The organism is Novimethylophilus kurashikiensis, assembly GCF_003112435.1.
Classification (GTDB): Bacteria; Pseudomonadota; Gammaproteobacteria; order Burkholderiales; family Methylophilaceae; genus Novimethylophilus; species Novimethylophilus kurashikiensis.
The window spans coordinates 108,975-166,645 of record NZ_BDOQ01000018.1 but is presented as its reverse complement, the minus strand read 5'-3'; the positions used below and the strand labels follow the sequence as shown (position 1 = coordinate 166,645).

General features: G+C 57.5%; 54 protein-coding genes (2 of these 54 cut by a window edge). 20 read left to right on the top strand and 34 right to left on the bottom strand.

What is annotated here, in order from left to right; translation table 11 throughout:
- Positions 1-481, top strand: partial view of a ComF family protein gene (locus NMK_RS15090; RefSeq protein ID WP_370848913.1) — the 3' portion only. Its footprint begins 278 nt before the window's first position; only the last 481 of its 759 coding nucleotides appear in the window; the start codon falls outside the window, past its left edge; it ends in the stop codon at positions 479-481.
- 2 nt (positions 482-483) lie between these two features.
- On the opposite strand, the gene NMK_RS15085 is transcribed toward NMK_RS15090, so the two are convergent.
- The gene (locus NMK_RS15085; RefSeq protein WP_227871522.1) at positions 484-1,266 is read right to left on the bottom strand and encodes an ankyrin repeat domain-containing protein; all 783 of its coding nucleotides are present in this window, start codon (positions 1,264-1,266) and stop codon (positions 484-486) included.
- A 234-nt stretch (positions 1,267-1,500) separates the two neighbouring features.
- Here NMK_RS15085 and trmL point away from each other — a divergent pair, with 234 nt between their 5' ends.
- The gene (gene trmL / locus NMK_RS15080; RefSeq protein ID WP_109016582.1) at positions 1,501-1,965 is read left to right on the top strand and encodes a tRNA (uridine(34)/cytosine(34)/5-carboxymethylaminomethyluridine(34)-2'-O)-methyltransferase TrmL; all 465 of its coding nucleotides are present in this window, start codon (positions 1,501-1,503) and stop codon (positions 1,963-1,965) included.
- 40 nt (positions 1,966-2,005) lie between these two features.
- Here the strand turns inward: trmL and NMK_RS15075 are convergent, their stop codons facing one another.
- The 6 genes from NMK_RS15075 to NMK_RS15050 all read right to left on the bottom strand — a co-directional run bounded on the left by NMK_RS15075 (position 2,006) and on the right by NMK_RS15050 (position 5,155).
- Positions 2,006-2,995, bottom strand: coding sequence for an NAD(P)H-dependent glycerol-3-phosphate dehydrogenase (locus tag NMK_RS15075; RefSeq protein ID WP_109016581.1), 990 nt, complete (start codon positions 2,993-2,995; stop codon positions 2,006-2,008).
- On the bottom strand, positions 2,992-3,453 hold the full coding sequence (locus NMK_RS15070; RefSeq protein ID WP_109016580.1) for an SH3 domain-containing protein: 462 nt from the start codon (positions 3,451-3,453) through the stop codon (positions 2,992-2,994). The genes NMK_RS15075 and NMK_RS15070 overlap by 4 nt, the downstream gene beginning before the upstream one ends.
- Entirely contained in the window at positions 3,437-3,916 is a 480-nt protein-coding gene (gene secB, locus NMK_RS15065; RefSeq protein WP_109016579.1) for a protein-export chaperone SecB, read from the bottom strand. Before secB ends, NMK_RS15070 begins: the two co-directional genes overlap by 17 nt.
- Positions 3,917-4,059: 143 nt before the next feature.
- A complete protein-coding gene (gene grxC / locus NMK_RS15060) occupies positions 4,060-4,317 on the bottom strand; it encodes a glutaredoxin 3 (protein WP_109016578.1) in 258 nt (85 codons plus the stop codon).
- 28 nt (positions 4,318-4,345) lie between these two features.
- Complete coding sequence (locus NMK_RS15055) at positions 4,346-4,762, bottom strand: rhodanese-like domain-containing protein (RefSeq protein WP_306419348.1); 417 nt, start codon at positions 4,760-4,762, stop codon at positions 4,346-4,348.
- Positions 4,763-4,834: 72 nt separating this feature from the next.
- Entirely contained in the window at positions 4,835-5,155 is a 321-nt protein-coding gene (locus NMK_RS15050) for an ArsR/SmtB family transcription factor (RefSeq protein ID WP_109016577.1), read from the bottom strand.
- A 154-nt stretch (positions 5,156-5,309) separates the two neighbouring features.
- Here NMK_RS15050 and gpmI point away from each other — a divergent pair, with 154 nt between their 5' ends.
- Positions 5,310-6,875: a 2,3-bisphosphoglycerate-independent phosphoglycerate mutase gene (gene gpmI, locus NMK_RS15045; RefSeq protein ID WP_109016576.1), complete on the top strand. Its 1,566-nt coding sequence runs from the start codon at positions 5,310-5,312 to the stop codon at positions 6,873-6,875.
- Positions 6,875-8,113: a murein hydrolase activator EnvC family protein gene (locus NMK_RS15040; RefSeq protein WP_109016575.1), complete on the top strand. Its 1,239-nt coding sequence runs from the start codon at positions 6,875-6,877 to the stop codon at positions 8,111-8,113. Before gpmI ends, NMK_RS15040 begins: the two co-directional genes overlap by 1 nt.
- A 30-nt stretch (positions 8,114-8,143) precedes the next feature.
- On the opposite strand, the gene NMK_RS15035 is transcribed toward NMK_RS15040, so the two are convergent.
- The 5 genes from NMK_RS15035 to clpB all read right to left on the bottom strand — a co-directional run bounded on the left by NMK_RS15035 (position 8,144) and on the right by clpB (position 14,254).
- The gene (locus tag NMK_RS15035) at positions 8,144-9,340 is read right to left on the bottom strand and encodes an iron-containing alcohol dehydrogenase (protein WP_109016574.1); all 1,197 of its coding nucleotides are present in this window, start codon (positions 9,338-9,340) and stop codon (positions 8,144-8,146) included.
- Between the two features lie 369 nt (positions 9,341-9,709).
- On the bottom strand, positions 9,710-10,129 hold the full coding sequence (locus NMK_RS15030) for a secondary thiamine-phosphate synthase enzyme YjbQ (protein WP_109016573.1): 420 nt from the start codon (positions 10,127-10,129) through the stop codon (positions 9,710-9,712).
- Positions 10,130-10,347: 218 nt separating this feature from the next.
- Positions 10,348-11,004 carry a thiopurine S-methyltransferase gene (locus NMK_RS15025; RefSeq protein WP_109016572.1) on the bottom strand — a complete coding sequence of 219 codons (657 nt, stop codon included), beginning with the start codon at positions 11,002-11,004 and terminating at the stop codon, positions 10,348-10,350.
- 71 nt (positions 11,005-11,075) lie between these two features.
- Complete coding sequence (locus NMK_RS15020; RefSeq protein WP_109016571.1) at positions 11,076-11,567, bottom strand: hypothetical protein; 492 nt, start codon at positions 11,565-11,567, stop codon at positions 11,076-11,078.
- A gap of 107 nt (positions 11,568-11,674) precedes the next feature.
- Positions 11,675-14,254 (bottom strand): ATP-dependent chaperone ClpB, encoded by a 2,580-nt coding sequence (gene clpB / locus NMK_RS15015; protein WP_109016570.1) that lies wholly within the window; start codon positions 14,252-14,254, stop codon positions 11,675-11,677.
- Between the two features lie 312 nt (positions 14,255-14,566).
- Between clpB and NMK_RS15010 the strand changes: the two genes are divergently transcribed.
- The 3 genes from NMK_RS15010 to NMK_RS15000 all read left to right on the top strand — a co-directional run bounded on the left by NMK_RS15010 (position 14,567) and on the right by NMK_RS15000 (position 21,037).
- Positions 14,567-17,617, top strand: coding sequence for an EAL domain-containing protein (locus NMK_RS15010; RefSeq protein WP_227871521.1), 3,051 nt, complete (start codon positions 14,567-14,569; stop codon positions 17,615-17,617).
- Between the two features lie 3 nt (positions 17,618-17,620).
- Positions 17,621-18,898 carry a cyclic di-GMP phosphodiesterase gene (locus NMK_RS15005; protein WP_109016569.1) on the top strand — a complete coding sequence of 426 codons (1,278 nt, stop codon included), beginning with the start codon at positions 17,621-17,623 and terminating at the stop codon, positions 18,896-18,898.
- Between the two features lie 108 nt (positions 18,899-19,006).
- Complete coding sequence (locus tag NMK_RS15000; protein ID WP_109016568.1) at positions 19,007-21,037, top strand: TonB-dependent copper receptor; 2,031 nt, start codon at positions 19,007-19,009, stop codon at positions 21,035-21,037.
- Positions 21,038-21,124: 87 nt separating this feature from the next.
- Here the strand turns inward: NMK_RS15000 and NMK_RS14995 are convergent, their stop codons facing one another.
- Positions 21,125-22,057: a transporter gene (locus NMK_RS14995; protein WP_109016567.1), complete on the bottom strand. Its 933-nt coding sequence runs from the start codon at positions 22,055-22,057 to the stop codon at positions 21,125-21,127.
- A 333-nt stretch (positions 22,058-22,390) separates the two neighbouring features.
- Between NMK_RS14995 and NMK_RS14990 the strand changes: the two genes are divergently transcribed.
- From NMK_RS14990 to NMK_RS14980, 3 genes are read left to right on the top strand one after another with little or no spacing between them, the layout of a single operon-like run.
- A complete protein-coding gene (locus NMK_RS14990) occupies positions 22,391-23,713 on the top strand; it encodes an ATP-binding protein (protein ID WP_109016566.1) in 1,323 nt (440 codons plus the stop codon).
- Between the two features lie 9 nt (positions 23,714-23,722).
- Positions 23,723-24,268 (top strand): response regulator transcription factor, encoded by a 546-nt coding sequence (locus NMK_RS14985; protein WP_109016565.1) that lies wholly within the window; start codon positions 23,723-23,725, stop codon positions 24,266-24,268.
- A gap of 16 nt (positions 24,269-24,284) precedes the next feature.
- On the top strand, positions 24,285-24,869 hold the full coding sequence (locus tag NMK_RS14980; RefSeq protein ID WP_109016564.1) for a YdcF family protein: 585 nt from the start codon (positions 24,285-24,287) through the stop codon (positions 24,867-24,869).
- Positions 24,870-24,917: 48 nt separating this feature from the next.
- Here the strand turns inward: NMK_RS14980 and NMK_RS14975 are convergent, their stop codons facing one another.
- The 3 genes from NMK_RS14975 to NMK_RS14965 all read right to left on the bottom strand — a co-directional run bounded on the left by NMK_RS14975 (position 24,918) and on the right by NMK_RS14965 (position 27,302).
- Positions 24,918-25,379, bottom strand: a complete 462-nt coding sequence (locus NMK_RS14975; RefSeq protein ID WP_109016563.1) for a hypothetical protein — start codon at positions 25,377-25,379, stop codon at positions 24,918-24,920.
- Between the two features lie 348 nt (positions 25,380-25,727).
- Entirely contained in the window at positions 25,728-26,741 is a 1,014-nt protein-coding gene (locus NMK_RS14970) for a catalase family peroxidase (RefSeq protein WP_109016562.1), read from the bottom strand.
- Positions 26,742-26,852: 111 nt separating this feature from the next.
- Positions 26,853-27,302: a MarR family winged helix-turn-helix transcriptional regulator gene (locus NMK_RS14965; RefSeq protein ID WP_109016561.1), complete on the bottom strand. Its 450-nt coding sequence runs from the start codon at positions 27,300-27,302 to the stop codon at positions 26,853-26,855.
- Positions 27,303-27,495: 193 nt separating this feature from the next.
- On the opposite strand from NMK_RS14965, the gene NMK_RS14960 reads away from it, so the two are divergent.
- On the top strand, positions 27,496-28,068 hold the full coding sequence (locus tag NMK_RS14960; protein ID WP_109016560.1) for a Tll0287-like domain-containing protein: 573 nt from the start codon (positions 27,496-27,498) through the stop codon (positions 28,066-28,068).
- A 167-nt stretch (positions 28,069-28,235) separates the two neighbouring features.
- Positions 28,236-29,255, top strand: a complete 1,020-nt coding sequence (locus tag NMK_RS14955; protein ID WP_109016559.1) for a TIGR03790 family protein — start codon at positions 28,236-28,238, stop codon at positions 29,253-29,255.
- On the opposite strand, the gene NMK_RS14950 is transcribed toward NMK_RS14955, so the two are convergent.
- From NMK_RS14950 to NMK_RS14935, 4 genes are all read right to left on the bottom strand, one after another.
- A complete protein-coding gene (locus tag NMK_RS14950) occupies positions 29,252-29,719 on the bottom strand; it encodes a GNAT family N-acetyltransferase (protein WP_109016558.1) in 468 nt (155 codons plus the stop codon). The genes NMK_RS14955 and NMK_RS14950 overlap by 4 nt on opposite strands.
- A gap of 64 nt (positions 29,720-29,783) precedes the next feature.
- Positions 29,784-31,043, bottom strand: coding sequence for a YHYH protein (locus NMK_RS14945; RefSeq protein WP_227871520.1), 1,260 nt, complete (start codon positions 31,041-31,043; stop codon positions 29,784-29,786).
- A 90-nt stretch (positions 31,044-31,133) separates the two neighbouring features.
- Positions 31,134-32,549, bottom strand: coding sequence for a sensor domain-containing diguanylate cyclase (locus tag NMK_RS14940; protein WP_181376307.1), 1,416 nt, complete (start codon positions 32,547-32,549; stop codon positions 31,134-31,136).
- A gap of 61 nt (positions 32,550-32,610) precedes the next feature.
- A complete protein-coding gene (locus NMK_RS14935; RefSeq protein WP_109016557.1) occupies positions 32,611-34,632 on the bottom strand; it encodes a sodium-translocating pyrophosphatase in 2,022 nt (673 codons plus the stop codon).
- A 460-nt stretch (positions 34,633-35,092) separates the two neighbouring features.
- On the opposite strand from NMK_RS14935, the gene NMK_RS14930 reads away from it, so the two are divergent.
- The gene (locus NMK_RS14930) at positions 35,093-36,007 is read left to right on the top strand and encodes an NAD(P)-dependent methylenetetrahydromethanopterin dehydrogenase (protein ID WP_109016556.1); all 915 of its coding nucleotides are present in this window, start codon (positions 35,093-35,095) and stop codon (positions 36,005-36,007) included.
- 328 nt (positions 36,008-36,335) lie between these two features.
- Entirely contained in the window at positions 36,336-36,491 is a 156-nt protein-coding gene (locus NMK_RS18565) for a hypothetical protein (protein WP_181376306.1), read from the top strand.
- 92 nt (positions 36,492-36,583) lie between these two features.
- On the opposite strand, the gene ppa is transcribed toward NMK_RS18565, so the two are convergent.
- From ppa to NMK_RS14890, 8 genes are all read right to left on the bottom strand, one after another.
- On the bottom strand, positions 36,584-37,132 hold the full coding sequence (ppa, locus tag NMK_RS14925; protein ID WP_109016555.1) for an inorganic diphosphatase: 549 nt from the start codon (positions 37,130-37,132) through the stop codon (positions 36,584-36,586).
- 90 nt (positions 37,133-37,222) lie between these two features.
- Positions 37,223-37,852 carry a carbonic anhydrase gene (locus NMK_RS14920; protein ID WP_109016554.1) on the bottom strand — a complete coding sequence of 210 codons (630 nt, stop codon included), beginning with the start codon at positions 37,850-37,852 and terminating at the stop codon, positions 37,223-37,225.
- The gene (locus NMK_RS14915; RefSeq protein ID WP_109016553.1) at positions 37,849-38,124 is read right to left on the bottom strand and encodes a YkvA family protein; all 276 of its coding nucleotides are present in this window, start codon (positions 38,122-38,124) and stop codon (positions 37,849-37,851) included. The genes NMK_RS14920 and NMK_RS14915 overlap by 4 nt, the downstream gene beginning before the upstream one ends.
- Entirely contained in the window at positions 38,124-39,023 is a 900-nt protein-coding gene (locus NMK_RS14910; RefSeq protein ID WP_109016552.1) for a phosphoribosylaminoimidazolesuccinocarboxamide synthase, read from the bottom strand. The genes NMK_RS14915 and NMK_RS14910 overlap by 1 nt, the downstream gene beginning before the upstream one ends.
- Before the next feature lie 170 nt (positions 39,024-39,193).
- Complete coding sequence (locus NMK_RS14905) at positions 39,194-39,616, bottom strand: phosphate-starvation-inducible protein PsiE (RefSeq protein WP_109016551.1); 423 nt, start codon at positions 39,614-39,616, stop codon at positions 39,194-39,196.
- A gap of 10 nt (positions 39,617-39,626) precedes the next feature.
- Entirely contained in the window at positions 39,627-41,867 is a 2,241-nt protein-coding gene (locus NMK_RS14900; protein ID WP_109016550.1) for a nitric oxide reductase activation protein NorD, read from the bottom strand.
- 72 nt (positions 41,868-41,939) lie between these two features.
- Positions 41,940-42,749 carry a CbbQ/NirQ/NorQ/GpvN family protein gene (locus tag NMK_RS14895; RefSeq protein ID WP_109016549.1) on the bottom strand — a complete coding sequence of 270 codons (810 nt, stop codon included), beginning with the start codon at positions 42,747-42,749 and terminating at the stop codon, positions 41,940-41,942.
- A gap of 108 nt (positions 42,750-42,857) precedes the next feature.
- Positions 42,858-44,237: a ribulose-bisphosphate carboxylase gene (locus tag NMK_RS14890; protein WP_109016548.1), complete on the bottom strand. Its 1,380-nt coding sequence runs from the start codon at positions 44,235-44,237 to the stop codon at positions 42,858-42,860.
- Between the two features lie 122 nt (positions 44,238-44,359).
- Between NMK_RS14890 and NMK_RS14885 the strand changes: the two genes are divergently transcribed.
- Complete coding sequence (locus tag NMK_RS14885; RefSeq protein WP_109016547.1) at positions 44,360-45,250, top strand: LysR family transcriptional regulator; 891 nt, start codon at positions 44,360-44,362, stop codon at positions 45,248-45,250.
- A 148-nt stretch (positions 45,251-45,398) separates the two neighbouring features.
- Here NMK_RS14885 and NMK_RS14880 read toward each other — a convergent pair whose 3' ends face one another.
- The 5 genes from NMK_RS14880 to NMK_RS14865 form a co-directional block, all read right to left on the bottom strand.
- Positions 45,399-45,833 (bottom strand): EamA family transporter, encoded by a 435-nt coding sequence (locus NMK_RS14880; RefSeq protein ID WP_109016546.1) that lies wholly within the window; start codon positions 45,831-45,833, stop codon positions 45,399-45,401.
- A complete protein-coding gene (locus NMK_RS14875; RefSeq protein WP_109016545.1) occupies positions 45,833-47,593 on the bottom strand; it encodes a PIG-L family deacetylase in 1,761 nt (586 codons plus the stop codon). The genes NMK_RS14880 and NMK_RS14875 overlap by 1 nt, the downstream gene beginning before the upstream one ends.
- Before the next feature lie 170 nt (positions 47,594-47,763).
- Complete coding sequence (locus NMK_RS14870; protein WP_146187219.1) at positions 47,764-48,123, bottom strand: EamA family transporter; 360 nt, start codon at positions 48,121-48,123, stop codon at positions 47,764-47,766.
- Positions 48,124-48,616: 493 nt separating this feature from the next.
- Positions 48,617-48,784, bottom strand: coding sequence for a hypothetical protein (locus NMK_RS18560; protein ID WP_181376305.1), 168 nt, complete (start codon positions 48,782-48,784; stop codon positions 48,617-48,619).
- A 72-nt stretch (positions 48,785-48,856) separates the two neighbouring features.
- Complete coding sequence (locus tag NMK_RS14865) at positions 48,857-49,423, bottom strand: type 1 glutamine amidotransferase domain-containing protein (RefSeq protein WP_181376304.1); 567 nt, start codon at positions 49,421-49,423, stop codon at positions 48,857-48,859.
- Between the two features lie 175 nt (positions 49,424-49,598).
- Here NMK_RS14865 and NMK_RS14860 point away from each other — a divergent pair, with 175 nt between their 5' ends.
- Both NMK_RS14860 and NMK_RS14855 read left to right on the top strand, forming a co-directional pair.
- Positions 49,599-50,786 (top strand): diguanylate cyclase domain-containing protein, encoded by a 1,188-nt coding sequence (locus NMK_RS14860; protein ID WP_109016543.1) that lies wholly within the window; start codon positions 49,599-49,601, stop codon positions 50,784-50,786.
- 173 nt (positions 50,787-50,959) lie between these two features.
- Entirely contained in the window at positions 50,960-54,109 is a 3,150-nt protein-coding gene (locus NMK_RS14855) for a sensor domain-containing phosphodiesterase (RefSeq protein WP_109016542.1), read from the top strand.
- 50 nt (positions 54,110-54,159) lie between these two features.
- Here NMK_RS14855 and NMK_RS14850 read toward each other — a convergent pair whose 3' ends face one another.
- Positions 54,160-55,272: a M23 family metallopeptidase gene (locus NMK_RS14850; RefSeq protein ID WP_181376303.1), complete on the bottom strand. Its 1,113-nt coding sequence runs from the start codon at positions 55,270-55,272 to the stop codon at positions 54,160-54,162.
- A gap of 342 nt (positions 55,273-55,614) precedes the next feature.
- Here NMK_RS14850 and NMK_RS14845 point away from each other — a divergent pair, with 342 nt between their 5' ends.
- The 3 genes from NMK_RS14845 to NMK_RS14835 form a co-directional block, all read left to right on the top strand.
- Positions 55,615-56,985 (top strand): tyrosine-type recombinase/integrase, encoded by a 1,371-nt coding sequence (locus NMK_RS14845; RefSeq protein ID WP_109016611.1) that lies wholly within the window; start codon positions 55,615-55,617, stop codon positions 56,983-56,985.
- 15 nt (positions 56,986-57,000) lie between these two features.
- Entirely contained in the window at positions 57,001-57,222 is a 222-nt protein-coding gene (locus NMK_RS14840) for a hypothetical protein (RefSeq protein ID WP_109016540.1), read from the top strand.
- A gap of 202 nt (positions 57,223-57,424) precedes the next feature.
- Positions 57,425-57,671, top strand: the start of a protein-coding gene (locus NMK_RS14835; RefSeq protein WP_109016539.1) for a hypothetical protein. The gene runs 347 nt beyond the window's last position; the window shows 247 of its 594 coding nt (coding positions 1-247); it begins with the start codon at positions 57,425-57,427; the stop codon falls past the right edge of the window.

Below are 57,671 nucleotides of genomic sequence, written 5' to 3'. Positions count from 1 at the left end.
CGATGCTACCCATGCGGCATTCGCTTACGCCTTTCCCGCCGACGCTTTGTTGCGCGCGCTCAAATATCAGAGCCGCCTCGCCATCGCCGAGTGGGCTGCACTCCACATCGAGCTATCCGGCACCCGCCCGGATTACCTCATCCCCATGCCGTTGCATGTTAATCGACTGAAGACACGCGGCTTTAATCAAGCCATGGAAATCGCACGGGCCCTTTCCCGGCGCTACAGCATCCCGCTGCTGCATGAAGCGGTGGAACGAGTCCGCGAAACCGAACCCCAAGCCGGATTGCCGCGCGCCGAACGCACTCGCAATATGCGCAATGCCTTTGCTTGCCGGGAAGGATTCTCCGGCAAGCACGTGGCCATTGTGGATGACGTTATGACCAGCGGCGCCAGCCTGAACGAATTGGCGCGGATGCTGAAAAAAGCGGGTGCAATGCGCGTGGAGTGCCTGGTGGCGGCGAGAACGCTGCGCGATTGAGGTTACGGCCGGGCGCCTTTTTCCTCGAGCAATTGGACGATATGCTCATGCCCGGCTTTTTTAGCCAGTGCCAGTGCGCTTTCTCCGGCTCGAGTCCGGGCGGAAATATCAGCGCCGCGCTCGATGAGGATTTCGGCGATGCCCACGGTACCGCCGGAAAGCGACAACAGCAGCGGCGTCCAGCCCAGGCGATCACGGACGTTGATGTCCGCCCCCTTGTGAATCAGCCGCTCGGCAATGGCCTTATAGCCGTAGGTCGGTTTGCCGCAAGCCAGCAACAACGGCGTAAAACCCATCTTGTCGCGGGCGTTGGGGTCTGCACCGGCCGCCAACAGAATCCTGGCGACCACGGTAAAGCCTTTTTTCAACGCCACGATAATAACAGGCGTGCCTTGCTCGTCCTCGACGTGCACACTCATCCCGCCTCGCACGAAAAGATCGACGACTTCCTGCTCGCCGCGCTGGATAGCCTTGAGGAACTCTGCCTCGTTGAAGGTAACACCTCGGGTTTTGAGTACTTCGACGGCTTCCTGCGAAGTTTCGGCCTGACGCAAGCGCTCGGATTCGCGAAAATCGCGCAGGCGCAGGATATCGTTCAGGACGTCGGCCGGAAACCCTTTGCGGCCGCCGCGGTTATCAATAATGAGATCGGTGAAATAGGCATCGATTTCTTTCGTATCCCAAAGCTCGTCGATCTTCCTGAGGATACGCTCGTATTGCGCTTCCAGGGCGAAGGGATAGTCGTCGCCAAGGCATTCGAACAGGGGATATTTCATCGCTGTCATAATTTCTCGTTATGAGTGTTGTGCGTGGATTTTGCGCAGCATGGAAACGCCTCTAGCATCGCGCTTGCCGAGCGATTTTGCAAGACAGACGAGATCTTCACTACTGCAATTTCCGCGAAACCCGATTCAAGCTAAAGGGTTCACGCTAGAATGCCGTGCTCCGTCGCTGATGATCAAGCGATCATCCAAGACGCGGCCATTGTTGAGTAACCCTCCCTGAAAAACAAGCTTTCCATGTTCAACATCGTCCTCTACCAACCCGAGATTCCGCCCAACACTGGCAATATCATCCGGCTTTGCGCCAACACGGGAACGGCCCTGCATCTGGTCAAGCCACTCGGCTTCGACCTAGACGACAAGCAACTGAAACGCGCAGGACTGGATTATCACGAATACGCCACGCTGAAGGTCCATGAGACGTGGGAAGATTGCCTTGAGACTTTTGCTGGAAAGCGCATGTTCGCGCTCACGACCAAGGCTTCGATGCCTTATACCGATATCCAATTCCAGCCCGACGACGTGTTTGTATTCGGGCCGGAAACGCGGGGACTACCTGAGGAAATTCGAGCACAGTTTGCGCCGGAACGACGCTTGCGCTTGCCCATGCTGCCGGAAAGCCGCAGCCTCAATCTATCGAACAGCGCAGCGGTGCTGGTCTACGAGGCGTGGCGGCAGAACGGGTTCGGCGGTAACCGGTAGACATTGCAGCCGCCGGGACTTCCGGCAGCCGCAAAGAGAATCAATAGACTTCGGCTTTTTGCTCGCGGTTGAGCAGGTTTTCCACGGCATCGCGCGGCGACAGTCCCGTGGAGAGCACTTGATGCACCTGGTAGGTGATCGGCATCTCGATGCCCATATTCTGGGCTCGATTACAGACTTCACGGGCCGTGTAGACGCCTTCGGCCACGTGCCCCAATCCACCGAGAATCTGCTCCAGCGTTTCGCCCTTGGCGAGACGCAGGCCCACCTGGCGGTTGCGGGATAAATCGCCGGTACAGGTCAGTATTAAATCCCCGGCCCCCGCCAAGCCCATCAAGGTTTCTGCTCGTGCCCCCAGCGCCAGGCCGAAGCGGGTGATCTCTGCCAAGCCGCGGGTGATCAACGCAGCACGCGCGTTATTGCCGAAGCCCATGCCGTCGCAAATCCCCGCCGCGATGGCGATCACGTTTTTCAACGCACCGCCGACCGAGACACCGATGACGTCGGTGCTGCTGTAGACGCGCAAATGGTTGCCGTGCAGAGCAGCGGCTGCATTACTGGCGAATTCGGCATTCGATGAAGCCAGGGTGATGGCGGTTGGCAGGCCTGCTGCCAGTTCCTTGGCAAAGCTAGGACCGGACAGCGGACCCCAGGCATGATCAGGAGGAAGCTCTTCGGCGGCCACTTCATACAGCAACTTTGCACTGGAAGCCTCCAGGCCCTTGCAAGCCCAAGCCACCGGCGCCTTGCTGCCTGATGCCCGAATTTCGCGCAGCATGTTGCGGAGGCCCGAAGTCGGCACGACGGAAAGAATCAAATCGGCTTGCTTCAACGCCGTGTGCAGGTTGCTTTCCAGTTGGAGCTTTTCCGGGAAAACGGCGCCGTCCAGATAGTGGGCATTGGTGCGCGTGCGACGCATTTCTTCCACGTGTTCCGGATTGCGCGCCCACAGGGTCACAGGATGTTGATGCGCGGCATGAATTGCCAAAGAGGTGCCGAACGAACCGGCACCCAGAACGGTGATCTTCATATTCCCCAAACCTGATTAGCCGGTAGATAGCCTGTCAGCCCGTCGCGGTGCTTCACCTTGACCCAGCCGTTAGCTGGCGCCTCGACCAGTTCCAGCGCCACGTCCTTGTCCACCTTGAATACCACGGAAGACGCGGCATCGGCGGTTTCGTGTACATCTGCATGATCAACGGCGACGACGGTTCGCTTGGCTGCGAGATCCTTGCTCTCGATCCAGGCCAGCCCGCCCGTCTTGTCGCGCACCTTGATCCACTCGCCGAGTTCGACGATAACCTCGACAGGATAGAACTGGCTGACGACGAAAAGCTTCTTGCCCTTGGCGGAAGGTGCGTCGTAGAGGACGGCGCGCGGCACGGAAACCGAGCGGTAATCCAGCGCATGGGCCGCTGCCGGCAAGAAGGCCGGCAGCAGGCTTAACGCCAATAGCAAACGCCGGAAAGCGTTAGTGGGTCGTTGCATTCTCAGCAGATTGCTGTTGCAGTTGCTGTGCGTAGAGGGCTTCGAAATTGATCGGGTTGAGCAGCACCGGCGGGAAACCGGCACGCGTTACCAGGTCGGACACGGCCTCGCGAGCATACGGGAACAGGATGTTCGGGCAAGTCACGGCGAGGATCGCGGAGATGTTTTCGTCCGGCACGTTGCGGATGACGAAAATACCGGCTTGCGCCACTTCAACCAGGAATGCGGTCTTGTCCTGCACCTTGGAAGTGACGGTGATAGTGACGACCACTTCGAATACGCCCTGGTCGATCTGGGCGGCCTTGTTTTGCAGTTCGATGCTGACTTCAGGCTGTTCTTTTTGCAGGAAGATTTGCGGGGCATTCGGTGCTTCGAGCGATAAATCCTTCACATAGATTTTCTCGATGCCGAAAACCGGTTGTGCGTCCTGTTGTTGTGCGTCCTGCTGTTGTTCCTCAGCCATGATGGTTTCCTAGAAGTGCCTTGCGGCAGGGTTAAAGTATTGAAAATTCGATGAAGGGGCTATTCTAGCCGGTTCCTACCGGTTTTTGAATTCAAGGGAACGGTGCGGCATTACCCCCATTCCAAAGCAGCTTGTTGAACCCCCTACAGTCCTAGCAAGGCGTCCAACTCCCCGGCCTTATCCAGCGCGTACAAATCGTCGAACCCGCCGACGTGGCGCTCGCCGATATAGATTTGGGGTACGGTACGGCGGCCGGTACGTTCCATCATCTCCACTCGACGCTGGGGCTCTAGGTCCACACGGACCTTGTTGATCTCGGCAACGCCCTTGCTTTTCAACAGGCGCTCCGCGTTAACGCAATACGGGCAAGAGGCAGTTGCATACATCACGATATCCGGCATGATCCAGTCCTTGCTTATCCTTTGATGCTTAATCCCTGGTCGTGGGCAGTTTTGCCGCCTGCCAGGCGGCAAATCCACCGCCCAGGTTGAAGATTTTGGTGAAGCCTTGCTTACGCAACAGTGCGCAAGCCGTCGCAGAGCGCATGCCGGACTGACAATTCACCACAATGGGCTTGTCTTTCCAAGCATTCAGCTCGCCTGCCCGGGATAGCAATTGCCCGAGCGGAATATGCCGGGCTTCTGGAATATGACCGTTGGCGAACTCGGCGTCTTCACGCACGTCCAGAATCATTGCGTGCTCACGGTTGGCCAGCATGACGGCCTCGCTAGGCGACACTTCGCCGATACCGAACAGCTGGCGGCGTATCATCGGCCACACCAGCATGGCGCCCGAACCCAGGGCGAGGCCGATAAGCCAGATATTGTTCTTGATAAATTGCATCATGGAGAGTTCCTGCCTGAATTGAAAGCGGCGGGAAGGCCAGCCTGCCCGCCGCATATGAAACTATTGCGCGGATTACTTCCTGTCGCTACAGAACACCTCGCGCAGCAACTCCATCAATTGCAGAGTGCGCGGATCGGCAATGCGGTAGAACACGCGATTTGCATCCTTGCGGGTGCGCAGCACTTCCTTCTCCCGCAGGATGGCGAGATGTTGGGAAATGTTGCTCTGGGTCGTGCCCACCTGCTCGACGATCTCCTGCACGCTCAACTCGCTGGAGCCGAGGATACACATGATCTTGAGGCGTAACGGATGGGACATCGCCTTGAGGGCGAATGCGGCCTGTTCGATATCTTTATCGTGCTGAATGAGCGCGGACTGGTCCATGGTTTGCATTTGAGTACCGAATATCGGGTTGGTTTCCCAACCGACCGAGAGGCCGTGGGAAGGGTCACAGAAGGACGACTAAACGCTGAGTATAATTGAAGAGCCTTGAAATATAATAGAATGGCTTGAAATTTGTGATGCCTCAGCAAGAGAACCCCATTCCATGACGACCTCCCGAGTCACCCCGATTCTGCTTCTTATCCTGGACGGCTTCGGCTACAGCGACGAAGCTGCCGACAATGCCATCGCCGCTGCAAGCACGCCCAACTGGGATGCGCTGTGGAACAACTATCCGCATACGCTCATCAACGCTTCCGAGCATTCGGTCGGCTTACCGGCCGGGCAAATGGGCAACTCCGAGGTAGGCCATCTCAACATCGGCGCCGGACGCGTGATCTACCAGGATTTCGAGCGCATCAACAACGCCATCGAAACCGGAGAGTTTTTTTCCAACCCTTGCTTGACCGAGGCCGTAACGACCGCCAAGGACAACGGCAAGGCCTTGCATATATTCGGGCTGGTATCCGACGGTGGCGTACACAGCCATGAGAGCCACATTCATGCGATGGTGGAGATGGCAGCACGTGCAGGACTGGAACAACTCTACGTGCACGCTTTCCTGGACGGCCGAGATACGCCGCCCAAGAGCGCCGCGCAGTATCTGCAAAACCTTGAAGCTGCCTATGAAAAATCCGGCGTGGGCCGCACCGCTTCCATCGTTGGCCGGTTTTACGCGATGGACCGCGACAAGCGCTGGGAGCGCGTGGAAGCTGCCTATGACCTGGTCGCCTTGGGGGAAGGTGCATTCAGTTATGTTTCTGCCCACGAGGCGCTGGATGCCGCTTATGCCCGCGGCGAATCCGACGAATTCGTCCAGGCAACGACCGTCGGCACGCCGGTCCGGGTCGAGGATGGGGACGTCATCGTCTACATGAATTTCCGTTCCGACCGCGCCCGTGAATTGACCAAGGCTTTCCTCGATACCGGATTCGATGGTTTCCAGCGCAAGCGCCTGCCGGTGCTGGGCGGCTATTACACGCTGACACTCTACGATAAGTCGGAAACCAATGCCCAAGTCGTGTTCCCGCCGCAATCCATCGAGAACAGCTTCGGCGAATATGTGTCCCGACTCGGCCTCAAGCAGCTGCGCATCGCCGAAACCGAAAAATACCCGCACGTCACCTTCTTCTTCAACGGCGGCGAAGAGCGCGTCTACGACGGGGAGGACCGTATTCTGGTGCCCTCGCCAAAAGTGGCCACTTACGATCTCAAGCCCGAGATGAGTGCTTTTGAAGTTACCGACAAACTGGTCGAGGCCATCCTAAGCCGCAAGTACGACGTCATCATTTGCAACTACGCCAATGCAGACATGGTGGGGCATACCGGCATACTCCCCGCGGCCATCCTCGCCATCGAAGCGGTGGATACCTGCGTAGGACGTGCAGTCGAGGCCATGCAAAGCATCGGCGGCGAAACCCTCATCACTGCAGACCACGGCAATGCGGAAGCTATGCACGATCATGCCAACCATCAGCCGCATACGCAGCACACTACCAATCTCGTGCCTTTCCTTTACGTCGGCCGTCCGGCGCATCTTGCCAAAACCGGCGCGCTTTCCGATATCGCGCCGACCATGTTGTCGCTTATGGGGCTGCCGCAACCCAAGGAAATGACGGGGCATGCCTTGGTCGATCTTAAGGCGGCACCGACGGCGGTGAATGCGCAATAGTGCGGCCTGCGCGTTTCATCCCGCCACTGCTGGCGGTGCTCCTGTTTCCAGCTTGGGTGGCTGAGGCTGCCCAGCCCAGCACCCAGGCATCCAAGGAATCCCTGCAAGATATCCAGAGCCGCATCCAGGACCTGAAGCAAGAACTCGACCGTACCGAAGGCGCCCATGCCGACGCCAGCGATGCGCTGAAGAAGAGTGAACAGGCCATCAGCGAAAGCAATCGCAAACTGATGGATCTGGCGCAGCAGGAAAAGGGCAATGCGGCGACGCTGAACGACATCCGCAAGGAAAAGTCCGGGCTGGAATCCACCATAGCTTCCCAGCAAAAACTACTGGGCGAGTTGTTCTACCGCCAGTATCTGAATGGTGATCAGAGTTACCTGCGCGCCCTGCTGCAACAGCGCGACCCCAACCAGATGGCGCGCGACGTAGTTTACCTGGGCTACGTCTCCAGGGCGCGTGCCAACCTGATCGGCGATCTGCGCCACAATCTCACGCATGTCGCCCAGCTGGACGCCCAGACCCAAAGCTCGCTGCAAAAAATTGCCGAGTTGAAAAGCGAGCAGGAAAAAGAACGCCAGGAACTTCAAAAACAGCAAGCCGAACGGCGTCAGCTGCTCCAACATCTTTCGGCCCAGATCAAATCGCAGCGAGGGGAAATTACCAAGCTCCAGCGCGACGAGAAACGGCTGACTCAGTTGATCGAGCGTTTAACTCGCTTGGCTGCCAAACCGCCCAAGAAACCAGCCACCAAAACGCCCTCCAAGCCGGAGCCAACTGAACCTCAAACTGCCCAGCAACGGAACGAAGAGCTGCCTACCCCCTATGCGGGCAACGGGGCCTTTGCTGCAACGCGAGGCAAACTTCGCCTACCGGTCAAAGGCGATATCGCCAATCGCTTCGGCAGTCCGCGCGAAGAAACTGGCATTTCGTGGAAAGGGTTGTTCATCAAGGCGCAAGAAGGTTCCGAGGTGCGAAGCATCGCCAATGGGCGCGTAGTATTCGCCGATTGGCTGCGTGGTTTCGGCAACCTGATCATCGTCGATCACGGCGATGGGTATATGAGCTTGTACGGGAACAACCAGACGCTGCTAAAGAAAGCGGGGGAAGAAGTCACCGCGGGCGATGCTATTGCGGCCGTCGGCAATAGCGGCGGCATTCCACAATCTGGCTTGTATTTCGAAATGCGCTACCAGAGCCGACCTTTTGATCCACTTAGTTGGTGCGCGTTGCGCTAGATCGCCCTCTGCGCTCCAAGATAGGTCGGCTTAGAGTCTAGTCGCCAGCATGGTGGCGACTTCTTCATTGGTTACCTCGACCGGATTGGTTTTCATGCTGTTGCCGCGGCAATTTGCCACGACCTTGGGGATATCATCGCCGCGCATCCCATAAGCGGATAAGCGTGGCAGTTCAAGGGCGGCCGTCCATCGCTCCAATCGCTGTATCAAATCCTGCCGCGCTTCCTCATCGTTCATCTGTGGCTGATTTGCCAGCAAACGACCGACCTCGGCGTACTTGTCTAAAGCTACGCTCTTCGACGATCGCTGTTGCAAGGCATCAATATTCGTTTGCGTGCACACCGCCAGCAAGGTGCCGCAGGCCACACCATGCGGAATCGGAAAATAGGCTCCAAGGGGTGCTGCCAGCCCGTGCACTGACCCCAGCCCTACTTGAGCCAGGGTAATCCCGGACACGAGCGCGGCATAAGCCATTTTTGCTCGCCCTTCCGCAGCGTTCGGCTTGTTATCGATCCATGCGAACAGGCCATCGCGTACCGCCTCGATCCCCGAGAGTGCCAGCGCATCCGTGAACGGATTCGCCTTGAGCGACACATAGGATTCCATTAACTGCGTCAACGCATCCATGCCATTGGCTGCAATCTGGCTCCTGGGGCACGAGACCAGCAGTTGCGGATCAAGCACGGCATAGTGCGGCACCAGATTCTCGTGCCGGAACGATTTCTTGAACCCCTCCGGCCCTTGCACCGACAGCACGGCATTCTTGGTCGCCTCGGAGCCTGTACCAGCGGTCGTCGGGACGGCGATGAACGGCACCGCATTGCCCGGATACGGTAATTCCGGCCCCACGCCTTCGAGGTAATCCATGACGGAATTTTCCACCCGCAGCAGACCGGCAACGGCTTTCGCGGTATCGAGGACGCTACCACCGCCAATCCCAAGCACGACATCGATGCCCGCAGATCGATAGGTTTTTGCCGCAGCATCGACCATTTGAGGCGAAGGCTCCTGCTCGACCTGCAATATCGAGATTTCACATTTCCCATTCTGCAACTCAGCCTGCAATGCCGCCCACTGGCTGGATTGCAAAAATGACCGCGCGCCGGTGACCAGTAATACACGCTTGCCGTACTGCTGCACGAGCTCCGGTATCCGTGTGGCGGTACCTTCACCAAAAATGATGCGGGGTAAACGGGAAATCTCAAAAGCGGGAAAAGTCGTGTGCATGGGTCACTCGATGAAATGGCGTCTTGACACCATATTATCGACGCATCGACTCGATCACAAATCAAGTTACGGAGTGAATCGATATTAAAACCTGGTTCAGCCTGAGTACGCGGGGAATTACAGGAGGGGAAACAGATTGCCAGTGCTAAACGAGAGGGAAACTACTCATTTAAAGCACTGGCCAGCGGTGCATCATTTCTTGTTGTTCTGTTTTTTGTTCTTGACTTGTGGAGGCATATTAACGACCGCAAGCCCTCATGCATATTGGGGATTGGATGAAAATGAGGTGGGAATTTTCTGACCCCGTTTAGGCGATCACCTACCACGTTTAGCATTGTCCATAAGGCAAGAGGCGGTGCCTACTGTCTTTCACTCGCCCATTAAATGCAGCACGACCTTTCGCATCGCGGCTGCGTGACGGTGTTCGAACAGGAAAATTCCTTGCCACGTCCCCAGCGCCAGCCTGCCATCGACCAGCGGAATAGATAGGTTCGTCTGGGTCAATGCCGTTCTCACATGGGCCGGCATGTCATCCGGCCCTTCTGCGGTATGAACGAACAAACGGTCGCCATCCGGTACCAGCCGCGCAAAAAATCGCTCGAGATCATCAACGACATCAGGATCGTAGTTTTCGTTAATGAGCAGACTGGCTGAGGTGTGCTGGATAAACAGCGTAAGCAGCCCGGTTTTCATGCCGATTGATTGAACCCACGCTTGTACTTGCCCGGTCAAGTCATAGATGCCCCGTCCGTGGGTCTTGTGAACCAAGGTATGAGTCGCTTGCTTCATAAGTCTTTCATTGAGCGATCAAATATAAAAAACAGAGTGCGATAAAGCGACACCCCTACAAAAAACTCATGAAAATCATGAGGCTCTTTTAATTAAGATATCTTGATCCTGTTATTTATTTTTTGTATACTGAACTCGCTTCATCTCCTTTTGATTGCTTGTTCATTTCGGCGGGAGCCTCCACTCCCGCCGTTTTTTTGCCCGCAGTTTTGCATCGCTTAATTTTTTCTGGTCAAGCGGTACACCTTCTCGACCAAACGTTCCAATCCCTTCGCCTGAAATCTCGACTCGCGAGAAAGAATGTTTTCCTCATGAAGCAGCTCAATATCCGAATGTTCGCCATAGAGGGCATGGACTTCATCCGTCGTCACGCTAAACGGCGGGCCGTCCATTTGATGCTGCGGATACTCAAAGGCAATGAGCAGGGTTGGCGTTCTGGGGACGAGCAGGTCGGTCAGCTTCGCTGCATATTGGCCTCTCATGTCCGGCGGTAGCGCGACGAGGGAGGCGCGGTCGTACACCGCCGAGATTTCGCCCAGTAGCGCGTGGTTCAAGCTGAACAAATCTCCGCACCACAACACGTAGCCGCCCGCTTCGAAACGACGGAAATTCAACACCTCCGTCTCAACCGGCACCAACCCGTTTTCCTCGAAGAACTCGCGCACCGCGACCTCGCTAAGCTCTACCCCCACCACATCGAACCCCTGTTCTCGCAGCCATATCATGTCCCGGCTTTTGCCGCAGAGCGGCACGAACACCCGACCGCCGGTAACGCCTAAAGCCGGCCAGAACCGCATGAGATATGGATTGATATCTTCCTGGTGAAAACCGATTTGTTTGAGCGCCCAACGCTCATGCCAGAATTCGTGATGCACGGCTGCCTTTCAGCATCAATGGGGAAAACAAGAATATCACGCCACTTAAACTCGGCTTGTGATGGCAAAACTCAGCGATGCCAGTGGTGCCTGGGGTAAGGATAGTAAAAATACGGGTACGGCCCCCAGAATGGATCATAGAAATACGGATACGGCCGCATCAGCAGCTCCTGCCGCAAAGCGTCGACCTCTTGCTGATGCTTGCGCTCACGCTGAGTGAATTCGTCAGCCAGGCTATCTCGAATCGCCTGCTGCTGGTCGTTGAACATGAAGTCCAGCACTGGGATAGATACGCCTTGCTTATTAAGATCGACGATCTGCTGCGGCGTCAGCGCGTAGCGCGAGTGGGAATCTCTGATTTTCGCAATAATCGCCTCAGGCTTCTCGCCTGCCTTGGAAAGCGCCACGATCTCGTCCAGCGAAAGATTAGGCACCGGCTTCGGCATCAGACGATCCAGTTCTTCCGGCGACATGCGCACGACCTTGGGTTGATCGTGCTGCGGGTTGCTGGCGCAACCGGCCAGCGCAGTCAGCACCACCATCGCCATCACAGACCAGCGCATATCCTTTTCCTTCCTTCGAATCCTAAACAATTGGACCTACCATTGCCGCCCGAGTTGCCGCGCCGTAACAACAAAAAGGCCGGCAATCGCCGGCCTGGAACATGCGCTTAGCCCTTGCTGAACACCATGCGTCCGCCCTTAAAATCCACCTTGACGGTGTCCTTGGCAGCAAAACTGCCGGACAGGATTTCCTTGGCCAGCGGATTCTCGATCTCGGACTGGATCGCCCGCTTCAACGGACGGGCGCCATAGACCGGATCGAAGCCCGCGTTAGCGATTTCCGCCAACGCATTGTCGGTGACCTGCAAGTGCATTTCCATCGATTGCAACCGCTTCGCCAAACCTTGCAGCTGGATAGAGGCGATCGACTTGATATGTGCGTCGCCCAGCGAGTGGAAGACCACCACCTCGTCGATGCGGTTGACGAACTCAGGGCGGAAATAGCTCTTCACTTCGCCCATCACTGCCAGCTTGATCACCTGGTAATCGTCGCCCGCCATTTGCTGGATCATCTGGCTGCCCAGGTTGGAAGTCATGATGATGACCGTATTCTTGAAATCCACCGTCCGCCCCTGCCCGTCCGTCATGCGGCCGTCGTCCAGCACTTGCAGCAACACGTTGAACACGTCGGGATGCGCTTTTTCCACCTCGTCCAGCAGGATCACGGAATACGGCTTGCGACGCACGGCCTCGGTCAGGTAACCGCCCTCCTCGTAGCCTACGTAACCCGGAGGCGCGCCGATCAATCGGGCGACCGAATGCTTCTCCATGAACTCGCTCATGTCGATGCGGATCAAATGCTCCTCCGAATCGAACAGGAAATTCGCCAACGCCTTGCACAGCTCAGTCTTGCCCACGCCGGTCGGCCCCAGGAAGAGGAACGATCCGTAAGGCCGATTAGGGTCGGACAAGCCCGAACGCGAACGGCGAATGGCGTCAGAGACCAGACGAACGGCTTCGTCCTGACCCACCACGCGCTCGTGCAATTTATCTTCCATCTGCAACAGCTTGTCGCGCTCGCCCTGCATCATCTTGGACACCGGGATACCAGTCGCCCGGCTCACCACCTCGGCGATTTCCTCGGCACCGACTTGAGTGCGCAGCAGCTTGGGTTTTTCCGTCGATTGCTCGGCGCTGGCGGCCTGCTTAAGCTGCGCTTCCAGCTGCGGCAGCTTGCCGTATTGCAGCTCGGACATCTGCTGCCAATCGCCCTTGCGCTTAGCCTCTTCCATCTGCTGGCGAATGTTGTCGATTTCCTCCTTGATATGTGTCGAGCCTTGCACCTGGGCTTTTTCCGCGCGCCAGATTTCATCCAGATCGGCGTACTCCTTCTCCAGCTTGGCAATTTCTTCCTCGATCAGGGCAAAACGTTTCTGCGAGGCCTCGTCCTTTTCCTTGCGCACGGCTTCGCGTTCGATCTTGAGCTGAATCAGCCGGCGATCCAGCTTGTCCATGACTTCCGGCTTGGAATCGATCTCCATCTTGACGCGTGAAGCGGCCTCGTCGATGAGATCGATGGCCTTGTCCGGCAGGAAGCGGTCGGTAATGTAGCGATGGCTCAGTTCGGCCGCAGCCACGATGGCCGGGTCGGTAATATCCACACCGTGGTGCAGTTCATAGCGCTCTTGCAGGCCGCGCAGGATGGCGATGGTCGATTCCACGCTAGGCTCGTCCACCAGCACTTTCTGGAAGCGTCGCTCCAGCGCGGCATCCTTCTCGATATATTTGCGGTATTCGTCCAGCGTGGTCGCGCCGATGCAATGCAATTCGCCGCGAGCCAGTGCCGGTTTCAGCATATTGCCGGCATCCATCGCACCCTCGGCCTTGCCTGCGCCGACCATGGTATGAATCTCGTCGATGAAGACGATGTTCATGCCTTCGTCCTGGGCAAGTTCCTTGAGTACAGCCTTGAGGCGCTCCTCGAATTCGCCGCGGTACTTGGCGCCCGCCAACAACCCTGCCATGTCCAGCGACAGAACGCGCTTGTTGCGTAGCGTATCCGGCACCTCACCGTTGACGATGCGCTGCGCCAGGCCTTCGACGATGGCGGTCTTGCCCACGCCGGGCTCGCCGATCAGCACCGGGTTGTTCTTGGTACGACGCTGCAGGACCTGGATCGCCCGGCGGATTTCGTCGTCACGGCCGATCACCGGGTCGAGCTTGCCTTGGCGTGCACGCTCGGTCAGGTCCAGCGTGTATTTCTTGAGCGCCTCGCGATTGCCCTCGGCTTCCGGGCTTTGCACCTGCTCACCACCGCGCACCGCCTGGATCGCCTGCTCCAGCGTCTTGCGATGCAAGCCGCTTTCCTTGAGCAAACGCCCGGTCTCGCCCTTGTCCTCGGTCAGCGCCAGCAGGAACATTTCGCTCGCAATATAGGTATCGTTGCGCTTTTGCGCTTCTTTGTCCGTCACGTTGAGCAGGTTGTTGAGATCGCGCGAAATATTCACTTCGCCGCCCTGGCCTTCGACCTTGGGCAAACGGCTGATCGCATGCTGCAGGTTGTTCTTGAGCGGCGCCAGGTTGGCGCCCGCACGTTGGAGCAGCGAAGCGGTGCCGCCGTCTTCCTGGTTGAGCAGCGCCAGCAACAGGTGCTGGGGCTCGATGAACGAATTGTCGTTGCCCACGGCAATGCTTTGCGCATCGGCCAGGGCTTGCTGGAATTTGGTCGTCAGTTTGTCGAATCGCATGAGGAACCCCTCTCAATGGTATTAGCCGTTAAATAAGGGATTAAGCTGGTTTTTCAAGCACGTGCCGCTTGGTTAATATAAAAATTCTGATACAACGCTTTTGCTTCCGTCTTCAAAATGGTAACGTTGAGTAAATGAGGAATTCTGCCCACATCATAGGTAAGGTTAATCCTACACCGACCATGCCGATCGGCAAACCTGCCAAGTTGGGCGGCGGCGTTTATTCAGGGCTTCCGGATTAAGCCTGTGTTGCTGCCTAAATCCTTCACCTCCAGGTTGAACAGCCCCGGTTCTGAATCGAACGAGGCCGCGATGCTGCAAGATCTCGTCGCGCAAGTAAGCGACTGCACCGGCGAAGCGCTCTATGCCAATGCCCTCGATTGGCTGCAAAAATGGCTCAAGGCCGATATCTGCTTCATCGGCGAGACCGATCAACAGCACAACATCATCCGCGCTATTCGCGGCGACAGCCGCCGTCAGCTTCAAGTCGGCACTCAGTACGAACTTGTGAATTCGCCCTGCGAACGGGCTATCCGCCAAGGGTTCCATTACGTCCCGGCCAAGGTAGCGGAAGCCCACCCCCTCTATCCTTCGCTACGCGCACTGAATATCGAAGGCTATGCCGGCGTGCCGCTTCGCGACAAGCACGGCCAGTTGCTGGGCATGCTGGTCATGCTGTCGCACGGCGAATTGCAACTGCCCGATTACGCACTCAACCTGCTGCGTATCCTGGCGGCGCGGATTTCAGGCGAAATGGCCCGTATTCGCGCCGACGCCACGCGCCAGGAGAGCGAATTCTTCTCGCGTGCGGTGCTCGACGCCATGCCGGCAGACGTATGCGTGCTCGACCATCGCGGCGTGATTATTGCCGCTAATCAACGGTGGAAGCAGCTCAGCACGCTGCTGGAGGGCGACGAGATTTGCGGCACAGGCCGCCACTATTTGAACGACTGCCTCGCCGCCAGCCGCTTGCATGAGGGCGACGCAGCCGCACTACGTTCAGGCACTGAGCTTTTGCTGAGCGGCCGGCGCGATACCTTCCGCCACGAATTCGAATGCCCTGTCACGCGTCGCTGGTTCCTGCTGATAGCGAGCCGTTTCAGCCAGGGTCGCCAGAGCTATATCGTACTGACCCAACTCGACATTACCGATCGCAAGCAGGCGGAGGCCCACCTCGAAAATCGCAGCGTCATCCTTGACGGGATGATCTCGAGCGATTGGCTGCTGCATTCGATGGAGCCCTGGCACAAGGTGATGCCGGAAGTCCTCAACATGATCGGCAAAGCCACAGATGTAGAACGCGTTTACCTGTACCGTCATGAGTCCGTCAGGGCCGCGCTGCAACATGTCTGGCAAACCCAGGCGCCAGAAGAACTCTTGCAACCGCCCTACGGCGATATTCGTTATGACGACGACGGCTGCCGGCGCTGGGCCGAGACGCTGAGCCACGGCCAGGCGATTTTCGGCGAGCTAACCGAGTTTCCGGAAACGGAACAGCAGTTGCTGCGTCAGCACGGCAGCTGCATGCTCACGTTGATCCCCGTATTCAGCGGCGACGAGTGGTGGGGCTTCATCGCGCTCGAAAGCTGCACGGTGCCGCGCGAAATGTCGCCACACGAGCTGAGTGCGCTCATGGCAGCCGGACGCTCACTCGGCGTCGCCATTCAACGAGAATCCGCCAACAAGCGCCTCACCCAGGCCATGATCGCCTTCGACAGCATCGCCGAGGGCGTCGTCATCACCGACGACAAAGCCGTCATTACGGCCATCAACAAAGGTTTTACCGAGATCACCGGCTATACCGAAGATGACATCCTCGGCCATCCCATCTACCGCCTGCGCTCCGACGAACACGGCAAGGAGTTCTATCACGCTATTTGGCACGTGGTCATTCAGGAAGGTCGCTGGCGCGGCGAAGTATGGAACCGGCGTAAGGACGGCAGCGCCTTCCCCGGCTGGCTGACCATTACCGAAGTGGCGGATGCAGACGGCAATGCCATTAATTATGTCGCCGTATTTTCCGATGTCTCCGAAGTTCGCCAGGTCGAAAATCGGCTGCAGGAACTGGTCAACCACGACCCGCTCACCGGCCTGCCGAATCGTCGCTTGCTGAACGAGTTGATGGGCCATGCGATCAAGCGCGCCGAGCGCGAGCAGTCGATGATCGGCGTGCTGTTCATCGACCTCGACCGCTTCAAGACCATCAACGACTCGCTCGGTCACCAGATGGGAGACAAGTTGCTTGTCGAAGTCGCGTCGCGGCTCCGTAGCGCCATGCGAGAGAGCGACGCCGTGGCGCGCCTCGGCGGCGACGAATTCGTAGTCATGGTGGACGATTTGCGCGACATTGAAGACGCCCGCCTCATCGCGCAGAAAATCATCGCCTCGCTGCACCAGGAGTTCATCATTGAAGGCAAGGAATTCTTCATCGGTGCGAGCATCGGCATCAGCGTCTACCCCAACCACGGTCGCGAAGTCGACGACCTGCTCAAGGCGGCGGACATCGCCATGTACCAGGTCAAGAACCAAGGCAAGAACGGTTATTTGTTCTACACGGCCGAACTGAGCGAAAACGCCGTCGAGCGCTTTACGCTCGAATCAACCCTAAGGCGCGCGCTGGAACGCGAACAGTTCGAACTGTACTACCAGCCCCAGGTATCGCTCTCCACAGGTCGCATCATCGGTGCCGAAGCGCTCATCCGCTGGCATCACCCGGAACTGGGCTTGGTTTCACCCGCCAAGTTCATTCCGCTGGCGGAGGAATCCGACCTCATCATCCAGATCGGCGAATGGGTATTGCGCGAAGCGGCCACCCAGGCCAAGCGCTGGGCCGCCGCCGGCTATGCGCTGGAATGGATTTCGGTCAACGTCTCGGGCGTGCAGATCCAGCGCAGCAATTTCGTGGATACCGTCTACGGCGTACTGATCGAGACCGATTGCGATCCCAGCCTGCTGGAGCTCGAAATTACCGAGAGCACCATCATGCGCAACACCGAACACGTCATCGGCATGCTCGACCACATCAAGGCCCTGGGCCTGCGGCTTGCCATCGACGATTTCGGCACCGGCTATTCGTCGCTTTCGCACTTAAAGCGGCTGCCCTTGCACAAACTCAAGATCGACCAATCCTTCGTGCACGACCTGCCGCACGACACCGACGATGCCGCCATTGCCCGCGTGATTCGAGGGCTGGGCAACAGCCTGGGGCTATCGGTCATCGCAGAAGGCGTCGAAACACAGGAGCAAGCGGAGTTCCTGCTCTCCATCGGCTGCGACGAAGGCCAAGGTTATTTATACAGTCCGCCCGTATCGGCAACTGCATTCACAGCACTACTAGAAAACGACAAGTTGAAACAACAGTAAGTTATGGAATCACGACAATATTTCCTGGACCCCGAGCAACTGCGTGTGGGCATCTACGTCCACCTCGACTTGGGCTGGATGGACCACCCGTTTACCTTCAATAATTTCAAGATCAAGAACGAAAAACAGCTGGACCAAGTCAAGCAACTCGGCCTCAAACGCTTCCGCTACGACCCTTTGCGCAGCGATTGCGAACCGCTGCCCAAGGCGCCGCCCGCCGCCGTACCTCCCCCCGTGGCTGCTCCTACACCTGTCGAGGTGCCGGAAGATCAGCCGGGCGTCATGGATGAGTTCCATACCAAGCGGTTGGAGCAATTGCAGGACGCTATCCACGAGTGCGAACGCAAGTTCATGGCGGCTTCGACCACCGTGCGCCAGGCTACCCGCAATATCAAGACTCAGCCGCGACAAGTCATCAAGGACGTAGAGAGCCTTATCTCCGACATGGTGGACTCGGTCATGACCGAGAGCGACGTCATCCTGCACGCCATGAACGGCCACACGATGGGCGACGAATCCTACGTGCATGCCCTCAACGTCAGCGTGCTGGCCTTGATGCTGGCGAAATCGCTCGACATGACGGTGGAAGATGCGCGCCACCTCGGCATGGCCGCGATTTTCCACGACATGGGCAAGAGCGAGATTCCCGATCGCGTATTGTTGAAGACCGATCCGCTCACCAAGGCCGAGCAATCGTTGGTCGAACAACACACCGAGATCGGTGCTCGCCTCGCGCGCGAAGTCGAGATGAACGCACGCATCGTCAAGGTCATCATGCAGCACCACGAGTGCGCCGACGGCTCAGGCTATCCGCTCGGTCTTAAGCTCGACGCCATCGATCCGCTGGCGCGACTGGTCGCCATCGTCAACACCTACGACAACCTGTGCAATCCGCTTAACGCGGCGCAAAGCATGACGCCCTACGAAGCGCTCTCGCACATGTTTGCCACCCAGCGCAACAAGTTCGATTCGGCCATGCTCAAGCTGCTGATCAAGTGTCTGGGCGTCTACCCGCCGGGCAGCATCGTCTACCTCTCCTCCGGGGAGTACGGCATCGTGCTGTCGGTCAACCCCAGCAAGCCGCTCCGACCATTCGTCATGCTGCACATGCCCGAGGTGCCGCGCGAGACGCCGATGATCCTCGACTTGAGCGAGCTGCCCAACATGAACATCACCAAGTGCCTGCGTGTGAACCAGCTGCCCAAGGACGTCTACGATTACTTGAGTCCGCGCAAGCGCATCAGCTACTTCATGAACCGCGACAGCGCCGGCGAGTCCTGATCCCCAGCCTTGTAGCCCTTTCCTGCGGCAATTAGTCACATTCCGCCCGCAGTCCGGCTTCGATAGTATTCGGGATGTTTTTATCCCGTTACTGGAGCCGATAACAATATGAAGTTCACCTTCCGCCCGTTGACGCTTGCCGTCTTGTTCGCCCTTCCCGCCTACGCTCATGCCGAAACGCTGACCACCGACGATGTCGTGGTGACTGCTGCGCACACCGAACAACCCTTGAAAATCGAAACCGACGCCAAGGCACCACGCCAGCCGGTGCCTGCTCACGACGGCGCCGATTACCTCAAGACCATTCCCGGCTTCGACGTCATCCGCAAGGGTGGCAGCGACGGCGATCCGGTCTTCCGCGGCATGGCAGGCTCGCGCCTCGGCATTCTGTTGGATGGTGAACAAATCCTGGGCGGCTGCGGCGGGCGCATGGACCCGCCCACGGCTTACATCTTCCCCGAGACCTACGACCGCATCACCGTGTTGAAAGGCCCGCAAACCGTGCTGTACGCTCCCGGCAGTTCGGCCGCCACTGTGCTGTTCGAACGCAACATCAAGCGCGAAGCCGGATGGCACGGTCACGGCGCGCTCACCTTGGGCAGCTTCGGGCGCAACGACGAATTGGCGCAGGTCCGCGGCGGCACCGAAAACTTCTTCGTGGAAGGCACCGGTTCGCGCTCGCATTCCGGCAACTACGAGGATGGCAACGGCAGGGAAGTACATTCCCGCTATACGCGCTGGAGCGAAGGCATTCGCTTCGGCCTGACACCGGACGACAACACCCAGCTGACTGTGGCCGCGAACCGCAGCAACGGCCAGGCGGCGTATGCCGATCGCAGCGTGGACGGCTCCAAGTTCGAGCGCGAGAACTACGACATCAAATTCCGCAAGCAGAACCTCTCAGACGTGGTCGAGAGCGTGGAGGCGCAAGGCTATTACAACTATATCGACCACGTGATGGACAACTACACGCTGCGACCCGCCACCGGCATGAAAACCGCGATGAATCCGGACCGCGAAACCAAGGGCGGCCGCGTAGCCGTCAAGCTGGCACTCGCCCCGCAAACCCATGCCACCCTGGGCGCGGACTACCAAACCAACCAGCATACCGGCCGCATGACCATGAACGAGACCATGATGCCGTATGAAGACATGCCGCGTGTGGACGATGCCAAGTCCCGCAACTACGGGATTTTCGGCGAGCTGGCGCACGACCTGACGCAGCACGACCGTGTAATCGGCGGCTTGCGCCTGGATCGCTGGCAAGCGAACGACCAGCGTGCCGACATTTCGATCAACATGATGAGCACAGTCGCCAACCCTACTGCCGGCAAAGAAAGGAGTCGCACACTCACCAGCGGTTTCGGGCGCTTCGAGCACGACCTGGAAGGCACGCCTGCCACCGTTTATGCCGGACTGGGCCATACGGAACGCTTCCCCGACTATTGGGAACTGATCAGCAAGGAAAGCGCGACCTCGTTCAGCGCCTTCGATACCAAACCGGAAAAAACTACGCAGCTCGATATCGGCACCCTCTTCACCCTCGGCCGCCTGTCGGTATCGCTCTCTGGCTTCTACAGCAATATCGACGACTACATCCTGATCCAGTCCAACTACGTCAAACCCATGGGAATGATGGGCACGCGCACCACGACCATCGTCCGCAACGTCGATGCCACCACCTGGGGCGGCGAACTGGGCGCGAGCTACAAGCTGACCGACACCTGGAAACTTGACGGCAGCCTGGCCTACGTGCGCGGCGAAAACGACACCGACGACCGCCCGCTCGCCCAAATGACGCCGCTGGAAGGCCGGTTGGGCGTGAACTACGACGACAAGACCTGGTCGTTCGGTTCCCTGCTGCGCCTGGTTGCCAAGCAGGATCGCGTGGCAGTCGACCAGGGCAACATCGTGGGGCAAGACATCGGCAAGACCGGCGGCTTCGCGGTGTTCTCGGTCAATGGCGGCTGGCGGCCGAAACAGGGCCTGCTGATCGCCGCAGGCGTGGATAACCTGTTCGACAAAAACTACGCCGAACACATCAGCCGTGCCGGTTCGATGCTGGCTGGTTTTACCCAAACCACCCGCATCAACGAACCGGGACGCATGGTCTGGGTAAAGGGTACGTTGGACTTCTAAATCCTCGCGTAAATCTTCGGAAGCCGATAGCAAAACGGGCAGACACCTCACGGCACCCGCCCGTTTGTTTTTGAAAAGCGCTAACGCTTAAAACTGCATGCTGACGCCCATGGCAGCCGACCAATCGGCGGTCAGCTGTACGCCGTTCACGTCTTGATAGATCGGCTTCTGGATGAACCCGTAGACCTGGATATCCTTGCTCGCCTTGTAGCTCACGCCGGGGGTCAGGAACACGTAGCGCCCACCGGAGTCCTCGGCTTCCGCATTGGCACCGCTATCCCTGGATTTATGCTGGGCATTGACCTGCAACATCAGGCTCCAATCCGGCGTCGCGGCATAGCTCACACCGGCATCAAGCGCAAGCTGACGACCGGGACGAAAATCGTCGCGCTCATGGATCACCTGTTGCCAGGTGCCTTGCACGAACCAGTTGGCGGCCCCTTCACGCCGGTTGTAGTACAAGCCCAGCACGCCATCCGTACTGCCGGTGCCGGGTTGCAGACTGCGCTCGGCCTTTTCCGAACCGTTGCTTTGGCTGATGCTGCCTGTAGGTAGCTTGAGGCCGAAGCGCACGCCAGCCGTGTCGTTCATGCCTTGATAGAACGCGTATCTTGCGACGGCCTGGATATCACCGATTTCCGTGAACCGCCAGGTTTCGGATTCCGGTCCGGCAGCGTTGTTAAAAATATGATTGTGGTAGCGGTTCATCAGCGGCACGCGCAAGCTCACGCCCCACTCGGGAGAAAAGCTGTAATCCAGCGTGCCGATGAAATTGCGGTTAAGCGTGCGCACCTCGTCGTGAGTATCGACCACGCCCGCAGGGCCGGTTTTATGCGTCCCTTCACGCAGTTGGTCGAGATCAATGTACTCAGCACGCAAATCGATTCGTACTCCCGGCTTGTCCCATACGCCTTGGGTATCCCAGTTGGTGTTGAGCGTGCAAAACGCACCACCGCAATGGGCGAATACGGGAGTGGAAACTGCCAGCATGACCGCCGCAGGGAGCAAACGCGACTTCATAAAGATGCGCCAAGAATGAAAGTTATGATTCTAGGCAAAAAGTACGGGCGGTCCGTGCGGCATAATGTCGCACCAGGCAAGCAACGTAGCACCTCACCTCTCAGCGACTTGTTCATTAGGTCGCAAAAAGAAAGCCCCCGGCGGGGTTAGACCGGGGGCTCGCGGTCCGGGTGCAATCCGGAAGTCTGCAGTGCTGTCCTTGGGGAAGACAGCGAGGCCATTCTAGAGGTTGTAAGCGATTGGTGGAATTAGACATATTGTCGCAGGGAAAATTGCCGCACCTGCGGCAAAACGTCGCGTCTGACGGTACAGCAGCTGAGTTAAAATCGTCGCATGAACCCGCTCGCCAATGCCCCGCTCACCAACCTGCGCCGCCTGTTCTGGCTGCGCACGCTGATGGCCGGCGTCATCGGCATCGCAGCTTGGGCCGCCATGACTATGTTCGAAGTCACGCTCAAGCCCGGCGTCATCATCGGCGCGCTGGTCCTGATGTCAGCGCTCAACACCTTTACCTGGTGGCGTTTGCGCCGTCCGCTGCCGGTCGGCCACCTCGAAATGCTCACCCAGCTGTTGCTTGACATGGCGATCCTCACCGGGCTGTTCTTTGAGACCGGCGGTTACACCAACCCCTTCGTCTGGATGTATCTGTTGCCGCTAGCCGTGGCCGCCGTCTCGCTGTCCTGGCGCCAGACCTGGCTCGTCGCAGCGCTCTCCATCGCCTGTTACAGCACCCTGATGTTCTGGTACGAGCCGCTGCCCATCATGCAGATGGACATGAGCGGCATGGACATGGCCAACATGACCGCCGAGCAACACATGCAGATGATGCACGGCCATCACGAAAGCGGCTTCAGCCTGCATCTGCTCGGCATGTGGGCGGGCTTCGTGGTGAGTGCCGGCGTCATCGCCTTCTTCGTCGAGCGCATGGGCCGTTCGTTACGCGAATACGACCAACTCATCGCACAAACTCGCGAAAAGGCACTTGAAAGCGAGCGCATGCTAGCATTGGCAACGTTGGCCACAGCGGCTGCGCATGAACTCGGCACACCGCTTTCAACCATGGCGGTCGTCGCAGGAGAAATGGCGGACGATTGCGCCGAACAACCCCAGTTGGCCCAATCCGTGGCGCTGCTGCGTTCCCAGATCGACCGTTGCAAGACAATACTCACCTCCATCACAGCCTCTGCAGGCCAGCAACGGGCGGAAGGCGGCCGACGCCAGGCGCTGGATGATTTTCTCTCGGGGATCGTCTCCGGCTGGCAAGATACGCGCCCTGCCACCCGTTTCGAATGCAGGCTGCACGGCCCGCTCCCCGCGCCCGTCATCGCCGTGGATCGCACGCTGGGCCAAGCACTGGTCAACCTGCTCGACAACGCCGCCGACGCATCGCCCGAACAAATCGAACTCGATGGCGAATGGACGCCCACCGACCTCAACCTCACCCTGCGCGACCACGGTCCTGGCTTGAGCCCGGAAGCGGAAAGCCGCATCGGCACGCCCTTCTTCACCACCAAGGAAGACAGCGGCATGGGGCTGGGGCTCTATCTCGCTCGCATCATCCTCGAACGCTTCGGCGGCACCGTACAACTTTCCAACCACCCGCAAGGCGGCGCGGTGACGCGCATCCGCCTGCCGCTTGCTGCCTTGCGGGTCTAGACTCCGATCATGAGCGAACCTTCAGACGCCCCATCCCTGCTCCTCGTCGACGACGACGAACTGTTCCGCAATGTACTGTCGCGCGCCCTGCAAAAGCGCGGCTTCGACGTCACGACCGCCGAAAATGTGTCCGAAGCCCTGGCCCTCGCCGAAGCCAACCCGCCCGAATACGCCGTGGTCGACCTCAAGATGCCCGGGCCTTCCGGCTTAGTCCTGGTCAAACGCCTCAACGAACTCGACCCCGCCACCCGCATCGTCGTTCTCACCGGCTACGCCAGCATCGCCACCGCCGTCGAGGCCGTCAAACTAGGCGCCACGCACTATCTCGCTAAACCCGCAGATGCCGACCAGATCGTGACAGCCTTTGCCAAAGCCGAAGGCGACGAAACCGCCCCCGTCTCCCCCTCCCCGCTATCGGTGGATCGCATGGAATGGGAACACATCCAGCGCGTGCTGGCGGAACACGAAGGGAATATCTCGGCGACTGCTCGTGCCTTGAATATGCATCGCAGGACGTTGCAGCGGAAGTTGGGGAAGTATCCGAGCAGGAAGTAAAAAGAACACATACCCAATGAAACTCCCACCTGCGCTCAGACTAATCAAAATTATCCTCGGGCTAACTGCACTATCGATAACGCTTGCCGCACTTACGTTAACGGTCATCGGCTTTACTGATCATATCGAACCTGCCGATGCCATCATCGTGCCAGGCAACACGGTCAATCAGGACGGTACGCTTTCAGATCGTCTAAAAGGACGGCTCGATGCAGCATTGGAGGTTTTTCAAGCAGGCAGATGCAAGTTGATATTCGTCAGCGGCGCAGTAGGTGCAGAAGGCGTCGATGAGGCGCAAGCCATGCGAGGCTATCTAATCGATCGTGGCGTACCCGCAATCGCGATTATCCAGGACAGCCGAGGCTTCAATACGGTCGACACAGCTGCAAATGCCGCCATTGCGTTGCATGACCGCGGCTACACTCGGGTGCTTGCTGTTTCCCAGTTTTTCCATATTCCGAGACTGCAATGGCTGCTCAAAGCGCAGGGGCTCAATGTGGTAGGTCATGCGCATGCCAGGTATTACGAGCTTCGCGACCTCTATGCAGTCCTGCGTGAAGTAGCGGCCATGAGCGTCGTACTTTTCAAGCACTTCATGTGAACACCACCCATCGCATAAGCTAGGCGTCTCAACCCCGTTAGTTAGGTCCTACTTAACTCCACTTGAATTCAATAAGGCCACGCTGCCCCCGTCCGTGCCTCTTGCGACGCTTACGCCACGAAGATCGCCTGGCACTCCAGAGCTGAACACATTCACCTTGTTCTCCCCCAGCATTTTCTTTTTGACCCGGTCTGCAATCGCCTCTTCAATCGCCGCACGTTTATCCGGCGGCATGTGTTTCAAATCCTCTTCGGTTAGGCCCATTTCCTTGAGGATGGCGTCTCGCATGAGTTGGATAGGCGTTTTTCGTAGGAATTCTTCCAGTTCTTGTGCTGCGGTCTTGGTTGCCGTTGGCGCAGTGGCTTTAGGACTTTCGTCATTGCTTGGCTGACCTTGGGCCAGATTTTGTTTTGCGCTTTCCAGTACGCTCTGAAATCCGTCTGTTTTACCGGCATTGTTTGGGGACGGTAGTTGGGCTGGCACTGCGCCTGATATGGAATCGACTCTCATAGCATTTTCTCCATTAGTGAATGCTTCAAGAGCAAATTACGTGCCACTGCTAGAACGTTAGGTTATCCATCATGAATTTAATGATTCGGGTGCAAAGTGCGGCAAAAGATTGCCGATTTATTGATTGCTTCCGGCGAATCTAGGTCTAAACAGCGGGCTTTCCTGGCCCTCCTAGGGACCTAATTTTCATTGGCAAAAGCATCTGGGTGGCAGTCGCATGGATTGGATTTCCCAGGCCACATCCATTAGCAATGAATGCGCGTGTGTATGCGAGAAGTTGGGATATTGCTGATCTAACACGTAAAAAAAGCCGGACGTCAGACGCCCGGCTTTTTGCACTCTTCTTACCTAATCCGCCAAACGACGGCTGTAGCTCACGGCATAAGCGGCAGGCCGTGCCAGCAAGACGGGATCCTTGGACGGCGCAATCCCCTCAGGCAACATCAGCGGGTTGAACATGATGCTCTTCTCCGCTTGCAGGCTGTCTGCCACCGGATTTTTCAGGGTCAAGGTGCCGAGTTCTACCAGCTTTCGGTCTTCCGGCCAGATCGCGGTCGGGTTGTCCACGTCATCGCCAGCATCGGCAATCTGCAACAGAATGCGATACTTCGCTTCCTGTTTTTCCAGGCGCGCCGGAAGCTCGTCCATGAGGTAATTTGGCGTTTGCTTGGCGGCTTCTTCCTTGGTCAGGTAGTGCTCGCCGGCCATGGGCACGATGCGATAACGGCCGTACTGCGTTTGCCCCTGGGCATTGGTAAATGCAAATGCATTCACGCCATAGAAAGCCTGTGTGGCAAAACTTTGGGGAGCAGGCTTGAGCGTGGTCACGAACTTCATGGCCGCAGGATGCGACGCCAGGAATTGCTCGACCGGCTTGGGAGAGGCGACATCCGGGCCGCTCGCAGCAACGGCATTGAGCAACCCCAGGAACTCTTCCGGCGTTGCAGCAGGAAAACCGTTGACCGAGATGACGACGATGTCGGTACTACCCCCGTCAGGCAAGGTAAAGCGAATGGCCATGCCCTTCGGCATCGCGTTGCCGTCGGCATCGGGAATGGTGGGGACGCCCGTCGCATCGGAGAAACGAACGAGCACCGGAGAGGTTGCGCCCTGCAGGTGCGGCGCCTTGCTGATGCTTGCGGCTTCAGCCGAAGGGGTAAACGAACCTTGCGCCATAATGCCCTTGGCATGGTTGGCGCGATAACCCTTGTAAGGCCCGTTCGCCAGCTTGGTCAGCGTATCGACCAATTGTTCCGTCACAGGTTTTGCGGATTGCCCTTCATCCGCCGCAACCCATCCTGCGCTGCTCAAGAATAAGGCGGCGACCAACAGCCGGGTGGTATGACGCGTCGTTTTTCTCACGTGATTTCTCCTTGCGTTGTTAAAGATTGAATTCCCACAATTAATTAATTGGCTATTAAATAGTGCACTATATATAAAGCACACCAATCGCTGTTGGAAGTGCTCAAGGTTTTACCGAATATTCTTTTCCAGATTGTTGCGCAAGGCAACCAGTTGATTCTTAAGCATCAAGGCGTCCTCTTTTGAGCATTGCGTCGCGCAGAGGATCGTGTCCGAAAGCTTCCTGGCTTGCTCACGTAATGCTCGGCCAGCATCGGTCAGGGTAATGATGACCTGGCGCTCGTCGCGAGTTGAACGTTCGCGACGAATGAAACCGGCCTCTTCCATGCGCTTTAATAGCGGCGTCAGCGTCGCCGAATCCAGGAAAAGTTGATTCCCGATTTGCGACACCGTCACACCATCCTGATTCCACAGCACGATCAGCACCAGATATTGTGGATAGGTAATTCCCAAGCCTGACAACAAGGGACGATAAACCTTGGACATCGCGAGCGATGTCGAATAAATCGCAAAGCACAGCAGCTCATCAAGAAGCGGCAGATTGTCGTCGGTTGGATTCATACCCAGCACAATATATTTTTTGCTATTAAATAGCAAGCGATATATTTCAGTGAGATGTCTCTGAAGTTTTTCTGAGATATCCCGCGAGACACCTTAACTCATCTCGATGCTGCTCAATAAAATATTGCGAAGGAACTTCATGCCTTCCTCGGCATCTGTTCGCATACGTACATTCATCGAATAAGGAGGACTCATGAAACTGCGCTTCATTTTTGCGGTGCTCGCCGCCGCGATGAGCTGGGGGGCACAGGCGGGACAAGCCGCGCCCAATCTGGAGGAGAGCCGCAAGACGGCCCAGGAATTCATCCAGAAGTTCAGCGACGCACTCAAGCAGAAAACGCACGAGGGCGGCACGGAAGCCGCGATGGAGGTCTGCAAGACCATGGTGCCGGCGATGGAAGCGCAATATTCGAAGGATGGCCGCGTGCTGCGCCGAGTCTCCGACAAACTGCGCAACCAAGGGCGGGCAACACCAGACGATTGGGAGACGCGCATGCTGGGCCGCGCCGACCTCGCGCTGCAAAACGGCTTGTCGCCGTCCACCATCGAGTTCAGTGAAACGCGCGACGAGAGCGACGGTCACTGGTTCCGTTATTTCAAGGCGATTCCCGTGCAGCCCATGTGCTTGCAATGCCACGGCCAGTCGTACCAGATTCCGGACGACATCAAGGCTCGGCTCGCTCACGACTACCCGGACGACAAGGCGACGGGCTATAGCGCCGGAGCGCTCATTGGCGGCGTATCAATCAAGACCAAGCTCAACTGAGCTCTGATCTCATGCTCCAAGCCCCGCGATGCCGTCTATTGCACCCTGCTGACGGCACCGCGGCGCAGTTTCACCCAAACCGCACCCAACATAGCCACCACTAGCTTCAGCAGAAGCGCAACTTTTCTCTCCTCCTGCCGTCAACTCAGCAACAGGGAGATGGTCGAATGCGTACGCTCTTGGTTCTGGGATTGTTGCTGAATCACTTACTGGCATTGGCCGGGAGCACCGGCGCAGGGCCCTCGCAAGGCATTACCCCGGAGCAGGTCGCCGTCATCGTCAACGACGCCGACCCCAACAGTGTGGAAATCGGGGCGTATTACCTGGCCGCCCGGCATATTCCGGACAAAAACCTCATCCACGTCAGCATTCCCGGCCACCCGCGCAAACTCTCTCTCGCTGCATTCACCCAACTTAAGCAGCAGATCGAAGCCAACCTGCCGCCGGAAACCGAGGCCATGGTGCTGGCGTGGACGGCGCCGTATGCAGTGGAATGTAATGCCATCACGGCTGCGCTGACACTGGGGTTCGATGCGAGCCAATGCAAGGACACCTGCGCCGCAGGCAAGCCCAGCCCCTATTTCAATGCTGCGACGGCTCATCCTTACGCCGACTTGGGGCTGAGGCTTTCCATGCTGTTGCCGACGGATAACCTGGCACAAGCCAAGGCGCTGATCGATCGAGGCGTAGTTAGCAATTTCAGGCAATACCCAGCGAGCGCCTATTTTCTTCGCACCGCCGACCCCGATCGAAATACCCGCAGCAAGTTTTTCCCGCCGGACGGGGCAGTGCCGCCGCTGCAATTCAGCGTGAAGAATCTCAAGGCCAACCAGCTGGAAAACGCGCAAGACGTGATGGTGTACGAAACCGGCGGTGCTCAGGTGATCAAGCTGGAAACGGTCAGGTTTCTCCCGGGGGCGTTGGCGGATCATCTGACCTCGTTCGGCGGCGACCTGCTGGGAAAAAACCAGATGAGCAGCCTGCGCTGGCTGGAAGCGGGGGCAACGGCGAGCTACGGTACGGTTTCCGAGCCCTGTAATTACTGGCAGAAATTCCCCAACCCCACAGTGCTGCTCAAGCACTATCTCTCCGGCGCTACGGCCATTGAGGCCTATTGGAAAAGCGTGGCGTGGCCGGCGCAAGGATTGTTTATCGGCGAGCCGTTGGCGGCGCCTTATCGACGCTAGTCCTGTGCACTTCGGAGCATCTCGATATGCGGAATATCGTCTTCGAGATAGGGTTCTGAAACGGTGCGGAAACCGAAGCTACCGTAGAAATTTTCCAGATAGGTTTGGGCGCTGATACGAATGTCGCTGCCCGGGTAGACGGTTTTCATGAACTCGATCGCCCGCGCCATGGCTTCACGACCGAGGCCATGCCGACGGAAATCTATAGTGGTCAACACACGACCGATGGAGGGCTCGGCAAAGCGCGAACCTGGGCCGAGTATCCGCAAATAAGCCGCCACCTCCTCGCCGTGCCATCCGACCAGATGACGGGCTTCAAGATCCAACCCGTCCAGTTCCTGATAAGGACAGTGCTGCTCGACTACGAACACGGCTTCGCGCGCGGCAAGGATGGCATAGAGCGACCTGAGGGGTAAATCTTCAAGCCGGGCGATTTGCCATCGAATGATAGAGGCTGACGACATAGAAAGTCTTTTTCTAAAACCTAAACTCCTGAGGCTGCCTGAAACAACAAAGTAAAGGCAACGATTAAGGTACACCCAGCGCGTTCTTCAAGTCCGCGACGGAAATGCCCAGCCTTGCCGCTGCCGCATTGAGATCGGGCGGCGGTGGGCCGAGCGCGGCACGCAAGCGTTGGACGTCGATGCCAAGCTTTCTCGCAGCGATGTTGAGATCGGGATGTCCACCCGGCGGCGGCCCCATGCGCCCTTCCATACCCTCCTGGCGCGGTGGAGGCGGCATCTGGCCGCCTTGCTGACCGTCGGCGCCGAATGGCGGCTGTCCCTGCATATCCTGACCTTGGGGGCCTGGCCGCCTATCCATCATCGGCATTTGACCTTGCTGACCAGGTCTCGCCATCTGTCCAGGCCCTTGCCGTTGTTGCTCCCCGCCTCCGCCTGGCCCGAAATTACGCTGCGGGCCGCCACTCAGTTTCATCACGTCCGACATCTTGTAGGTACCGCGCATGCAGCCGGCGGTATAGGGGAAATCCATGGTCGCATGGTAGTGATACATGTTGACCTGTTTGCCGTCCCATTCGATCTTGTGCGTATGGCCGTGGCATTCGTCGAGGTCTTTGCTCGCGAGTTCCTTGCCGCCCTCGCCATAGCGTCCGTAAATACCGAAGCCGTCCACCATATAGCCCACCAGCGGCGAATGCGCCTTGGCCGGTTTCTTGTCGTCCACGCAGCTGCTGACGTTATGGTAGTGATACATGCCGGACACCTGCGGATGGCCTTGGCAACTATCCTGGGTTTCATGGGCAACAGCATCGCGGCCCGGCGCATCCAGGGCGTTGAACAACGCCACGCCCGACAGCAGGATGCCGACGGCCCCCGGCGCACAACTGGGCTGAGCTGCAAGTTGAGGATTGGCCGGCAGGTCGAACAGGACGCTCTGCTGGCTGATGCGGTTGGGGTTGCGATCGTAGAGATAAGCCTTGCTGTCAGCGGGAATGGGGAAAGTGCCTGTGGGGTGCGACGGCAGGTCGTTGCTGGTGAACACCCGGCGTCCCTGCTGTACCTGAATATTGAAACGACTAGGCCAAGTCACGCTGCCCGGCACCACAGCCTTGGCAGTCAAATCGTACGTACCGTCAGACTTGATCCACGGGCCGTCGCGAAATGCGCCACCGGCATTAGGCTCGGTATGGCAGGCCCAGATCCAGCCGGTCCTGGGCGCCGTGGAGATCTTGCCGTCGCCGAGCGGCAAGCGTGTGAGATCGTGCGCAGTGGCGTTGCCGATGGTTAGGAAAAGCAAGCTCAAAGCCAGCGATTTGGTGATATTCAAACGACCCCCTGGATATTTTTATTGAAGGCGCGCCGCCTCGGCGCAAACGATCAGCAGAATCGCGCCGAGGGCGGCGCTCCCACATTTTTTCTACACCGTCGCTTCCAGCTTCGTGCAAACGCGATTACGCCCGGCATTCTTGGCGTAGTAGAGCAAGCCATCGGCCGAAGTCAGCATCGCGTCTACGCTGCCCAGGTGAATATCGGCGTTCAAGCCCATGCTCATGGTGACCTTGAGATCGGGGTTCAATTCGTGCCACGGATATTCCTCGATCTTGACGCGTAATGCCTCGCACACTGCCGCCGCTTGCTGGAGCGGCGTTTCGGGGAAGGCGATGACGAACTCTTCCCCACCGTAACGCGCCACGATATCCGAAGCTCGGATGCTGCCGCGGAGGATTTCCGCTACCTGCTTGAGTACGGCGTCGCCCATGGCATGGGAGAACTTGTCGTTGATCTTCTTGAAGAAATCGATATCGCCGATCATGACGCTAAACGGATGGTCGTAGCGCACCGCCATTTCCAGCAGCTGGCGTGCCTGCTCGTCGAAGTAGCGACGGTTGTGCAGCTTGGTGAGCGCGTCGCGGATGCTCAGCTCCTTGAGTTGTTCGGCCTGGCGGCGAATCTGGTCGTGGGACTCGCGTAAATCGGTATGGCTTCTGACGATTTCATCGCTCATGCGATTGAATGCGGCCGCCAGCACCCCGACTTCATCCCTGGATTTCACCACGACGTGCTGTTTCAACTCGCCGTCGCTCACAGCTTCGACCGCTGAGGTCAACCTGCGTAGCGCTCCGCTCAATCGATTTCCGAATACCCAGCCCAACACCAACGTGAGCAAAGCTGCTGCTGCGACCCCGTATGTCAGCGCCTCGCGCATGGCAGAGAGATAACCGAAATCCATGTCGGAGTAATTGATCTGCCCTTGCGGCGAAAAATACGCCACGGTGCGGCCGTCCACCTCCACGGGCAGCACCTTCTCGCGCTCTTCTGCGCGCATTGGCTGGCCTGGGTGGTAGGGCGGGATGTTCATCAAGGCACGGCCTTGGGTATCGAACAAATAGAAACGGAAAGGCGGCCGGCGCAGATGACTCGGCGGCTGGGGTTGCATGCCTGGACCGTGCATGCCCTGGCCATGCATATCCTGATTTTGCATATCAGGTCGCGGCGGTACGGGGACATCCATGGTGGCCGTCGGTGAGTTGCCGGGTTTCGGATGCGGTCGGTCAGCTTCCGGGCCGGAGATTGGGCCGGGCGGCGGCATGTTCAGCATTTCGCGCCTACGTCGTGAGAACGACCCGAAGTTTTCCTGGGCTTGCGCCTGTTCCCAGCTGCCGTAGGTACGGATATAGGCGCTAACATCGAGCCGGAAGGAACGCGAAGCATCCTGCAGCACAAGATCGTCGAACTTGCGCATGAGGCGCGAATAAGCCACGGCCCCGACCATTACGGTCGAGGCCAGGCTGGTTAACAACATTGCCAGAATAAATTTTGTTCTTATCGACACGATGCAACCTGCAGGGAGGTTTAACTCCGGCACTGCACCTGCAGTGCCGGAATGGTTGAAGTTAAAGAACCGCGACCATCAATAATGCCACGATGTTGATGATCTTGATGAGCGGATTGATCGCGGGACCGGCAGTGTCCTTGTAGGGATCGCCGACGGTATCGCCCGTCACTGCGGCCTTGTGGGCGTCGGAACCTTTGCCGCCGTGGTAGCCGTCTTCGATGTGCTTCTTGGCGTTATCCCAAGCACCGCCGCCCACCGTCATCGAGATCGCCACGAACAGGCCGGTGACGATGGTACCGATCAGCAATCCGCCCAAGGCCTGGGCCCCCAGCAGTTTGCCGACGAGAATAGGCGTCAGCACGGGCAGGAGCGAGGGAACGATCATCTCCTTGATCGCCGCCTTGGTCAGCATGTCCACCGCACGCGAATAATCGGGCTTCTCGGTGTGGTTCATGATGCCGGGCATCTCCTTGAACTGGCGACGCACTTCCACCACCACGGATGCCGCCGCACGACCGACGGCTTCCATCGCCATGGCACCGAACAGGTAGGGAATCATGCCGCCCAAAAACAGGCCGATGATGACCATGTGATTGGAAAGATCGAACGTGGTATCGCCGCCATGCTCGGAAAGCGCATGCGTGAAGTCGGCGAACAGCACCAGCGCCGCAAGACCTGCCGAGCCAATGGCATAGCCCTTGGTGACGGCCTTGGTCGTGTTGCCCACGGCATCCAGCGGATCGGTGATATCGCGGATGGCCTTGGGTAGATGCGCCATTTCGGCAATGCCGCCGGCGTTGTCGGTGATGGGGCCGTAGGCATCGAGCGCCACGATAATGCCCGCCATCGACAGCATGGACGTCGCGGCGATGGCGATACCGTACAAGCCGGCCAGATGATGCGCCCCGAGGATACCGAGGCAGATCACGATCACGGGCGCTGCTGTGGCTTTCATCGACACGCCCAGGCCGGCGATGATGTTGGTGGCATGGCCAGTGGTAGAAGCTCCCGCCACATGCCGCACCGGGCCGTATTCCGTCGCCGTGTAGTACTCGGTGATGACCACCATGGCCGCGGTCACGCCCAAGCCGATCAAGGTCGCGAGATAGATGTTGAGCGCGGAGTATTCCAGGCCGCTCTCGGCCATCATCGCATTGGTCACCGGATAGAAGGCGATGGCCGACAACACGCCGGAGACAATCAAGCCGCGATACAACGCGTTCATGATCTTGCCGCCTTCGCGCGCCTTGACGAAGAAGGTGCCGATGATGGAAGCCACGATGGAGATTCCGCCCAGCACCAGGGGATAGGTCAGTGCATTGGCCGAGCCCGGCATCAGAAGACTACCCAGCAGCATGGTGGCGATGATGGTCACGGCGTAGGTTTCAAACAGGTCGGCCGCCATGCCCGCGCAGTCGCCCACGTTGTCTCCCACGTTGTCGGCGATGACTGCCGGATTACGCGGGTCGTCCTCGGGAATGCCAGCTTCCACCTTGCCCACCAGGTCGGCACCCACGTCGGCGCCTTTGGTGAAGATACCGCCGCCGAGACGCGCGAATATGGAAATGAGCGAGCTGCCGAATGCCAGGCCCACCAGCGGACCGGTGTTCACCGCCTGTCCTTCAGGCGTCGTCATTTGCAGGAAGGCGTAATAGCCCGCCACGCCCAGCAAGCCCAGGCCGACCACCAGCATGCCGGTGATGGCGCCGCCACGGAAAGCCACGTTGAGGGCGGCATTGATGCCGTTGTGCGCGGCCTCGGCCGTGCGCAGGTTGGAGCGGACGGAGATATTCATGCCGATGTAGCCCGCAGCTGCCGAAAGCCCGGCACCGATAGCGAACCCCACAGCAGTGAGCGTTCCGAGCGTCGCCCAGATAATGCCGAACAGTAGAACCCCGACCAGGCCTATCGTTGTGTATTGACGATTGAGATAGGCCGATGCGCCTTCCTGCACCGCCGCTGCGATTTCTCGCATGCGTTCGTTGCCAGTCGGCTGCGCCAGCACCCACATGATAGTGAACACCCCATAAACGATTGCGAGTACAGCACAAGCCAGGGCGAATATGACACTTTGCGACATTATCGTTCTCCTCCTCTCATAGCACTCTCCTCAGTGGCTGCGAAAACGACAGCGAAAACCAGGTCAAGCGTACGGCGTCGAGACGTCCGAAATGCAAAGCTAAGTATTCTCGAGTACCGCGTAATGCCGCAGACTAAGCGTCGCAGTCATTCTCAAAACAGCTTCTCGATCAATGGTTGAACGGCTGCCAAACGGCATCCGCAAGCCATTATTACATAGGAGAGAATAAAAGAACCGACTATCAAGACGAGAGTTGAATGAATCGCTATCTCATCATTGCCAACATCGCTCATTGCTTATACCCTGACATTTAGCATCAGTACTTTTTCACAATAAAACAGGAAGTCCCGGCTAGGGCAGATCCTGAATCAGGGCAGAAACATCGCCCATAACTGACGATGAATACGACAACATCAGTTCGCAATCGATGTGCACAAAATCCTAGAGGGGGAGTATCGCAATGGCTGAGCAAGTAATCGCAAGAGAAAAACCTTACATCCTGCACTTTTTTACGACACAGAAACACTTCAGCCCGTTTGACGCCAATATGGCGAGCGACGCTGGCTATGATTCTGTATTCACCTATACCGATGTCGCCTTGGAAGACGTCACGGGATTGGTACAAGACGCCATCTTCTCCCGTGGGCCTCGAGGTGTTTGGCGGACGGGCATCTTTATTGGCGGGCGCGATCTGGACGTCGCCATGGAAATGCTGGAAAAAGCGAAAAAAGCGATGTTCCCGCCGTTTCAGGTTTCCTTGTTCGCCGATCCTGCCGGCGCCTTCACTACTGGGGCCGCCCTGTCCGCGCATGTGGTTTCCACCTGCCTCGAGCACTTCAATTCCAGCATGAAAGACAAGCGCGTCGTGGTATTCGGCGCGACAGGCCCGGTTGGGGGATGCGCTTCGATCATGTGCGCCAAGGAAGGGGCGGACGTTCGCCTGGTTGCGCATTCCAATGTCGAAAAAACCACCAAGCTTGCCGAAAAATATTCCGCAGCTTATGGCGTATCGCTCAAGTGCGTGGATGGCACTGATGACGCCAAGAAAGCGGCGGTCATCGCAGATGCTGAAATCCTTCTTTGCTGTGCCGCCGCCGGGGTGCGCGTCATCACGACCGAAATGCTGCAAAATGCCAAAGGCTTGCTTGTTGCTGCTGACGTCAATGCCGTCCCGCCTTCTGGCATCGAAGGATTGGATGCGATGTCCAACGCCCAGCCCATCAAAGGGGCTGAATGGGCTTTGGGCTTAGGCGCTCTGGCGATCGGCAATCGCAAGTACAACCTCCAAAAGAAAATGTTCCAGATGATGTTGGAATCGGATACCAATGTCACATTGGACTTTCTGTCCGCGTATGAGGTTGCTCGCAAGCTCTGACAACGGCTTAAAAAGCAAAAGGCTAGTTTCGAAAGGAACTAGCCTTTTTGCTTTATTGGGCGGATAGTTAAACCGCCGCTTGTCTTCTGCCGGGTTGTAACGATCGAGATCGGAAGTGATTTATCGCGTCTTTTGCCAAAACCGCCTCATTCAATGATGTTGGCTTAATACTCGGCAAGCCGATTTGCAGCTTGATTCTCTTATCCCAAAAGAGAATTAATGTGTGCTCGGCAACAGTGCAATGACGGCAAATAGAGTGAACTTGTGCGTTCCCACACCAATAACAACTTTGGGAATTTCTCGTTAAAGTTGATAGGAGGTACCGAACATGTGCTTCGAATGGGATAAAAGATATTTCCGCGAACTGGAAGAGAAGAAAAACAAGGAGAAGGTCGACCAGTTGATCAAGGAAGCTGAGGCTGCCGCCAAGGCCGAGCAGCAATCGGCACCTGCAACGCCAATCAAGGAAAACACTGTCATTTAGTCTTTAGGTGTCGAATATTCATTCACGCCATCCAAAACAAAAGGGCCGGCTCCGCGAGGAGACCGGCCCTTTTTAATGCCGAATCGACCGTCTTAGAACGCCGGCTTTTCGTCGGCGGCGTTGTAACGCTCGACCCCGGAAACGATTTCCTGGCGGGCTTCGTCCAGGCCGCGCCAGCCGTCGATCTTGACCCATTTACCTTTGTCCAGATCCTTGTAGTGCTCGAAGAAGTGCATGATCATGTTCAAGCGCCATTCGGACACGTCTTCATAGGTCTTGAAGTGGCTGTAGAGGCCGCACACCTTGTCCACGGGCACAGCCAGCACCTTGGCATCAGGACCGGCTTCGTCGGTCATCATCATGACGCCAAGCGGACGGCAGCGCACCACCACGCCGGGGATCAGCGGCACCGGGGTCAACACCAAAACGTCCACCGGGTCGCCGTCTTCCGACAGGGTGTGGGGGATGTAGCCGTAGTTGCAGGGGTAATGCATTGCGGTACCCATGAAGCGGTCGACGAAAATCGCGCCGGACTCCTTGTCCACTTCGTACTTGACCGGATCGCCCTGCATGGGGATTTCGATGATGACGTTGAAATCGTCAGGAATGTTCTTGCCACTCGGCACGCTATTGAATGCCATGGTTAAAGCCTTTCGCTAATTTTAAAAAATTAAATGGTTACGGTGCCGCCTTGGGCGGCGTCCTTGAATTATTAAAAGAGGACAGCTCTCTCAGTTAAGGGGTTCGAATTTTCCGGTGTAGGGGTTGTACGCCACCATGCTGCCCTGTTCGATATCGAAATACCATCCGTGCAACATCAGCGAGCCTTGCTGCACGCGCTCCTTCACCCAGGGGAAAGTCAACAGGTTTTCCAGCGAGACCAGGATGGAAGCGGTTTCACAGGCACACACCTTTTCATCCACCGTCGCTTCCGGCATATCGCTCAGCACGCGTTCCTTAGCTCGCGATGCGATGTTCATCCAGTTGCCAATGAATTCGCCCTTGGCTTCGGGACGGTCTTCCATCAGCGCCTTGATGCCGCCGCACTGGCGATGGCCCAACACGATGATGTGCTCCACGCCCAGCGAACGCACGCTGAACTCAAGCGCCGTACTTACACCGTGCAGCCCGGCGCCCTTTTCATAAGGAGGCACCAGGTTGGCGACGTTACGCACCACGAACAAGTCACCCGGCTGGCAATCGGTAAGAATCGCTGGATCGACGCGCGAATCGGAACAGGCAATCACCAGGGCGCTAGGGTTTTGCCCCTGCTTGAGTTCACCGAACAACTCCTTGTCGCGGCCGAAATAATTGGTTTGGAAACGCTTGAAACCGCTGATGAATTTTGAAATGTCAGTCATGGTCTTTCCACCTGTTGTCTACACTCGGCCACGATTTCCGGAGGAATCAGCCTGAGCGCCATGATTACCAGCGCCGGGACGATAATCACATCGTCCAGATGGCCGATCACGGGGATAAAGTCGGGAATCAGATCGAACGGCATCAGCGCGTACCCCACGGCCAATCCTAACAACACCTTGGCCAGCCACGGCGTGCGTACATCTTTCAGCACCAGCCGATAAACGGCAAGCTCGGTCTTGAACCGACGTGCCGTTTCCTTGAGCAACCGCATCAAGCCGAGATGTCGCTGCCCGTGAGTTGACGCAGGGCCTCGCGATATTTCTCGCTGGTTTTGAGTGCAACCTCAGCCGGCAGTTCTGGCCCCGGCGGCTGCTTGTTCCAGCCCGAAGCTTCCAGCCAATCGCGCACGTACTGCTTGTCGAAACTCGGAGGATTGCTGCCCACCTTGTACTGGTCGGCAGGCCAGAAACGGGAAGAATCTGGCGTCAAAGCCTCGTCGATGAGGTAGAGCGCGCCTTCCTTATCCAGCCCGAACTCGAACTTGGTGTCGGCGATGATTATACCGCGAGTCAGCGCAAACTCCGCCGCGGCTTTGTACAACGCGATACTGACATCGCGCACTTTCTCGGCCAGCTCACGGCCCATGAGGCTGGCAGCCTGATCGAAAGTGATGTTCTCGTCATGTGTACCCAGCTCGGCCTTGGTGGAAGGCGTGAAAATCGGCTCAGGCAGTTGAGAAGCCTCTTGCAGCCCGGCAGGCAGCGCGATGCCGCACACCGTACCCGAAGCCTTGTATTCCTTCCAGCCGGAACCCACCAGATAGCCGCGCACCACAGCCTCGATCGGCAGCGGCTTCAACTTGCGAACAACGATGGCACGCTCGCCCAACTGGGCCTTTTCCGCCGGATCGCTCACCAGCGTATCGGGATCGATACCGGTCAGGTGATTGGGAATGATGTGCTGCAACTTGTCGAACCAGAAATTGGCGATCTGCGTCAGCACTGCGCCCTTGCCCGGGATCGGGGTCGGCAGGATCACGTCGAACGCAGACAGGCGGTCCGTCGTGACGATCAGCATCTTGTCGGCATCGATATCGTAAATGTCGCGCACCTTGCCCTGGTTGATGCGGGTAAGGCTTTTGATGCTGGATTGCAGTAAAGGCTGTGACATTGCGTGTTTGGGAGGAAAGTTTGGAAAGGGTGAATTATCCCCTTTCGTGAGGATCATGAAAAGTCGAAGTAGATCTGGTATTTAGCCTTTCGCCCAGTCATGCCCTTCAGGCTTTATCCCGCGCTCAAGTCGCTTGGCTCCTTGGCGCGCAGGGTCTTCACCAGGTAACACTAGTCCCGCTTCGCATGCACGCCGCCTTCATCCACGCCGCCATACGGGAATTTCACATGTCCGAAACGCACCACCAGCACAGACAGCGCCAACAACAGCGTCGCGGCCGCCAAGGCCAGCACCTGCATGGAAGCCAGCTCTTTCATATCGAGTACCAGGTAGCGCGTCAGGGCCACAATACCGATGTAGAGCGGATAACGCACGGGCATGGTCCCGGTGCTCAAGTAGTGGCGGACCATGGACAGGACTTCGAGGTAGAGGAACATCATCAGCAAATCACCCAGCGTGACCGAGCTGCGCAAAACCATACGCCAGACGTCGGAACCCGCCGCGATGATGGTGGCGATGGCGATGACCAGGAGGCCCAGGTATTCGCAGTTTTCCATGACGGACTGGCTGAAATCCGTGACCTGTTTACGCATGTAACGTTTCCTATCTCGTAAGTGACATGAACAACTGAGGCAGACGCTCCGGCAACCGTGCGACGTTGTCGATCACGGTGTAGTGGTTGCCGAAAATATCCGCCACGTACTCGTCCGCCTTGGGATCGAGGTTGATGCAGTAAGTATAAATGCCTTTCTGGTCGAGTTCGCGCACGGCGATGCGCGAATCCTCGATCAGCAGGCGCTCATCCTTGACGTCGATATCCGCCGGTTCGCCGTCAGTGAGGATCAACAGCAGTTTTTTATCCGCCTGCTGATGGTCGAGATAATGCCCGGCGTGACGGATGGCCGCGCCCATGCGGGTGGAATAGCCCGCTTCCATGGCGGCGAGCCGCGACATGACATCGCTGCCCCAATGCTCGCCGTAGCCTTTCAGGTGCAGGTAACGCACCTCATGGCGAGTGTTGGAATGAAAGCCGCCGATGGCGAATTTGTCGCCCATCTGCTCGATTGCCCAAGCCAATAGAGACACCGCTTCCTGGCTTAGTTCCAGCTTGCTTTGCGTACAGCCGGCCGGCACGTCGGCGAGCGAGGCCGACAAATCCACCAGCAGCGATACGGCAATACTGCGCCCGTCGTGCTTGTGGCTCATGTTGATGCGCGGATCAGGCTGGGCACCGCTCTTGAAGTCGATCAGCGAGCGGATGGCGATATCAAGATCGAGTTCGGAGCCTTCTTCCTGATAGCGGATGCGCACCTTCTGCTGCGGTTTCAAGAGATCGATGATCTTCTTGAGCCGCTTAGCCAATGCCTGATGTTTGGCCAGCAGGCGCTCGATATCGGCGGCGTCGCCTTTGGGATGCAGATGCTCGTAGACACTCACCCAATCCGGGCGGTAGTGCTGGGCAGAATAATCCCACTCGGGATACAGCCGCGGTGGCAGTTTGTCTTCCTCATCGGCATCTTCCTGATGCTGTCGCGGACGCGCGGCGGTGTCTTCCTCGTCGCCTTCCTCGATATAGCGCCACATGATGCGGTTATCGTCGCGGTAATCGACGACAGTGTCTGCAAACCATACCTGCGAACTCTGGTCGCTCTGCACCCGCGTCTGCGCGACGTAACTCAGGCCCAGCTGGGCGATATCCTGCGTGGTTGCGCCTTGCGCCATCGCCTCGTGGAATCGCGCCACGAACTTGAGCAGCACGGGATCGGTATAGGGGTGGTGCGGGTCGAGGATGGCGCGGGACAGCATCGCCAATCGAAGGCGGATCGACGACCAGCCTTCCGGACAGGCGTCTTGCTTGGGTATCGGATGCAGCGCGCACCACAGCTTGCGCAGGCCGGGGAACTCCCTCATCGCCAGCGCTTCGACGCGAGCATCCTCGAACATCTCCACCGCCATGCGCTGGAAGGGACTGTAATTGTCGGCAATCAGCCAAGTGGTCCACCGCTGATGCGCCGCCACATGTGCCAACAGCGCCCGGTAACGGTCGATGCCCCGTACGCCGCTAGCCGTATCGTCATAGACATCCGGCAGATGGATCCCCAGGCTGTCGTAGTACGGCACAGGCCTACGCAGTTGGTCGAACGCCAGCGAATACGGCAACAGATGCGCCTGCGTCTCCCACAAGCCACGCAGATAAAGCGACAGATTTCGCTCGTGATCGACCAGCAAGGTGCCATGTCGCTCGCGCTGCAATACCGCGCGGCTGTCGGCGGATTGCACCTGGAAATAATCGCGCTGGCGGTCGGGATCGTTGGGATAGGCCTTGATGCCATATTCCACCCAGTTGCGGACACCGGCGAGCGACAACTGGCTGAACAGGAAAGGCACGGATTCGAGGAAATCCGGCAGGCACGGGCTGTTGTACATGCTGTCGATGCCGTGCACCTTGGGCATGGTGCGTTCCATGGTCTGCCACACCAGCGCCAGATATTCGCGGAACAGCGGCAGGTTATCGAGCGATCGAGCAGCAGCCGGCAGGCTTTGCAAAAACGGCGGTAGGGCCTTGGCGTTAGGCGTGCGGGAGAGTTTCTGGACGAACTCCACGACGACGGCTATGGCTTCTTCGCCCAGTTGAGCCGCCACGTCGGGCATTTCTTCCAGGAAGGCCAGCACCGGCTCTTGCCCACGGCCCATCTTGCAGAGCGTGCGCGAACCGGCGATGTAATCCACCATGCCGGCAGGCGTGAGCTTGCCGCGCGCATAGGCGATGCAATCGTCGAAGACTTCCTGGACTTGGGCGAAACCGCAGTCCAGGGCTTTACGTTCTTCTGTCGTCGCCGTCATGCCAATCTCACCTGTCGCGCAGACGACTTCGCCTGTATTCGTAAATTGCAAGCGAAGCGGGCGCTACGGTTCTTAGCCGAAAATCGCATCGATGGCATGATCCAGCGTATCGCGGATATCGGCGTCGTCGGTGATCGGGCGCACCAGCGCCATGCGGCAGGCATCGGCAGCAGGAATGCCTTGTTTGATGAGCGTTGCTGCATAGACCAGCAGACGAGTCGAAATCCCCTCGTCCAGCCCATGCCCTTTGAGATTACGCGCCGTCACGGCGATACGCACCAGTTGCGCCGCCAAACCGGCATCCACCCCGGTTTCCTTCTCCACAATGCCGGCCTCGACATCGGCGGATGCGTAATCGAACTCCATCGCCGCAAAGCGCTGCTTGGTCGATTGCTTGAGGTCTTTCATCAAGCTCTGGTAGCCGGGGTTGTAGGAAATCACCAACTGGAAATCCGGGTGCGCCGTCACCAGCTCGCCCTTCTTGTCGAGCGGCAAATTACGACGGTGGTCGGTCAGCGGGTGGATCACCACGGTCGTGTCCTGGCGCGCTTCGACGACTTCATCCAGGTAGCAGATGGCGCCATAGCGCGCTGCCAGGGTCAGTGGACCGTCGATCCAGCGCGTGCCGTTGGCGTCGAGCAGGTAACGGCCCACGAGGTCGGAAGCCGTCATGTCTTCGTTACAAGCGACTGTAATCAACGGCTTGCCCAGCTTCCACGCCATGTGCTCGACAAAGCGCGATTTGCCGCAGCCGGTCGGGCCTTTGAGCATTACCGGCAAGCGCGCGGCATAAGCAGCTTCGTACAGTGCCACTTCGTTGACTTGCGCCTGGTAGAACGGCTCTTCGGTGATTCGGTACTGATTGATATCGAAAGTCGTCATGGTGATACCTGCTTTGGTTTGTTGGCTAAGAGGCCGCCTGCGCTACAAAAAAGCCCCTGCGAAAGATACCAGCAGGGGCTTGATACAACTTGGCTGAAAGCGCCCGGATTACTTATGCACACCCAACTTCTCGCGCCAACCGGGATACAGTTTATCGGCGTCCTTGGGGAACGACTCGAACGCACGCGCAAATTCCTTGTGCTCCTTGGCGAACTCGATCGGATCGGCGCCGGACTTCCAGCACTCGTACGATTGACGCAGCGAGATTGCACCGGCTGCCGGGCTGTCGATGTGGCCATAGGAGCCTCCGCCAGCCGTGTTGATCACGTTGCCGTGGCCCAGGTTTTCGAAGAAGCCGGGCAGACGCAGCGCATTCATGCCGCCAGAGATGATCGGGGTCGTGGGCTTCATGCCGTACCACTTCTGGTAGTAGACCGGACCTTGAGCTTCGTCGCGCTCGATCATGTAGGCAATGTTCTTGTCGTCGTTCTCGCCTTCCATCTTGCCGTAGCCCATGGTGCCGACGTGGATGCCGGAAGCACCTTGCAGGCGGCTCATCTTGGCCAATACGAAAGCGGTATAGCCGCGCTTTGCGGACGGGCTGGTGACAGCACCGTGACCGGCACGGTGGTAGTGCAGGTACTGGTTGGGATACTGGCGGCGAGCCGTGGTCACCATGCCTGGACCGCCGACGTAACCGTCGACCAGGAAGGCCACCTTGTCGGCGTCAGCGCCGAAAGTTTCCAGGATGTAATCGGCACGAGCACACATTTCGTAGTGGTCGTCAGCGGTGATGTTGGCCGAGAACAGCTTGGCCTGGCCGGTTTCGTCCTGGGCGCGCTTCATCGCATCGGCGACCAAAGGGATCACCTTCTTCATCGGGCAGAAGGTCTGGTTGCCTTGCGGCTCGTCGTTCTTGATGAAATCACCGCCCAGCCAGAACTGGTAGGCCGCATGTGCGAACGGCTCGGGACGCAGGCCCAGCTTGGGCTTGATGATGGTGCCGGCGATATAGCCGCCGTCCTTGATGGGGCGACCGAGAATACGCCACATGTCGCTGATGTCCTTGGCCGGGCCGTCGAACAGCTGGATGGCGCGTTCAGGCACGTAGAAGTCGATCATCTTGCCGTGTTCGATATCGCCCATGCCCTGGTTGTTGCCGATTGCCAGCGTCAGGAAAGAGACGATCATCATGCGGCCGTCGGTAACGTTGCGGTCGAACAGGTCCAGAGGATAGGCAATGCGCATGTCCTCGTTGGCTTCGTCGATGTAGTACACCAGCGCGTCCACGCCCTTGGTGAAATCGTCGGTGGTGGAAACTTCGACGTTGGTGCCTGTGGAGGATTCGGCGGCGAAATGGGCGGCGGCTTCCAGGTAGCCATGGCCGGACTTCGGCTTCATCTTATAGGCGACCAGGATGTGCTTGCCACCCTTGATGAGATCTTCTTCCTTCAGGCTGAGATCGGAATACCGAGCCGACTGATCCATTATTGCGCTCCTCAAAATTGTGAATAACTGTCCACGAGAAATGTGGTTATGAGGGGCACTATACCCAGATCAAATCATAAGTAACAGTCAGATATTTTGATAGTTATGATAAGATTTTTATTATGCTACATGTCACCTTGCGCCAGCTCAGCGTATTCGATGCGGTGAGCCGTCATCTTTCCTATTCACGAGCGGCCGCCACGCTGCATTTGACGCAGCCCGCCGTCTCCATGCAGATAAAGCAACTGGAAGAAAGCGTGGGAGTGCCGCTTTTCGAGCAGCTCGGCAAGAAAATCTACCTTACGGAAGCGGGCAAGGAGTTCGGGCAGTATTGCAGCAACATCCTGCAGCAATTGGCCGAGGCGGAGGCCATGCTGGACGATTTCAAGGGCATGAGCGGCAAGCTCTCCATCAGCGTCGCCAGCACGGCGAGCTATATCACCCCGCACCTCCTGGCCGTGTTCTGCCAACGTCATCCGGAGACCAAGGTCAGCCTCAGCGTGACCAACCGCGAGAACGTGCTGCATCGGCTTACGCACAACGAAACCGACATGGTCATCATGGGCCGTCCGCCCGACGGCTTGGATCTGGATGCGACCCCCTTCATGGAAAACCGTCTCGCCATCATCGCGCCCATCGACCATCCGCTGGCGCACGAGCAAGATATCCCGCTCTCGCGGTTGGCCGAGGAAACCTTCCTGGTGCGAGAACAAGGCTCGGGCACGCGCATCACCACCGAGCGATTCTTCGCCGAACGCGGCATCCGCCTTACTACCGGCACCGAGATGAGCACCAACGAGGCCATCAAGCAGGCAGTCCAGGCCGGCATGGGCCTGGGGATACTCTCACTCAACACAGTATCTCTGGAATTGGAAACACGTCGGCTGACGGTGCTGGACGTGCAGAATTTTCCCATCGTGCGCCACTGGTACGTGGTGCATCGAAAGGGAAAACGGTTGTCGACGGCCGGTCAGGCGTTCAAGGATTTCCTGCTGGAAGACGTGAAGCTTTAAGAAGCTGTTTAAAAATTGCTGTGGAGGATCGTCTGCGGCGTTGCGCGGTGCTCGTAACCTCGCCGTACTATAGTACTGTCTCGGCTCCTGCGCTCCGTGCGCCTTGCAGCCAATCCTCCTCGCAAATTTTAAAAACAGCTTCTAGACTTTACTCGGCCACCAGGTAGACCCCCAGCATGATAAGCAAAATCCCCGCGATCTTGAGCACAGAAACGTCTTCATGCAGGAATATCCCCGAAGCCAGGGTCACGGTCACATAAGAGAACGCCGTGGCCGGGTGCGCCTTGCTGAGCTCGATGCGCGCGATGATGGCGAGCCAGGTCAGAAACGCCAGCACCATGCCCACGGCCCCGAGCCAGATCATAGGTTCGTTGGCGATTCGTGCCAGGTAAGCAGCGGCGGCCGACAGCGAATGCAGCGGGAATATGCCCTGGTGTGTCACCCCTACCTTGAACAGCAGCTGGATCGCCGTATCCAGCGCAAGCAACACCGCGAAGAGCGCCAGCACATAGTAATTGACGCGTTTCCAGCGCCAGAACTCCAGCCGCAACAAATGCCGATAGATGCTGAGCGCCGTCCTCATTAAGACTTGGAGCGTCCGCTGTGGTTAAGCTCCCAGCCCAGCAGCGCATAGAGAATGCGCACCGAATCCGTGACCGGGCGGAATTTGGAGGAGCGATTATTATCGATGTAGATCGTCGGGATGGGTACGTTGACGATCTTGCGGCGCTGCGACAACGCCAGCAGCAGCACCTGAATTTCCGTCTCGTAGCGGCTGCCGGTCACGTTGCGCACCATGGTTTCGGTGAATTCCCGGTTGAACGCTCGCAACCCCGATTGCGTGTCTTCCGGCGCGTGAGGATGCAGCCAGTGCAAGAGGCTGCTCACCACCGTGTTGCCGAACTTGCTGCGGGCCGGCATGCGGGAGAGATCGCGGCCTCCGATCGCCATGTCGGCCCCGTCCCGGATGGCTTGTACCAGTTTGGGGATTTCTGCAGGAGGATGCTGGCCATCGCCGTCGAGCGTGACCAGCACCTCGAAATCGAAGCGATTGAGCGCTTCGCAGAAACCCGCCATCAGCCCGACACCCTTGCCGCGGTTGTCGGGGAACGTCAACACGCTGAGTTTGCCCGCCATCTGCGCCTTGAGCCGCGCCAGGACTGCGCCGGTCTCGTCGGCTGAACCGTCGTCGATGACGATGAGATGATCAACGTAACGCATGGTCTGGCGGATCACCGGCTCGCAAAATTCCGCCACGTTGTAGCAGGGAATAATGCCGATGACCGGAGCCGATGCTCGCGTCTTCGCCGGCATTGCCGGACGCCACCCGGCAAGATCGAACATCCCGCCCCGACGTTCCAGCTTGCAATAGAGGTGGGAATGGTTTTGCATCAGCTCTCGCGACAACTCCACCATCGCCACGCCGTCTTCAAAATCTACCCGAGCCTCTCCCAACGATTCTCCTGTGACAGCATTCATCACCGGCTGGACTCCCCTGCTTATCCGCAACCGCATGGAAGGCATGCCTTGCGTGGCGCCGATGAGCGAAAGCGCCGGCTTGCCGAACCAGCGCAGCCAACGGCGCATTCGCACCCGGATTTGCACTGCATGGTCGCCGAAAGTTACTTCCTGCAGCGGATGCTGGGACTGGAACCGGCCGATGTCGGCGACATGGAGAAAGGTTTCCTGGGGCTGTGCAAATCTCAGGAAGCGGCTGCGACTAAGTACCACCTGGGTGTAATGGCTGAGAATCGCCCTGTGCTTGTTTTCCTGTTGCTGTGCTGAAAGCGCGATACGGGATTCGTCGGTAGTGAATACTTGCCTGCCGTGGACGAGGTAAGCCAGTAACCGAGGCTGCAACGCCACCGGCGCACGTTTCAATGCGAGGTCGGCCAGAACGGCCACGGCATTATGGTCGGGATGCGTATCTTGAAGGGACGGCGCGACGAGCAGCGTGGGGCGCCACAGCGCAAGCATCTCGGCCAGGCGCTCGATCATCGGCTCGCTTGCTGTCATTAGAAGCTCCGTCATGCCTTGGTCTGGCAAGTTCCAGAACTGGGCGTGAGCGGGGCTTAAACCCAAATTCTCCAGGGCGGTCAGCGCCTCTTGCTTGCGGCGGCGGCCCCAGCGGCGACGATCGTCCGATTCGATGCGCCAGCGCTTTTCCAAAAGCCGCTGCGGCCAGGGATTATTGTCGCCGTTGGTGATGAAGATGACCTTGATGTCGGCGCCTATGTTCTTGGCGTGTTGCATCAGGCCTGCAGCGCCCAGGGTTTCGTCGTCGGGGTGAACGGCGAGGATGAGGATGCGGTCGTCCCGGCTCAAACCGAGACGGGTCAGCATGGCTGGCCTTTCGTGACCGATTTACTGGCTGCTACCTTATGCCAACACCTTTTGATGTTCACCACGATGCGCTCCTTCCGATGGGTCTATCGAAGCAGCCAACACGCGATCAACCGCGCCCGTCCTCCCAAGCCGGCGTGCGGTGGCCAGTCTGGGAGGAGATTGCCGGATCAGGCGTTCGCAATCAGTGCGATACCGCCCAGAATAAGCATCACTCCGCTCCAGCGACGCGGACTGATGTATTCGCCTAATAAATAATGCGAAGCCAGCAAGATGGCGACATTGCTGACGCTGCTCAAGGGAAAGGCAAAGCTCAGTGCAACACGGGAAATAAACGCCAGCCAGCCGATAATCGCGCCCATTTGCAACAATAAGCCCAGCAGCACCATGCGATTGCTCAGCATGTCGGCAGCAAAAGCGAGCAGCCGCCTGATTTTGCCGGCATGGCCGTTGGGTCGGGGACGGCTCGCACCTTTCTTAAAGCACACCGAACCCAACGCGTTACACACCAGGGCCAGTAATAAAATCAATGCAGTATCGTAAGCAATCATTCGACAAGTATAAGGGCTTGTTGTTTCGATTCCGAAATGGCATTCCAGCGTTGAGAAAAATCCTGCGGAAAATCCTGTTACCGACCGTTGAACTCACCTCCAAATCGGCGTATAAAAGAACTGCGTTCTATCGATTTGAAAGCCAAACTTACATAAGGAGGCGATTATCGAAACAGCGAAAGGCGATCAGCCATAACAATGTATACCCACCGGATCGTTCCGGTCTGATCGGTACCCCGCTACCGATATATAACACCGTGCAACGCGATGCTATCTGAAATGGATGGCCATCCAAAAATACCATCCGCCGAAACAAGCCGTTACTGCTCAGTAACGGCTTGTTTTTTATGAATCACCAGCAAGACGACGACCGTAATCAAAATCCGTCCCACAACAAAAATGGCTCGTCCGAGCCCTTACTTGAAATCCTTGATCAAAAAACTAAAAAATCGTTGTAATGAATAAAGCTGGATTACTTGGCTTTTTTCTGCGCCTTGGTTTCGCCGTGTTCCTTGCGCTGCTTATTGACGATACGGGCAGCAACTTCTTCCTCACGGCCGGGATAACGGTGTTCTTTCTCGAACTTGCTCTCCAGCTTCTTGTACTCGTGTTCACGTTTAGGACTAGCACCTGCTGGCATGATGTTCCTCCTCATGACGTTGATATTAAATTAGAGACCGGCGGTGGCGCTGTGTTCCTCATATAAGGAGCGTCACACCTTCACCGCCTCCAGTTCCCGCAACAAGGCTTCGTCGAAGGCCGGGATGTCATCCGGCTTGCGGCTGGTGACCAGCTTGCCGTCGACCACGACCGGTGCATCAGTCCATTCGGCACCGGCGTTACGCAGGTCTTCCTTCAGGCTGGGCCAACTCGTCATGCGCTTGCCTTGGGCAATGCCGGCGTCGATCAAGGTCCAGGGACCGTGGCAAATCGCAGCGATCGGCTTGTTTTCGCGGGCGAATTCGCGGATGAAGGTAATGGCCTCGGTACTAAGCCGCAGCCGATCCGGATTCGCCACGCCGCCCGGCAGCACCAGCGCGTCGAAATCCCCGGGACGGGCGTCCCGCACATCCAGCTCAACCGGGAACCGGTCGCCCATGCTCAAATGATTGAACCCCTGTACTTCCTCGCCGCGCGCTTTGGGCGAGACCAGCGTGACCTGTATTCCATGATCTTCCAGAAAACGCCGCGGTCCGGTGTATTCCACCTGTTCCACACCATCGGTCATGAGGACGGCCACGCGCTTGCCTTGAACATTTGCATGAATAGCAGCATCCATCTCGTTCCTCCTTGGGTCGGAAAACCGTACGACCCGGCCCGATCAGGGTAAGTTCGGCGAATCGAGGAAAAATTGAACCCATGCTCAGGCCGAAACTCATAACGTCGATGGATGCCGACTTTGCAATGAATGGGATAATGATCGACTTTTAACGAACTGCCTCAGAGAAAAATCAATGGGTGTAAAAAACATAGGCAATTTCACCGAACGACTGATGGTGCTGGGAGTGGGCATCTTCCTGATTGCCCTGGCGGCCGAATCCGCCCTGCTGTTTCGCTTCGTGGGCAACACTACCAATACGCGCAATTGGGTATCCCACACGCACCAGGTTTTGGCACAGCTAGAGACGCTGCTGGTGGACGTCGTCGATATCGAAACCGGGACGCGCGGCTACTTGATCGTCGGCCGCCCCGAATACCTCGACCCTTACAATCGATCGCTACAAAAGCTCGACCTCGATGTACGCACGCTCATGAACCTGACAGCCGACAACCCGCGGCAGGTGGAAAATATTCGCGCCCTGCTGCCGCATATCGCCCAGAAGATCAACAAGTCGCAATACCTCATCAACATGCGGCAAGACCAAGGCTTTAATGAGGCACAGGCGATGATGACTCAGATGCAGGGGGTGGAAATGCTGGAGATTCGCCGCCGCATCGGCGATCTCATGGCCGAGGAACAACGGCTTTTGGGCGAGCGTGAAACCCTGGACCGCAACGCCGCCCAGCATCTCAAGGAATTGGTCACGGCACTGGGCATCCTGACCGCCATCATTCTGCTCGGCATCAGCGGCGCAGTGTTCTACGGCTTACGGCTCAAGGGTGAAATGATGCGCAAGCTCGACACCATTGCCCATACCGACGCGCTGACGGGGTTATTCAACCGTCGTCACCTCATGATCCAGGCGACTGCGTTGCTCGCCCTGTCAGCACGGCGCAACAGCTGCGCTGCGGTGCTGTTCCTGGACCTGGACGGGTTCAAGGCCGTCAACGATACCTACGGACATGACGTCGGCGATGAACTGCTGCGCATCGTCGCCCAGCGGCTCAAATCCAGCATTCGCAACAGCGATCTCCTGGCGCGGCTGGGCGGTGATGAGTTCGTGGTCTTCCTGCCGGAAGTCGAGTCCGTTACCGCAGCGGAACTCGTTGCCACGAAGATCGTAGCGGCACTGGCAGAGCCCTACCCCATCGACGATATTGAAGCCCACGTGACGACCAGTATCGGCATTGCGCTATCTCCCGCTGACGGCACCGATGTCGAAAGCTTGCTGCAACACGCCGACCTCGCACTGTACGAAGCCAAGAATGCAGGCAAGAACAACTACGTGCTCTATCGCAACAATGGCTACCCATCGGAATAAGCGGCTAAAGGACGTTTAACCCGCGGTATTGCATGAAAGTAGCCACCCTCCCTCCGCCGATTTTTCGAACGCATTTCCGCCACCATGGCGGTCGTGCTATTGAACTGGCGCCGCCCCGCTGTTACTGTTGAGCCTCAGCGTAAGACTTTCCCTACTCGGCTCAGCAAGCTTCGATGACACCAAAACTGGCGCCTTTCAACAAGCTGTCTCCGTTCCTGCTGAGCCTGTGGCTTACGCTGGTTGCATTCGTGGCATTCTCCGTCACTTTTGTCGGATACATCCGCGCCCAAAAGCAGATCGATATCGCCAGCGAAATCCGCTACCAGTCGTACCAGCTGGCGGACGAACTGCGCCAATCTTCAGACGATTTGACCCGGATGGCGCGCACTTATGTCGCCATTGGCGAAGCGCGTTACAAGCAGCACTATCAGGAAATCCTGGACATTCGTAACGGCGTTAAGCCGCGGCCTGTCAACTACGATCACATCTATTGGGATCTGGTACTGGAAGACGACCGTCGGCCAAGGCCTTATGGTCCGGCGGTTCCATTGCTCCAGCGCATGCGCGACCTCGGCTTTACCGCCCCCGAATTTGCCAAGCTGCAGGAAGCCAAATTACGCTCCGATGCCCTCACCAAGACCGAATACAACGCCATGGCCCTGGTCGAATCCTCACACGAGGAATCGCAGCGCCTACGAGCCCTGCAACAACTCAATGACACCGCCTATCACCGCGCCAAGGCAGGCATCATGCAGCCCATCAGCGAGTTTTACACGTTGATGGACAATCGTACCTTGAGCATGGTGCATGCCTCGGAGGAGAAGGCTCAGCAGGTACTGATGCTGCTGGTCGCCCTCGGGGTGTTACTGGTGTTCCTGCTTTGGCGCGTACTCCGGGCGCTCAAGATGACGCTGGGAAGCCATCTGGACGATCTGCATGCCCGCATCGTGCGGCTCGGCAAAGGCGATCTTTCGACCCCCATTCCGGTACCCGATAGCGCCGAGAACAGCATTACCGGCTGGCTGGAACAAACCCGCCACAACCTCAACCAGATTGATTCGCAGCGGCAGGAGAGCGAAGCCGCCAACCAGCGGCTCACCCAGCTCTATGCTGCACTCAGCCAGTGCAACCAGGCTATCGTGCGCTGCCAGTCAGAAACCGAGCTATTGCCGCTCGTCTGCCGCGATGCGGTTGAGCATGGCGGCATGAAAATGGCCTGGATCGGGATGAAAGATCCCGCCCATCAGGTTCTACGACCCGTCGCTTATTACGGCGACGGGGTGGATTACCTGGAAAACCTGGAAATCGCCATCGACACCCATATGCCAGGCAGTAGCGGCCCTACCGGCAGGGCATTTCGGGAGATGCGGCCCGTCTGGTGCCAGGATTTCCGCAATGACGCGACCCTGATGTGGCGCGAGCGCTCGGAAAAATACGGCTGGCAAGCGTCAGCCTCCCTACCGCTGCATTGCAACGGAGAAATCGTCGGGACGTTCAATCTATACTCCAGCAAGCAGGGCGCTTTCGATACCCAGGCCCAAGAGCTGCTGATCGAGATGGCCGTCGATATCAGCCATGCCCTGGGCCGCTTCAAGCTGGAGAAAGACCATTACCAGCTCGAACTGGAACTCAAAGCCAGCGAAGAGCGTTCTCGACTGGTGCTAGAGAACTCCATCGACGCCGTGATCAATATCGACCGCGAGGGCAGGATCACGGAGTGGAATGGCGCTGCGATGGATATCTTCGGGTATCGCCGTGAGGAAGTGTTAGGCAAGGAACTAGGCCAGTTCATCATCCCGGAGCGCTATCGTCATGCCCATGCTACAGCCATGCAGCGTCTGGCGGCCTCGCTGGAACACGAACCCAGCGGCAAACGCGTCGAGATCGAAGCGCTACGGAGCGACGGTAGCGAGTTCCCGGTGGAGCTTTCCATCACTTCCATCCGACGCAACGGCATGGTGTTTTTCAGCGCGTTCTTGCGCGACATCTCCGAGCGCAAGCAAGCCGAGGCGCGTATCCGCTACCTTGCCTTGTTCGACGCACTCACCGGACTGCCTAATCGCACCCAACTGGAAGAACGCATCGCATACGCTATCAGCCTGGCCAAGCGCAATAACGGCCATATTGCACTGGTGTTCCTCGACCTCGATCATTTCAAGAACATCAACGATACGCTGGGCCACAGTGTAGGCGATCGACTGCTGATCGAGATCGCCGCACGCTTGCAGAACGGCTCCCGTGAACAAGATACCGTGGCTCGCCTGGGTGGCGACGAATTCATTTTGCTGCTGCCGGAAAGCAACGAGGACGGCGTGCGGCGCGTGGCGGAAAAACTGCTGGAATCCATCACCCGGCCGTTTATCGATGAAAAAGGTAACGAACTCACCGTCTCCTCTTCCATCGGTATCGCCTTCTATCCCAACGACGGCGAGGATTTCGAAACCCTGCTCAAGAACGCCGACACCGCCATGTACCGCGCCAAGAAAGACGGGCGCAACGGCTATTGTTTCTTCACGCCGCAGATGCAAGCACGCTCGGTGCGCAACCTGGAAGTGGAAAACGCCTTGCGCCAGGCCGTGGCGCGCAACCAACTCGAGCTGTATTACCAACCGCAGATTTCGGCTGTGGACGGCAAGCTGATCGGCGCTGAGGCGTTGCTGCGCTGGCACAACCCCGAACTCGGCTTTATTTCGCCCGCGGAGTTCATCCCCATCGCGGAGGAAAGCGGGCTGATACTCTCCATCGGCGAATGGGTGCTGCGCACGGCGCTCACGCAGCTTAAATCCTGGATTGACCGTGGCATGTCGCCGATCATCGTGGCGGTCAACCTGTCGGCCATACAATTCCGCCACGCTACGCTGCCGCAGCTCGTCAGCACGATTCTCGACGAACTCCAGTTGCCGCCTGAGTTCCTGGAACTGGAGCTCACCGAGAGCGCCGCCATGCACGACCCCGTGGCCGCTATCGACATCATGAACAACCTGCATGGTCGAGGCGTACGCATGTCCATCGACGATTTCGGTACCGGCTATTCGTCGCTCAGCTACCTCAAGAAATTCAAGGTCTACAAGCTCAAGATCGACCAATCTTTCGTACGAGATATCAGCACCGATCCGGAAGACAAGGCTATCGTCAACGCAGTGATCCAGATGGCGCACAGCCTGGGGCTCAAGACGATTGCAGAAGGGGTGGAGACGGAAAGCCAGCTCGATTTCGTCCGTTCGCAGCTGTGCGACGAGGTACAGGGCTATTACTTCAGCAAACCGCTCCCCGCCGCCCAGTTCGAGGATTTCGCCCGTCGCGACCGCAACATGCTGTATTGATTAGGTTCGCCGAATGGCGAATCTGGACAGCTACTAACGCCCATGCGTCTTTATTGGCGCCAGGTTTTACGTAATTCCTCCATCATTTCCTCTTGCCGGGCGGTCCTGGCTTCCAGCCAGTTCCAAATTCCCAGCAGGCCGAAAATCAGCATGAGTACGACCAACCAAGACCAGTTATTGGCAATAAACAGAAAGATGACAGAAAACGAAGAGGATTCTGTCGGCATTGGTATCGGGCTAGCCTGCAACACCCGGCTCGTTACGGTTTTATCAAGCTGCTGAGGGTCGACCGCGGCCACATAATCGGCTGTAACCCTGAGCCCGGCGCGTGGCTCGAATACCAACGGCGGGCTGCCGACGTAAAAGCTCACCGGCACCGAGATTTCCGACAACACGCCGTTATTCTCGACCACACGTGTCACCGCGAAGTGCAAATGCGGCCCGCTGGAATATCCGGTCGAACCGGCAAACCCGATCACCTCTCCCGCCTTGACGTGCTGACCCATGCTGACATTGGCGCCTCGCGGCATCAGGTGTGCATAGGTGGCAATGGTTCCATCGTCTTGCACCAGGCGAACATCGTTAGCCTGCGACAGCAAGCGCGGATCTTTGCCGCCTTCCGTGTACCCATCTTGCGCATCGATCACAACACCGTCCCGCGCGGCCAACACCAGCGAGCCTTCCGGCATGGCGATATCGATCGCATTGCGGCTTTCCGGCGTGGTATGGGTGGTAATGGGTCCGCTGGGCGCTTGGGCGATGGTAAAGGTTTTGCCGTCGAGATAAGGCAATCGGTACAACTGCGCGGGGTCGTGATGAGCATTTAAATCGCCCAGCCGATAATTGACAGTAGTCTTGAAGCTGTAGCCCAGATGCAGGTCACGAGCGCCTGCCATGCCGATGAATTTTTCGCTGTAAGGCTGGACGACGCCGATCACCGGCCATGTTTGACCGGAAGAGACGTTTTGCGCATCCGTCATGCTCACCACTACGGATACCGGCGCAGCCCCCTGGTTGTGTGCAACGATCTGGTAACTGTTGCCGATGCGGGTGGATTCCACCTTGAACGGATAACGGCTGCCTTCGGCCTCCACATTCTGGGAAAAGCAAGCCAGCAACCCGACTATCCGTAGAATTTGCCAACCCTTATAAAGCCATCCCATCCGGTATTCCCCACCCCGTTTCACCGGCTCAAGCTTAACCCTGTATGCGGGACTCGCCAATTGGCAAAGTCTGCGGCAGGCTGGATGATTACAAATGAAAATGGCCCACATTTCTGTGAGCCGCATCATTACTGGTGGGACGGGAGGGGGTCGAACCCTCGACCAACGGATTAAAAGTCCTGAAAATTACGTATTCACCTGTGTTGATTGGTATTTCTAAAAACCAATAAAAACCATATAAAACAGTTATTAATTTGCATTTCCCGGTCAAAAAACATTCTACTCCATTCCATAATGTTGATACAATTTGCCTACACCATGCCTACATACAAGGCTAAGGCGATGAAAAAGGTAGAGAGCAAAGAAAACTTCACTGCTGACCGCATAGCAAAGTTCAAGTGCGAACCTGACAAACAGCAAAAAATCTTTTGGGATGCTAAAACACCCGGCTTAGGCTTGCGCGTAACTGTTGCTGGCGCCAAGTCCTACATATTCGAGTCGCGCCTTCATGGTAAGACCCTGCGCATAACGATTGGCGACGTCCGCACCTACTCCATCGGCAAGGCACAGGAAATCGCCAGCGATTACAAGGCACTCACAAATAAAGGCATAGACCCGCGCCATCAAAAGGCCCAACAGAAAGCCGCCAACGAGGTCAAGAATGCAGAACTGGCGAGGCAGACGGTAACTTTCGGTGAGGCATGGGCTGCGTATATAGAGGCCAATAAATCATCATGGGGTGAGCGTCACATGGATGACCATGTGCGCCTTTCCGCTGCTGGTGGCGAGAAGAAGAAACGCGGCGATGGTGAGACGGTCGCAGGTCCTTTGGCATCGTTGCTATCAGTTCGCCTTGCCGACCTTACAAGCGAGAATCTGGCCGCATGGCTGACCGAAGAATCCAAGTTTAGACCGACCAGCACGGCCCTGAGTTATCGACTACTACGGGCTTTCATCCGCTGGACCGAGGGCAAAGCGGAATATCGTGGCCTTATTGGAGTAGATGCCTATAAGGCTCAGGAAGTACGTAAGGCCATCCCCAAAGGCCAGACCAAAGATGATTGCTTGCAGCGTGAACAATTAGCGTCTTGGTTCGATGCTGTGCGCAAGCTGAACAACCCCGTTATCAGTTCCTATCTGCAAGCCCTGCTGCTGACTGGTGCAAGGCGTGAAGAATTGCTTGGATTACGCTGGGAAGATATTGATTTCAAGTGGCAAAGCCTGACCATTAGGGACAAAGTGGAAGGCCAGCGCGTTATACCATTAACTCCTTATGTAGCGTCCCTGCTGCTTGATTTGAAACGCCGCAATGCAACGTCTCCCACGGTGAGGCAGTTGCGCAAGATGACCCAGCGCGGGGAAGAGTTCAAGCCGTCCCCGTGGGTGTTTTACAGTCGCACTTCTGAAAAGGGGCGATTAGCAGAACCTCGCACTGCTCACAACAGGGCGGTAGCTTTGGCCGGGCTACCTCACCTGACCTTGCATGGCCTGCGCCGTTCTTTTGGTACGTTGTGCGAATGGGTGGAAGTGCCCACCGGCATTTCTGCACAAATCATGGGCCACAAGCCAAGTGCGATTGCAGAAAAACATTACCGACGCCGTCCGCTAGACCTGTTGCGTATGTGGCACATCAAAATCGAGGCGTGGATACTAGAGCAGGCCGGGGTTGATTTTGTGCCTCCTGTACAACTAGGACTTAGAGTTGTTAGCTAGCAACACAATAAATTTATGATTACAGAAAATAGATATATTGAATCAATCGTATCAATTAACCCTGATGAGCTGAAAATCAGAGAAATATGCGGCTTGTCTAGCCAGAATGCAGCCAAATGGATTAAGTGCGCCAAGACAGGAAACATGTACTTTTTCCCTTCTGACAAGGCATACCATGCTGACGTTGCTTTTGCACTTCATATTGAGGAATACACAAAAGGAATTGAAAAACCGTAACCTTATTGTTTTTTAGTAACCCGAATTGTCTGGTACTGATGGGGTGAAACTGCTTTGTTTTTCGGGTCTTTATAGAATGGATGCCAACGGGAAACCGCTAACTGATGACGATTAAGCCCCCCCAGGGTGGCTCCAGAACCACTGGAACCCTCACCAGCTTGGCGCGGTTTCCTGATTGACGGCTGCACTTTGAAGGGGTGCTATGAGTAAAGCGAAACCGTTATTTTCTGATAAAGAGACTGAGGCCGAATTCTCGAAATGGTGTTCAACCCACGTAGACCGGATTGAATGGTTCAGCAAACTCTCTGACAAGGCAAAGATTTTAAATTGGGCGCTTGCTGAATTCTGGTATGGCCGCGTGAATGCAAAATGGGATGAAGCGCTTGAGTTGGTGAAAATGCAGGGCGAGATAATTGCTTCCAATAAATCAACAATAGAAACAGCACGAA

Bases quoted from the DNA above. Each gene is read 5' to 3' on its own strand.
- NMK_RS15085 (WP_227871522.1), bottom strand. From the start codon at position 1,266: ATGACAGCGATGAAATATCCCCTGTTCGAATGCCTTGGCGACGACTAT.
- trmL (WP_109016582.1), top strand. From the start codon at position 1,501: ATGTTCAACATCGTCCTCTACCAACCCGAGATTCCGCCCAACACTGGC.
- NMK_RS15075 (WP_109016581.1), bottom strand. From the start codon at position 2,995: ATGAAGATCACCGTTCTGGGTGCCGGTTCGTTCGGCACCTCTTTGGCA.
- NMK_RS15070 (WP_109016580.1), bottom strand. From the start codon at position 3,453: ATGCAACGACCCACTAACGCTTTCCGGCGTTTGCTATTGGCGTTAAGC.
- secB (WP_109016579.1), bottom strand. From the start codon at position 3,916: ATGGCTGAGGAACAACAGCAGGACGCACAACAACAGGACGCACAACCG.
- grxC (WP_109016578.1), bottom strand. From the start codon at position 4,317: ATGCCGGATATCGTGATGTATGCAACTGCCTCTTGCCCGTATTGCGTT.
- NMK_RS15055 (WP_306419348.1), bottom strand. From the start codon at position 4,762: ATGATGCAATTTATCAAGAACAATATCTGGCTTATCGGCCTCGCCCTG.
- NMK_RS15050 (WP_109016577.1), bottom strand. From the start codon at position 5,155: ATGCAAACCATGGACCAGTCCGCGCTCATTCAGCACGATAAAGATATC.
- gpmI (WP_109016576.1), top strand. From the start codon at position 5,310: ATGACGACCTCCCGAGTCACCCCGATTCTGCTTCTTATCCTGGACGGC.
- NMK_RS15035 (WP_109016574.1), bottom strand. From the start codon at position 9,340: ATGCACACGACTTTTCCCGCTTTTGAGATTTCCCGTTTACCCCGCATC.
- NMK_RS15030 (WP_109016573.1), bottom strand. From the start codon at position 10,129: ATGAAGCAAGCGACTCATACCTTGGTTCACAAGACCCACGGACGGGGC.
- NMK_RS15020 (WP_109016571.1), bottom strand. From the start codon at position 11,567: ATGCGCTGGTCTGTGATGGCGATGGTGGTGCTGACTGCGCTGGCCGGT.
- clpB (WP_109016570.1), bottom strand. From the start codon at position 14,254: ATGCGATTCGACAAACTGACGACCAAATTCCAGCAAGCCCTGGCCGAT.
- NMK_RS15010 (WP_227871521.1), top strand. From the start codon at position 14,567: ATGCTGCAAGATCTCGTCGCGCAAGTAAGCGACTGCACCGGCGAAGCG.
- NMK_RS15005 (WP_109016569.1), top strand. From the start codon at position 17,621: ATGGAATCACGACAATATTTCCTGGACCCCGAGCAACTGCGTGTGGGC.
- NMK_RS15000 (WP_109016568.1), top strand. From the start codon at position 19,007: ATGAAGTTCACCTTCCGCCCGTTGACGCTTGCCGTCTTGTTCGCCCTT.
- NMK_RS14995 (WP_109016567.1), bottom strand. From the start codon at position 22,057: ATGAAGTCGCGTTTGCTCCCTGCGGCGGTCATGCTGGCAGTTTCCACT.
- NMK_RS14990 (WP_109016566.1), top strand. From the start codon at position 22,391: ATGAACCCGCTCGCCAATGCCCCGCTCACCAACCTGCGCCGCCTGTTC.
- NMK_RS14985 (WP_109016565.1), top strand. From the start codon at position 23,723: ATGAGCGAACCTTCAGACGCCCCATCCCTGCTCCTCGTCGACGACGAC.
- NMK_RS14980 (WP_109016564.1), top strand. From the start codon at position 24,285: ATGAAACTCCCACCTGCGCTCAGACTAATCAAAATTATCCTCGGGCTA.
- NMK_RS14975 (WP_109016563.1), bottom strand. From the start codon at position 25,379: ATGAGAGTCGATTCCATATCAGGCGCAGTGCCAGCCCAACTACCGTCC.
- NMK_RS14965 (WP_109016561.1), bottom strand. From the start codon at position 27,302: ATGAATCCAACCGACGACAATCTGCCGCTTCTTGATGAGCTGCTGTGC.
- NMK_RS14960 (WP_109016560.1), top strand. From the start codon at position 27,496: ATGAAACTGCGCTTCATTTTTGCGGTGCTCGCCGCCGCGATGAGCTGG.
- NMK_RS14955 (WP_109016559.1), top strand. From the start codon at position 28,236: ATGCGTACGCTCTTGGTTCTGGGATTGTTGCTGAATCACTTACTGGCA.
- NMK_RS14950 (WP_109016558.1), bottom strand. From the start codon at position 29,719: ATGTCGTCAGCCTCTATCATTCGATGGCAAATCGCCCGGCTTGAAGAT.
- NMK_RS14935 (WP_109016557.1), bottom strand. From the start codon at position 34,632: ATGTCGCAAAGTGTCATATTCGCCCTGGCTTGTGCTGTACTCGCAATC.
- NMK_RS14930 (WP_109016556.1), top strand. From the start codon at position 35,093: ATGGCTGAGCAAGTAATCGCAAGAGAAAAACCTTACATCCTGCACTTT.
- NMK_RS18565 (WP_181376306.1), top strand. From the start codon at position 36,336: ATGTGCTTCGAATGGGATAAAAGATATTTCCGCGAACTGGAAGAGAAG.
- ppa (WP_109016555.1), bottom strand. From the start codon at position 37,132: ATGGCATTCAATAGCGTGCCGAGTGGCAAGAACATTCCTGACGATTTC.
- NMK_RS14920 (WP_109016554.1), bottom strand. From the start codon at position 37,852: ATGACTGACATTTCAAAATTCATCAGCGGTTTCAAGCGTTTCCAAACC.
- NMK_RS14915 (WP_109016553.1), bottom strand. From the start codon at position 38,124: ATGCGGTTGCTCAAGGAAACGGCACGTCGGTTCAAGACCGAGCTTGCC.
- NMK_RS14910 (WP_109016552.1), bottom strand. From the start codon at position 39,023: ATGTCACAGCCTTTACTGCAATCCAGCATCAAAAGCCTTACCCGCATC.
- NMK_RS14905 (WP_109016551.1), bottom strand. From the start codon at position 39,616: ATGCGTAAACAGGTCACGGATTTCAGCCAGTCCGTCATGGAAAACTGC.
- NMK_RS14900 (WP_109016550.1), bottom strand. From the start codon at position 41,867: ATGACGGCGACGACAGAAGAACGTAAAGCCCTGGACTGCGGTTTCGCC.
- NMK_RS14895 (WP_109016549.1), bottom strand. From the start codon at position 42,749: ATGACGACTTTCGATATCAATCAGTACCGAATCACCGAAGAGCCGTTC.
- NMK_RS14890 (WP_109016548.1), bottom strand. From the start codon at position 44,237: ATGGATCAGTCGGCTCGGTATTCCGATCTCAGCCTGAAGGAAGAAGAT.
- NMK_RS14885 (WP_109016547.1), top strand. From the start codon at position 44,360: ATGCTACATGTCACCTTGCGCCAGCTCAGCGTATTCGATGCGGTGAGC.
- NMK_RS14880 (WP_109016546.1), bottom strand. From the start codon at position 45,833: ATGAGGACGGCGCTCAGCATCTATCGGCATTTGTTGCGGCTGGAGTTC.
- NMK_RS14875 (WP_109016545.1), bottom strand. From the start codon at position 47,593: ATGCTGACCCGTCTCGGTTTGAGCCGGGACGACCGCATCCTCATCCTC.
- NMK_RS18560 (WP_181376305.1), bottom strand. From the start codon at position 48,784: ATGCCAGCAGGTGCTAGTCCTAAACGTGAACACGAGTACAAGAAGCTG.
- NMK_RS14865 (WP_181376304.1), bottom strand. From the start codon at position 49,423: ATGGATGCTGCTATTCATGCAAATGTTCAAGGCAAGCGCGTGGCCGTC.
- NMK_RS14860 (WP_109016543.1), top strand. From the start codon at position 49,599: ATGGGTGTAAAAAACATAGGCAATTTCACCGAACGACTGATGGTGCTG.
- NMK_RS14855 (WP_109016542.1), top strand. From the start codon at position 50,960: ATGACACCAAAACTGGCGCCTTTCAACAAGCTGTCTCCGTTCCTGCTG.
- NMK_RS14850 (WP_181376303.1), bottom strand. From the start codon at position 55,272: ATGGGATGGCTTTATAAGGGTTGGCAAATTCTACGGATAGTCGGGTTG.
- NMK_RS14845 (WP_109016611.1), top strand. From the start codon at position 55,615: ATGAAAAAGGTAGAGAGCAAAGAAAACTTCACTGCTGACCGCATAGCA.
- NMK_RS14840 (WP_109016540.1), top strand. From the start codon at position 57,001: ATGATTACAGAAAATAGATATATTGAATCAATCGTATCAATTAACCCT.